Genomic DNA, 56307 nt, shown 5'->3' with positions numbered 1-56307 from the left:
CCACGCTAGGCACCGAGGGAGGCGGAAATCAACACTTTGCCCCAAAAAAATCGCTAACGTCCTCAATGTCCGCATCCGAGTCCGGAATGGGCACGCCTGCGCCAGTGCCGCGGCCGGATCGGCCGCGGCGCGCATCCGACCTCCTCGTGTGCCTCTCCGTCGCAGACCAGCTCGCCCTCCCAGGATTCCTTGCCCTCACCGACGGCGAGGACGGCACCCGTGCGTACAGCGTGGGACGGCGGAGACCCGATGGCTGCCGGACTGGTTGCTTGCGCAGCACGGCGATCATCTTCAGTACGGGCCTCCCCGCCCGTCGGCAGGACCGTCTCGCCTCGGCGGCACGAGGTCGAAGTGCTCCCACGCGGTGGGCGTGGCGACCCGGCCGCGCGGGGTGCGGGCGAGCAGTCCCTCCCGCACCAGGAACGGCTCGGCGACCTCTTCCACGGTCTCCCGCTCCTCCCCCACCGCGACCGCGAGCGTGGACAGGCCGACCGGCCCGCCGCCGAACAGCTTGAGCAGCGCGCCGAGCACCGCCCGGTCGAGCCGGTCCAGGCCGCGGGCGTCGACCTCGTAGACCGCCAGGGCCGCGGAGGCGACCTCGCGGGTGACCACACCGTCGACCCTGACCTGGGCGTAGTCGCGGACGCGGCGCAGCAGGCGGTTGGCGATGCGGGGCGTGCCGCGCGAACGGCCGGCGATCTCCGCGGCACCCTCGGGTGTTGTCTCCACCTCCAGCAGCCGGGCGGAGCGGTGGATGACGCGCTCCAGCTCGGTGGGCTCGTAGAACTCCATGTGCGCAGTGAAGCCGAAGCGGTCGCGCAGCGGCGGTGGCAGCAGGCCGGACCGTACGGTGGCGCCGACCAGGGTGAACGGGGGCAGGTCGAGGGGAATGGCGGTGGCGCCGGGGCCCTTGCCGACGATGACGTCGACGCGGAAGTCCTCCATCGCCATGTAGAGCATCTCCTCGGCGGGCCGGGACATGCGGTGGATCTCGTCGAGGAAGAGGACCTCGCCCTCCTGGAGGGAGGAGAGGATCGCGGCCAGGTCGCCCGCGTGCTGGATGGCCGGTCCCGAGGTGATGCGGAGGGGGGCTTCCATCTCGGCCGCGATGATCATCGAGAGGGTGGTCTTGCCGAGGCCGGGAGCGCCGGAGAGCAGCACGTGGTCGGCGGTGGCGCCGCGCGCGCGGGCCGCGCGCAGCACCAGGTCGAGCTGCTCGCGGACCTTCTCCTGACCGATGAACTCGTCCAGGTCCTTGGGGCGCAGGGCGGCCTCGACGGCCCGGTCCTCCCCCTCGGCGGACGCACCGACGAGCCGCCCGATGAGGGCGGCGGTTTCGGCTTCGTCCCAGGTCATGCGGTCCACTCCTCTCAGCGGGCACGGTTCAGCGTGCGCAGGGCGGCGCGCAGCAGCTGCGACGCCTTCGGGGTGGCGCCGTCGGCCGCGGTGGCCTCGGCGGCGGGGGTGACGGCCGCGATCGCCTCCTCGGCCTCGTGCGCGGAGTACCCGAGGCCGACGAGCGCCGCGCGAAGTTGTTCGCTCCAGGGCGCGGGAGCGGCGGCGCCGGCCGGGTGGCCGGTCGCGGTGGCCCCGGTCGGCTCACCGAGCCGCCCGGCGAACTCCAGCAGCAGCCGCTGGGCGCCTCTCTTGCCGATGCCGGGCACGGCGGTGAGCGCCTTCTCGTCGCCCTGGGCGACCGCGCGCCGCAGCGCGTCCGGGGTGTGCACGGCCAGCATGGCCTGGGCCAGACGCGGCCCCACGCCGCCGGCGGTCTGCAACAGCTCGAAGACCTGCCGCTCGTCGTCGTCCACGAAGCCGTAGAGGGTGAGCGAGTTCTCGCGCACGATCAGGGAGACGGCGAGCCTGGCCTGCCGGCCGATGCGGAGCCCGGACAGGGTGTTGGGCGTGCACTGGACGGCCATGCCGACGCCGCCGACCTCGACGACCGCGGTGTCGGGGGCGAGCGCGGCGACCGGGCCGCTGACGAAGGCGATCATCGGATCGTGCCCTTCCGAAGTCGTGCGGGTGCGGGAGCGGGGCGGGCGGCGACATGCGCCTGCTGCAGGCGGTTCAGGGCCGGGGCGCGCCAGATGTGGCAGATGGCGAGGGCCAGGGCGTCGGCGGCGTCGGCCGGCTCGGGCGGGGCGTCGAGCCGCAGCAGCCGGGTGACCGTGGCGCCGACCCGGGCCTTGCCGGCGCCGCCGCCACCGGTGACGGCGGTCTTCACCTCGCTGGAGGTGTGCCAGGTGACGGGCAGGCCGCGCCGGGCCGCGCACAGGATCGCGACCGCGCTCGCCTGCGCGGTGCCCATCACGGTGCGCACGTTGTACCGGCTGGACACCCGCTCCACGGCGACGGCTTCGGGTTGGTACTCGTCCAGCCACCGCTCGATGCCGCACTCGATGAGGAGGAGGCGGTGGCCGAGGTCCGCGTCCGCCGGGGTGCAAAGGACGCCGGCGCCCGTCATCGTGAGCGGCCGTCCGGGGGCGCCGTCGACCACTCCGAGGCCGCACCGGGTCAGCCCCGGGTCCACGCCGAGCACCCGTACGGCGCTCTCCCTGAAGGTCAAAGCATTCATGATCGAGCCAAGCTTGTGCAGGGGGTCGTGTTGACGCTGGTCGGGCGGCGAGTCCGCTCTGCGGACGCAGGGCGGGCCCTCCGGGGGCATCGCGCGACGCAGACGGAGTCCGCCTGCGAAGCTCGATGCGGACATGGAGGGATTTTCCGTGGGCCCCAGCCGGCGATATACGATTTTCCGTACATGTCCGACCTGGCCTGGACTTCATAGTAACTCGAACAATTGTGCGAGGAGGCGTGATGGCCACGCGGGCCCCGCCCCGGCGGGGAGCCGCCCGAACGCGGCTCCCGGTGGTCGGCTCGCACTGGCATCGGAGTCGACCGCCCACCGCAGGTTCCTGATCTGGTCAAGAGCCGGTGTCTGGGGGCCGACTGCACGAAGAGATCCTGCACCGCCTGGACGACGCCGGTCTCCTCGACCCGTCCCGAGCAGTGCTCGACCCGGCCCACATCAGGGCTGGAAAAAAGGGGGGCGAACTCACAGACCCGAGCCCCGTGGACCGGGGCAGGCCGGATTCCAAGACGCACCTCCTGTCGGACCCGAACGGACTGCCCCTCCTCGTCGGCCTCTCCACGGCCGACACCCACGACAGCCTCGCGCCGAAGCCGAGGGTCAAGGGGCGCCAAACGAGACACGACCCGCGCCGCGGCCGGTACTTCAAGCCCCGGCGTCCACCCGCGGACAAGGCATACGGCGTCCCTCACCTGTGGAAACGGCTCTGGGTCATGCACATCGGTGTGCGCATCGCCCGCAAGGGCGCCGAGTCCAGCGAACGATCAGGGCGCCGACGATGGGGCATCGAGCGGACCAGGTCCCGGTCCTGGCTGACCGGCCACCGCAGACTCAGCCACCGCTACGAACGTCAACCCCGCACCTGCCTGGCCTCCCTCGGACTCGCCGCCGCCCTGTGCTGCTACAAACGATTCGCCCGCCTCACCACACAGGTCTCGGTCGTGGGCTTCAAGCCTGTCCCACCTCGGTGAGCGCCAGTAGTTCCGCGCGGGCTTGGGCAAGCTGGTCCGGGGTCAGGTACGGCGTGTTCACTGCGGCGATCAGCCCTTCCGCGGCGTAGCGGATGGTCAGAGCTCGTCCCGGTGGCAGGCCATCGGCGTCGAACGCCTCGTTCCAGGCGCGGGCGTCGGCCTGCTGGAGCGCTTCGGCGGACTCCGCGGCTTCCAGGGTGCCCAGTGCGGCGAGCAGGCCGCTGGGGCTGAAGACGCGGGTCAGGTACTCGCTCCCTCCGGCGAAGGCGCGTACATATCCGCGGGTGAACTTGCCGGGGCGGTTCTCGGCGAGATCGATGTGGGCACGGACCTCTTCCCAGGACCGGCTGATGGTGTGCTCGATCACCTGGCCGATCAGCTCCTCCCGGGTCCGGAAGTGGTGCATCAGTCCGCTCTTGGTGACTCCGGCGAGCGCCGCGATCTCCGCGAGGCTGGCCTTGGCCCCCCGCTGTTCGAACGCCCGCTCCGCCGCTTCCAGGATCGCGCGGCGCGTGCGCTCACGGTCGCGCACCAGCTCTCGCTCAGGCAGCGTCATGGTGCACCTTAGCCACGGGGACCGACGGGATGACCCGCCAGGCGATCACGGCCGCCACCAGCAGCAGGACGGCTGCGATGAACGACGTCGTCCGCATCGCCGAGGCGAACGCGTCCCGCGCGGCAGTGATGACCGCACTGTCATCGATCGTGGCCAGCGTCGAGGCCAGCGACTCATTGACGGTGGCGTGTTCCCTCGCACCCAGGTCCTGTGGCAACTCCAGCCGGGAGCGGTACATCGCCGTCTGCAGCGAGCCCAGGACCGCGATACCGAGGGCGCCGCCGAGTTCGTAACCGGTCTCCGCGATGGCAGCCGCAGCACCCGACCGCTCCTTCGGCACCGCACTGACCACGGCGTCGGTCGACAGCGTCATCGCGATCCCGATCCCGAGCCCCAGGGCGACCAGTGAGGCTCCCAGTCCCCAGTAGGACGCCCAGGGTGCGGTCGCGCCGATCCCGGCGAGCCCGAGGGCCCCCAGGCCCAGGCCGAGGCCGATGGAGCGCCCAGCGCCCAGCCGGGCGACCAGGAAGCCGATCACGGCAATCACCACGATGGAGGCGAGGGTCGCGGGCAGCTCGGCGAGCCCGGCGTGCAACGGCCCGTAGTCCCGCACCATCTGCAGGTACTGGGAGAAGAAGAAGAGCAGGCCGAGGAAGGCGAAGATGGCCAGCGCATTCGCACCGACGGCGCCGGCGAAAGCGGGGAGCCGGAACAGCGAGACGTCCAGCAACGGAACGGTGAGGCGTGTCTGCCGGCGCAGGAAGGTCCATCCGGCCAGCACTCCCACGACGACGGCAAGGAGCACGATCGCGTCGGGCCCGCTGCCGATCCAGCGCTTGACGGCATACACCAAGGGCACGATCGCCAGGATCGAAAGCGCCGAGGAGGCCAGGTCGATCCGTTGGCCGGCGGTGCCGCGGGACTCCGGCAGCAGGAACCATCCACCGACCAGCGCCAGCACCATGATCGGCACGTTGATCAGGAACACCGACCCCCACCAGAAGTTCTCCAGGAGTACGCCGCCCACCAGCGGCCCCAGAGCAGCCCCCGCGGTGGCACCGACCGACCAGAGCGCGATCGCGCGCGTCCGTTGCACGGGGTCGACGAACACGGAGCGCACGATCGACAAGGTCGAGGGCATCAACGTGGCCCCGGCCACGCCGAGCAGGGCTCGAGCCGCGATCAGGGCCTCCGCGTTGGGCGCGAAGGCAGCGAGCACGGAAGCCGTGCCGAACGCCGCACTCCCCATCAGCAGGAGGCGCTTACGGCCGATCCGATCGGCGACATTGCCCATCGTGATCAGCAACCCCGCCAGCACGAACGCATAGATGTCACCGATCCACAGCACCTGGGTGGCTGTCGGTGCCAAGTCCTCGGTCAGCGACGGAACGGCGAGATACAGCACCGTGCCGTCGACAGCGAGCAGCATCACGACGAGCACGAGTACAGCGAGCGCGGCCCACTCGCGAGGGCCGGCGAGCCGCGGTGTCAGATCCAGATCAGTCACGCCACCGACCGTAACAGACCATATGGACGGCTAAACCACCCAACTGGCCTGTTGGGAGGTGTTCCGCCTCACCCCATAGGGCACGGTCTTGGTCAGGTCCGGCGCGGTGTGCTCCCCTACGCACCACACCTCCTTGTGGGGCCCGGCCATCACGATGGCCGGGCCCCACAAGGAGGTGTGGTGCGGGTCAGGTCACCATCGATACCAGCGGCCGCGGCCACCGCCGGCGCTGGTGGAGCGCATCACGAAGCCCAGCAGCCACAGCACCAGCACGGCGAGGGCCACCCACCACAGAATCTTGACGGCGAAACCCGCACCGAAAAGGAGCACTGCGAGAAGCAGAACAAGAAGCAGGGGAACCATAGTTATCGACCTCCTGCGGCTCCGTCTGCCCTGCCGATGCCCCTCCATTCCTGGGCGTTGGCTTGTTTGTGAAGGGAGAGGCGGGGCACAAGCGGATTTACCGCGACAGCGGCACCAAAGGATATGAGGAGGCGCGTTCCATGACTGCCGGCGAGAAGGCCAAGGCGAAGACCGAGCAGGCCGAGGGAAAGGCCAAGGAGGCCCTGGGAAGCGCCCTCGGCAACGACCGCATGGCTGCCGAGGGGCAGGCGCAGAAGAGCAAGGGCGACGCCCGTGAGGCCAAGGAAAAGACCAAGGACGCCTTCAAGCACTGACGCGCTGTACTGGTCGAGGGCCTTTCCGGATCTTTTCCGGGAAGGCCCTCGTTTTGTTGCGGCGAGTGCCACGTGCCCATTGCGTTCCGGGCGCTTGCCGTCGGCAGTCGCCCCCCAGCCGCACGGGAGGCCGACCAGCCGTGATCGTCCGTCTCGGCTGCACGGTGACCCCGTTCCCGCATGGCAGGCTTCCCTGGCGTCCGGGAGTGACCACTGGTCGATGCATGCGGTCCTTGCGTGGTCCGTCCCTGCCGCGCCTCTCCCCTGCCCCCAGGCCGGCTGCGCCTCTCCCCTGCCCCCCCAGGCCGGCTGCGCAGGTTCAGAACGCCGCTGGAGTCAGGACCGAGTGGCGGAGTCGCTGTCGGGGTGGACAGGAAAGATCTGGCCGAGGCCGACGATGCGCAGCACGCGCAGTGTGTGGGGAGGGACGGCTGCGAGCGCGATGTCCGCCTGGGCGACGTGGGCGTATGACGTCCTGGGTGCACTCCAGCACCAGCGTCGGCACCTGCACGGTTTTCAGATCGTCCCTCGAGTCCGACAGGAACGTGGTCCGGGCCAAGACACGTGCCATGTCCGGGTCGGTGGCGCAGAAACTGTTCGTCAGCTCCTCACCGAGCTCGGGCCGTTCCGCATTTCCCATGATCACCGGCGCCATCGCCGCCGACCAGCCCAGATAGTTCGACTCCAGTGACGCCAGCAGTTCGTCGATGTCCTCGGCGCTGAACCCGCCCCGGTAACCGTCGTCGTCGATGTACCGCGGAGACGGAGCGACCATCACCAGCACCCCGACGCGCTCCGAAGCCATGCCGGCGGCCAGCACCCCGATCATCGCGCTGACCGAGTGCCCGACGAACACCGCATCGCGCAGGTCGAACGCTTCGCACACCTCCACCACATCCCGGGCGTACCCGTCCAGCGAGGCGTAACGGTCCTCCGAGAAAGCGGACGGATCCGCACGGCCCGAACCCACGTAGTCGAACAGCACCACTTGGTATTCCTCGACCAGCGCCGGCACCGTCAGCCGCCACATGTTCTGATCACAGCCAAATCCATGGGCCAGCACCACCGTTCGCCCCTGCGGGTTGCCGATGACGTTGACATTGCTCCTGCGGCCGATATCCATCCGGCCAGTCTCCCAGGCCGCGTTCACCCTTCCCCCACGGCTGCGAACCCACTGTCCGACCCGCACAACGCCCTCACAAAGACGAGCGGTCAACTCCTCACGGGCACACCGCGGCGTAAACGGCCGTCGCATCGAGAGCGGGGGCACGGTTCGCACGGAGTCCGGTCCCTGGGACAGCGCGGTCTGCGGCTCTGCCGGATGCGATCTCCTGAGCAGCGCACACCAGGCGACGAAGTCGTCGGGAGCGGTGCGGTCCGCCCACCGTCAGCGGCACGCTCGAACAGTTCACGATCGCCGGCACCGGCCCCGCGCCGAACAGAAAACCCAGTGGACGCCCCATGAACAGGACGACAGCGGGTAAGCGAAATTACGCGATAGCGATGACTTGTACCGAAATGATGAGGAACGACCCACGGGAAGAGTTTATGGTCACCCCGTTTGAAAATCGGGCATCGGACGAACAGGGATCCGCAGCGCCCCTGCGATACCGCGCCGCCTGGAACACGGCAGATGCATCGATCGCCGAAGTCCGAGCGGCCGTACGCACACTGCTGGCCCGGGCCGGATACGACCCCGGCCACCGGCCGAGCCAGGACGCCCAGCTCATCGTCAGCGAGCTGGTCACCAATGCGCTGCGTCACGCGCCCGGTCCGGGCGGCCTGGCGCTGGAAGTGGCACCCGACGCCGCCCTGCTGCGCGTCACCGTGAGTGACAGCTCCCCTCGCCCGCCCGAACTGCGAGCACGCGACGCCCGCCGCGTCGGCGGACACGGCCTGCACCTGGTCGCCCAGTTGTGCGACCAGGTGCACACCATCGTCCGGGAAACCGGCAAACAGGTCGTCGCTCACTTCCGCCTGCGCAAGCCCGCTCACTAGCCGGCGTCTGCGGCAGCGCAGGCCCGAAGACTCAGGAAGTCGCCGGCCCACCGGCGGGCGGTTGCAGTGCCCGCCTCGCTCGGGCGCCTTCTCAGTGATCGGTGAGCATGCCTTCCCGCAGCCGGGCGAGAGTGCGCGACAGCAGCCGGGAGACGTGCATCTGGGAGACGCCCAGGTGTTCGCCGATCTGGGCCTGAGTGAGTTCCTCCACGAACCGCATGTGGATGATCTGCCGGTCCCGCTCGTCGAGTTCCGCGATGAGCGGAGCCAGGGCGTGGAAGTCCTCCACCAGCTCCAGGGCCTGGTCCTGGGTGCCGATGAAGTCCTGCAGCGCGGCTTCGCCGTCCTCGTTACCGTTGATGGTGGCGTCCAGGGAGGAGGAGTTGTAGCCGTTCGCGGCGAGGCGGGCCTCCCGTACCTCTTCCTCGGGCAGGCTCATCAGCTCCGACAGTTCCTTCACCGTCGGGGTGCGGCCCAGGCGGCTGCGGAGTTCCTCGGTGGCGCGCGCGAGCTGGACGCGGGCTTCCTGGAGCCGGCGCGGAACGTGGACGGCCCAGGTGGTGTCGCGGAAGAACCGCTTGATCTCGCCGACGATGTAGGGGATGGCGAAGGAGGTGAACTCAGTCTCCCGGGAGAGGTCGAACCGGTCGATCGCCTTGATCAGGCCGATCATGCCCACCTGGACGATGTCCTCCATCTCCTCCGGCCCGCGGCTGCGGAAGCGGCCGGCCGCGAAGCGGACCAGGGACATGTTCATCTCGATCAGCGTGTTCCGCGCGTAGCTGTACTCCGGCGTGCCCTCCTCGAGCACCGCCAGCTGGTCGAAGAACAGTTTGGACAGCTCGCGGGCGTCCTTCGGCGCCACCTGAGAGGGATCAGCGACCTCCGGCAACTCGTGCGCCTGCGTGTCCGTTTCCGTCACGTTCATGAGCGCCATGACATATCCCTCCCACCGTCGAAGCCAACCGCGCTGCCGGCCGAATGCAGCCGACGCCGCCAGGCGGATACCCCCTCATCTTGCATCCATGCCTGCACTCGCACGAACAAAAAGGGGCCGCACTTGTCGAGCGGCCCGGCACTCAAGGGGACGGTGTGCCGGCCGGTCTGCGACGTTCGCCGTGCCAGTCCAGTATCAGGACCGTGGCGTCGTCCTTGAGGTTGCCATGGCAGGCATCAAGCACCGCGGCGGTCAGGCTCCGGACGGCTTCTCTTGGATGCAGCGCGCGGGTGGCGTGAACGACCGAGGCCAGGTCGACGGCCGCGGCACCGCGCTCCTGCATTCCGTCGGTGAGCAGAATCAGGCGGTCTCCGGGCTGCAGATGCAGTTCCTGTAGACGGTAGGGGGTGGGTGCCGCCACACCGAATGGCAGGTTGACGGCGAGTCCGACCTCTTCGACGGTGCCGTCGCGCAGCCGCAGTGGCCAGGGGTGACCGGCGTTGACCAGTTCACAGAGACCTGTTTCGAGGTCGACGCACAGCAACTGTCCGGTGGCCAGGCCGCGGTTGTGGCTCAGCAGGGCCTGGTGGGCGTGCTGGGCCTGCTTAAGGGCGTCACAGCCGCTGCGGCGTGCCCGCCGCAGTGCGCCGACCAGCAAGGTGGCCAGCAGAGCGGAGTCCGTGTCGTGGCCCATGGCGTCGGTGATGGACAGGTGCAGGGTGCCGCGGTCGAGCGTGTAGTCGTAGGTGTCGCCACCGATGTCGTCGGCGGGGACCAGCCCGGCGGCGAGGGTGAACTGGGCCGCCTCGCAGCAGGGGGCCGAGGGAAGCAGCTGGTGCTGGATCTCCGCAGCCAGGCTGGTCTCGGTGGTGCGCCGGCCCAAGTGGTACAGATCGGTGAAGCGGCGGTCCGTGACGATGATGTAGGCCAGCGCGTGTGCCGCCTCGCGCACTTGTCGGAGCACGGTGTCGTCGGCGGACTGCAGGGTCACCTCCAGGACGCCGATGCAGTCGCCGCGGTTGGTGACCGGCGTGATGACGCGCCGTCCGCCCTGGCCGTCCGGTTCCACATACTGGCGCTGGCTCTGCAGAACGCTGTCGTAGACACTGCCCTGCAGGTCGATCGGCTCGGCATCACCCGCGGCATCACCGCCGGCCGCGGTGAGCCGTACCAGCCGCTGACCGATGAGGTCGACGAACAGGAAGGACACACACACCGCGCCGAACCGCTTTTGCAGGTCGTGTGCCACCACGTCTACGGACTCCCCGGGCGGCGCCGCCTCCGCAGCGGCCAGCAACTCGCCCAGTTCCAGATCTCCACCCTCCACGGCAACCTCCTATCGGCTGCCACAACTTTTTCCCCAAGTTTTCGCGAGATCACCTGACGCGCCCAAATTGCCTGGTCAGGGCGGTGAGCCAGGTCGGTGCGGGGAGGTCCCGGGCCCGCCGGGTGGCGTCCGCGGGTGGCCGGGCGGCCAGTGCGCCGGCGGCCGGGGGACCCGGAGGAGGAAGCATGTCGACGCACGGTGGACGGGCCGGAGCGGGCCGGTGCCGCTCGGGTGCGCGGTGGTTGCCGGAGCGCTGCCGCCTTCGCCTGCCGCCGTGGCCCCTTGCCCGTCATCCCGCAGGCGCTTCGACAAGCGGCTTGCCCCCCTCTCTCCAACCGACCCGGGATCCTCGGCAGGAACACGCCGGTTCAGAACCGCCGGAAGTGGCCGTGTGGCCGAGCCGCACCAGCAAGCGAGACCGCCGCCTGCTTCCCATGCCCCCACCGCCGGATCGCTCCCCCAGACCGCTCGACGATCCATGGGAGCTTCACCGGACGCCCGTCCTCACCCGCCTCAGTGGGCCACGAACTCCGGCTCCCACGGCCGCGGCCCCACGCCGTCCTGCCAGCGCAGGAGTTCTTGACCGTCCATGCACACGATGCCGCACTGTTCGGCGTACTCGATCGCGGGGGCGGTGAAGTCGCTGGTGGTGACCACCACGGCGACATCGGCCTCGTGAACGGTGAAACACGTGCCGCCGAACCGCTGCATGTCCTGGGAACCGACTCGGTTGGCGTCGCAGTACCGCTTGCACTGGATGACGACCAGGCGCCCGTCCGGCGTCCTCGCCACGACGTCGGCGCCCAGGTCGCCGGCCCCGCCCACGACGTCCACGTCGAGACAGCCGTCGCGTCGGCACAGCTCGGCTATCGCCTGCTCGAACTCGGCGGGGTCCAGCTCCTCGTAGCCGATCTCCCCGGTGTCCGCGGACACCTCGTTCACGGGGTCCAGGAGAGGGACGGTCCGTTCCACGTCGAGACGACCGCCGCAGGGATCGGTCCGTGCTGCCACGGGACCGGCGACGGGAGTCGGTGGAGCGGTGTCGAGGGCTTCGACCGCCGTCTCCGTGGCCTCGTCCAGGGCTTCCGCGGCGTGGCGCGCGAGCCTCGCTGCCGATATCCGGCGCCCTCTGCGGCAGACGGCCACGACACCGCTGACGCCCACGAGGACGAGCGCGACGGCCCAGACAGGATGGCGTTCGGCGGCGGCCGTCGCGGTACGGACAGCCGTGCCCACCACTATCAGGATGACGGCGAGAAGGACGAAGTACAGTGCCGTCGCCCGGAGTTCGAACCGGTGGGAGCGGCGCCCGGAACGCGAAGCACGTGCGGGTACGGCCATGGTGATGCTTCCTCTCCGAGGACGTCAACGAAGATCAAGAAGCGTCTGCCCAGGTACGGGAGGTTCTATCGAACCGGTGCGACCACCCGGGTCGCCGCGCTTCCCCACCGTCGACGAAGCCCGCGCCGCTGTGCCGGCCGCATCACCGCTTGAAGAGCCGCTGCCGGACGAACGCTCGGTGGTGGAGGGCCGGGTGCGGCGGCGTAAGTTCGCGCAGGACATGGCGATGCGGGCCCCGGGGGCCCCGGCCTGCGACGAGGTCGGGGAGAGCGGCTCCCCCGTGTCGACCGGTGTGGGGACGGCGCGGACCGGCATCGGCTGCCCGTCCGGCCATGTGTGCATCGACTCGGAGAGCGATTTCGGCAGGTAGCCCTGGATCGGGCGCGCGGTCGACGGGAGCGTGAAGGACCTGCCCTCCCCGATACGCGACCGTGGCAGCTCCCTCCACAACAACTTCGCCGACCGGACGTGAGAAGCCCTCCGGCTCCGAACAACAGGGCCAGAGGGCGTTCCTGTCCCAGGCCCGCTTCACCCTGAACGGGCGGGACTCCTCCCCACTGCGGCCCTGCCCAGCGGCGAGCCCCACGCTGTGCGGGGCGGCCTTGCCACGTCCGCCGTCGCCGTGCGCGACGGGAAGGCCCCATGGTGCCGCAGGCCCCGAAGTGCCCCTTTCCGGAGCGGGTTCCGGCGGCCTCGGCGATGAACGGGCCGCTGCAGACGTGCTGCCGGACGGGCCCTGGCGGCACGGAGATCACCACCGGCGCCGACAGGGCGAGCGCCCTTCGCCGACTCCGTGTCTACGACCGCCTCACCCGGGGGAGACGGCCTGCCGGCGTTCCACGGTCTTCACGACATGAAGTGGGTCGCGGAGCGGGCCCGCTCCCACATGCCGGGCAGCTGTTCCTCGGGACGCTGCTGCTCGCCGTGCAGGGCGTTGAGGATCACCAGGCATCCGGTCAGGGCCGGCACGGCCCACTGCGCGCAGGCCAGCTGCCGCCGGGCCTTGTCGATGTCGATGGGGTGCTGCTCCGCCTTCTCGATGTCCTGCGGGTCCGACGAGGAGGCCAGCTCGACCTTCTTGCCCAGGATGCGGGCGTAGGCGGTGGCGGCCAGGGCCACGGCGGTGACGACGGTCTTGGCCGCGGTGGAGGCGGCCACTCCCTGCTGGGCGGCGACGCGGTGGGCGTTCGCAGCGAGCAGCCCGCCGCCGCCGAACAGATGCGCGCCGATGGCAGCGGCGTTGACCGGCGTCCACTTCGCCCAGCCCGATGAGGCGATCCGGTCCTTGTCCTGGCTCGTTCCGCCTTCCTCCTTGGCCGCGCCGTTCAGACCGACCGCGCCCATGAGTGAGCCGCCGAACCAGGCAGCCAGGCCCAGATCGTGCAGGCTGCGGATCCAGGTGTTGCGTTCGGTCACGAGAGCGCTCCTTCGAAAGGGGGTGAGCCGACAGGGGTATCGAGCACTCCCCCACCCTCACCCGGCCCCACTCTCACCGCCATCACTGCTGACCCGGGCGGGTGCATCCTTGCGCAGAGCAGTTCATCGGACGGAGCCGTGCCCAGGCGCAGATCCAGACGGTCTCTCCGCTGCCACAGGGGCAAACACTCCGGACGAAGACGGTGAACTTTTTCCCACCTGCTGGGTGGACCGCCCAGCCGGGGTGACAGACAGTGGCAGAAGGCTGGACAAGGAGTGCGGATCGAGTACGGCGCACTGCGCGGCGAGCGGTGCGGAGGGCACCGCTCGCCGCCGGGTTCGTGGTGGTGTGGTTCAGGCTTACGTGCCGTTCGGCTCCAGCTGCCGCATGCGCCCGTCGAGTTCGCGCTGGTAGAAGTCGATGAAGCCGTCGGGGTCGGGGCCGGCGTTCTGCATGACCAGCCTGTCGAAGCCCGCGTCGACGAACTTCTGCGCTACTTCGACGTACCGGGCGGGGTCTGTGCCGCAGGCGAACTTCTCCAGGATGTCGTCCTCGCGCACGGTCGTGGTCGCGGCGTCGAAGTTGACCGGATTGGGCAGCTCGCTCATGACCTTCCATCCGGTCAGTGCCCATCGGGACGTCTCCAGGGCCGCCTGTGCCGCGGTGTGCTCGTCGCTCGCCCAGGCCATCGGGATCTCCGCATACCCCGGCCCGGTACCGCCGGCGTCACGGTACTGCTGGACGATCTCCGGCTTGTCCTCGGTGGCGAACAGGCCGTCGCCCAGTTCCGCGGCGATGCGGGTGGACGCCTGGCCGCTGGCGGCCACCGCGATCAGGGGAAGCTCCTCCGGGAGGTCGAAGACCCGGGCGTCCTCCAGCCGCAGGTGTTTCCCTTCGTAGGAACGGTACCCCCCGCTCCACAGCAATCGGATGATCTCCAGGGCTTCCTTGAGCATTTCATGTCGCGTGCGCACCGCGTCCGGGAAGCCAAGGCCTACGACGTGCTCGTTGAGCCGCTCGCCCGAGCCGACGCCGAGGACGAAACGGCCCTCCGACAACAGGGCGAGGGTCGCCGCTGCCTGAGCGATGATCGCCGGGTGGTAGCGCACCGTAGGACACGTCACGCCGGTCGCCAACTCGATCCGTGAGGTCTTGGCCGCGATGCTCCCCAGTACCGTCCAGGCGAACGGTGAATGACCCTGATTGTCGAGCCAGGGGTGGTAGTGGTCGCTGATCTCGACGAAGTCGAACCCAGCCTGCTCCGCGAGAACCGCTTGCCTTACCAGTTCCGCCGGGCCGAATGCCTCTGCGGCCAGCTTGTAACCCACCTTCACGTGTTCCTCTTTCCTCATGCCCCGTGGGCGTTTCGTCCGCTCAGAGGTACCCGCCGGTGCCGCCGCGTAACGAGTACCCGCCCCTGCTGGGACCGGAAGCGGTCGGCGTGCCGAGGCCGTGTTCGTGGCCTTGTCCTTCCTCTCGGGCAGGCGTGGACGCGCCGACACCGCCTGCCCCGGTACGGGACCGGGCTGCCTGGACGGCGGATCAGGGCGTGCCTGGGTACACCACTCGACCGGGCGCATGGAAAGGGGGCGTGCGCTCGCGGCGAGCCTCTGTGGGACCACAGCACGCCGACAGCACCGCGACCGGGCCACGGCCCGGTCAGGAGCCCATGCGTTCAGGCCGCCGGTGCGTTCCGCCGCCGGTGCGTTCCGCCGCCGGCGGAGGTTCTCCCCGGCCCATCGGCGGGACTACGCGGCGCCGGGCGCGTGCTCGCATGAGGTCGGTCATGGCGGGGCGGAACGTTTCAGCACAGGTGGGGTACCCAGGGGGGACGGTTACGGAGAAATGGTGATCGCCGTGGACTCACATCGGACGGCTGTCCCGGGCGTCGAGGGAGAGGCTGTGAGCGGGGCCGGTGAAGTGCTGGATCCGGGTTTCCCGTGCGCGGTCCTGCGGGACCTGGGCACCGGCGTGTTCACTGTCGATGCCTCCGGGTGCATCACGTTCGTCAACCCGTGGACGGAGCGGCTGCTGGGCAGGTCTTCCGCGCAGTTGGTCGGCCGGGACGCGCACGATCTGCTGCACCGCCGTCCCGACGGTGGCCCGGTGCCGCGTGACCAGTGCACGATGCTGGCCCGTCTGGACGGTGGCCGATCCGCCGAGGAGGGCAGCGAGGAGCACTTCCTTCGGGCCGACGGCACGACCGTGCCGATCATCTGGACCACCACTCCCCTGCTGCTGGCGGGCCGCAGGGCCGGGTTGGTGGTCGTCTTCAACGACTTCAGCCTGCACCGCGACGCCGAGGAGCGGGCTGCGGCGCACACAGCGGCCTTGGAAGCCCTGACCACCCGGCTGAACCTGGTGGCGGACGTGTCGTCGGTACTGATGTCCACCGTGGCCGCTTCCGGCCGGATCACCCAGTTGCTGCGGTTGCTGGTGCCCGCACTCGGCGACTGGGCCGCGATCGACCTGCGCTCCGAGCGGGAAAGGGCCGCCGGAGTACTCGAGCGGGTTGCCGTGCGCAGTCACACCCACCCTCGGCTGGCGCGGCGGTTGGAGGGGCCGCTGCCCCCGCTGCCACCCAGGTCCCGCCCACCGGTGGCGCGAGCCACCGGCGATGACGAGCCCGCGAGGCTGAGCGCCAGTGAGGTGCTCGGCAACCCGGACGCCCCGCTCGCCGCCACCCACCGACCGCTGTTCGACCGGCTCGGAGGCCATTCGGCCGTCGTGGTGCCGCTCCGCGCCCGGCGGCGCCACTACGGAATGCTGACCGTGGCCCGCGCCGGTGAAGCCCCCTCCCTCACGGACGACGAGATCCTGCTGCTCACGGACATCGGCCGGCGTCTGGCCCTGGTGCTGGACAACGCTCGCCTCTACCACGAGCAGCGGAACGTCGCCGAGACCATGCAGCGCCAACTGCTCGCCCCGCTGCCCCAGGTGAGCCACCTGCGCATGGCCGCCCGCTATCAGCCCGCGCAGAGCACCATGGAGATCGGCGGCGACTGGTACGACGCTTTCCTGCTCTCCGACGGTGCCCTGGCCCTGGTGATCGGGGACGTGGTCGGCCACGATCTTGAGGCGGCCTCCCACATGGCCGAAGCCCGCAACATGCTGCGCGCCCTGGCCTGGGTCCACCAGGAGCCACCCAGTGTGATCATGCGTTGCCTGGACGAGGCGGTGACGAACACCAGCGACGCCCCCATGGCCACGGTCGTCTTCGCCCGGGTCGAAGGCCCGGAGGGCGGCCCCTGGCGACTGCACTGGGTCAACGCGGGACATCCTCCTCCCCTGCTGGTCACCGATGAGGGAGACGCCCGCTTTCTGACCGGACACGGACCGCTCATCGGGATGAGCGCCGCCCTGAACCTCGGGCTGGAGTGGCCGGACACATATGAGGACCTGCCTCCCGAGTGCACCCTGCTGCTCTACACCGACGGCCTCGTGGAAAGCCGGGGCCGTCCGATCGACCTCGGCCTGGCCAAGCTCCGCCATCACGCCTCCATCCTGGCAGGGCGCACCGTGGACGACTTCTGTGACGAGTTGCTGGCCCGCATCAACCCCAGCGGCGACGACGTCGCCCTGCTCGCCCTGCGGCTGTGCCCTGCCGACGCGGGCGCTCACGGCGACGGCCGACCACCCCCGCAGTCCTCGTACAGCCCCGCCGCCCCGAACCGGGCCGCCCCCGGGTCGGTCCAGCTGGATGCCCCGGTGCAGGACCCCACACGCGACCTCCGAAAGGAGTGAGGACGGCTGCCCGACGGAATGAAGCAGCGGCGTCAACGCGTGGGCGGCGGGCGCAGGGCGAGGACAGCGAGGTCGTCGTGCCCGTCGCTCGGGTGCCGGTCGGCCAGGACCCGGCAGAGCGCGTCGAGCGGCAGCCCGCTGTGGGCCGAGGCGAGGGCGGCGAGCGCCTCCAGGCATTCGTCCAGGGACCGCTGAGGGTGTTCGACCAGGCCATCGGTGAACATCAGGACCGTGTCGCCGGCCAGCAGCCGGTGGATGTGGTCGGGGCGCGGCAGCGCCTCGTCCACCCCCAGGGGCAGACCCGGTTCGGCATCCAGGTAGCGGGTGCGCCCCTCGGCAGTGAAGACCAGGGGCGGGAGGTGGCCGGCGGTCGACCAGTGCAGGCGCCAGCCGTTCCCCTCGGCTTCGATGCGGGCGAGGCAGGCGGTGGTGACCGGGGCTTCGGTGATGGCGTGCAGGGTGTGGTCGAGGCGGTCCAGGACCAGACTGGGCGGGGTGCGGCGGTCGTAGAGCAGAGCGCGCAGCATGTTGCGGATCTGTGCCATGGCCGCGGCGGCGGCCAGGTCGTGGCCGAGCACGTCGCCGATGATGGCCGCGCAGCTGCCGTCCGGGAGCTGCAGTGCGTCGTACCAGTCGCCTCCCAGGTGGTGGCCGGGGGCGGTGGCGGGCCGGTAGACGGCGGCCGCGGCGAAGGGCTCGAGGTCGGGCAGCGTCGGCAGCAGCATCCGTTGGAAGTGCTCCGCGGAAGCGCGGGTCTGATCGAAGAGGCGGGCGTTCTCGATGGCGATGCCTGCCGCACCGGCCAACGCCGTCACCACGTCCTCGTCCTGGTCGTCGAACGGTTTGCCGTCACGCCGGTCGCACAGGTAGAGGTTGCCGTAGATCCGGCCGCGCACGCTGATCGCCACCCCGAGCAGGGTACGCATCGGCGGGTGCCCCGGGGGAAAGCCGAAGGAGTCCGGGTGGCGCGTCAGGTCCTTCACGCGCAGCGGCCCGGGATGGTGGATCAGATGCCCCAGCAGGCCCCGGCCGTGCGGGAATTCGGATCCGGCCAGGTCCTCGTACTCCTCGGTGCTCAGGCCGAGAGGGATGAACTCCTCCAGGACTGTGCCGTCGTCGTTCAGTACGCCGAGAACCCCGTAGCGGGCGTCGACGAGTTCCATCGCGGTACTCACGATCCGCCGCAGTACCACGGGCAGCTCGAGTTCCCGGCTGATGGAGAGGACCGCGCTCAGCAGGCCCCGCATGCGCTGCTGCGCTCCGGCCAGGTGATCCCTCTGCTCGGTGAGGCGGTCCAGGTGCTTCTCCTCGCCGGGGCGTGGAGACTCCGGGCGCCACCGGCCGTCGTCCCGGGCCACCGTGTTCCACCTCTTTTCGCACGCTGGGCGTGGTGCCGATGTCACGCATCCGAGAACATCGTGACCCACCCTGCCGTCTTCCGCACGCACACCGCACACCGCGAGGAGAGTGGTGTGCGGTGACAGCCGCCCCGTGTGCGGGCTTTCGTGGGTGAGCAGCCGCCGATCCCGTAGGGGCCACCGGTACGAGGGAGGTGGGGGCCCGGTCGGCGGTGCGGCGCGGACGGGCCGCGCCGGGTGGAGGGCGGCCCCCGACCCTGTGCCGGAGCGCTCGTGGGGCGGGAAACGGACGCGCGTCGCGGGTGGAGACGTGTGTCCTCGTCGGTGACTGCTGCGGACGGGACGCTTTTGGCACACGCCTGCGCACGCCCGGTTACGGGGCCGCGTCGTGGATCACCAGTTTGAACTCGGCGAGTGTCACCAGCCGGGAGGCGGCGTCGTTGTGCGTGACGCGCAACGCCAGGGGTGTGCCGGGTTCGACGAAGATGCCGTGGTTCTTGGCGTAGTACTGGCCGCCCGGTGTCGGGGTGCGGTGCTCGGTCGCCGTGGTGTCGTTGGGGTTCGTGGTCAGGCCGAACGGGTCCCGTACGAACTGGTCGCGCAGCTCGGTGTAGCCACCGGAGGAACCGGCCGCCTCCCACTGGATCATGGCGTACAGATGGCCCCAGCCGGCCTTGGACGGCCAGATCAGCCCACTGCGGTCGTCCGTCGCCCAGTTGCTCACCACGTACCCGTCGGGCTGAACGGCCTGGTGCATCGCGAACCGGTCGGCCGGTTCCGCCGCACCGAACGGAAACCTCATTATTCGGTACGTGCTGCCGGGTTGGATCAGCTGGTGCGTGTCGGTCTTGAGGGAGCACACCTGTACTCCTGGAACGGGAGTCGCGTCAGCAGACATACCGCGATGCTGCCCGCCGTCGGACCGGCCGATGTCGGGACCGGTCGATCCGGTGGCGGCGCTCGACGCACGGCGCACGGCGGAGTGTGCTCGTGCGCCGCCCCGCGCTCCGGCGGGCTACAACCATTGGCCCGCGGTGCGAGTCCCGTCGTCGCCGAGTCCCTCACGGCCGCGGCCAGCCGCCCGCCCACAGTCAGGGGTCCGCCTTGTCCTCCCGTGCATTGCACCGGTCCGCCGTCACTGCGGTCGCAGCCGTCGTCACCGTCACGGGGGCGGCGCCCGCGGTGTCCCGTGCCGATGCCCTCTCGTCCGGTCCCGTCGCATCCGGTGTCACGTCGGTGGCCCGGGCCGACTTCGACGCCGACGGTCACCCCGACGTGGCCGTCGCCGCCCCGGGAGGCACCATCAACGGCAGGGCGGAGGCCGGGTACACCGCCGTGGTCTACGGAATGGCCGAAGGGCCGAACGGTGTCAGGCACCAGCTGATCAGCCAGAACCGCTACGGCATACCGGGCACGGCGGAGGCGGGCGACCGCTTCGGCAGCCATCTCACGGCAGCCGACCTGGACGGCGACGGTTTCACCGACCTGGTGGCCGGAGCCCCCGGCGAGGACGTCGACGGTGCGCGTGACGTCGGGCGGCACACCGTGTTGTGGGGAAGCGAGGGCGGGCTCGCCACCGCCGTCGTCGGCGGGCACGTCGTCGTCTCGGCGCCGGGTGAGAACAGCGGGTCCGGTGCCGTGTGGGCCTTCGCCGGTACCACAGCGGGGATCACCGCCACCGGATCGGTGAGCTTCGGGCCGGGCACGCTCGCCGCGCCCATGGCCGGCGCCCGCCTCGGCTCGGCCTTCCATCGCTGACGTCGGTGGCGGTGGGACCGGGCACGTCCCCGCGGCGCAGGTGCACGAGGATTCTCCGGTCTCCGCGGGTGTCCTGCCGACGGGCCCGGTCCATTGACCGTCGGCCCGTCCGAACCGGGACGGCACGGCACGGCTCCCTTGTGCGCGACGGTGTCGGGGCGCCCGGTGGTAGTGCCTGCGATACCTCGAGGCGGGCAGCGTGTGGGCTGGTGAGGCCCCTGCGCGCACGGAAATCCAGGGGTATGACACAACGCCGCGCAGTCATCATTCCCTCGGTCCTGCTCTCCCTCGGTGCCGTCGCCCTGACCACCCCGGCCGTCGGGGACGAGGGGGCGAAGACACCGGCTCCGGTTTCGGCACCGCAGACCATCAGGTCCGGGCAGCACGGAGAGCCGGTGGTCCGTGCCATCGAGCGCAGTGCGCACACGCTCCGCAGCGTTGAGCCCGAGGGCAGCCTGCGGGACCTCGACGCGCTGGGCCGTATGGTCAAGGGGGCCGACGTGGTGGGTCTGGGTGAGGCCACCCATGGGTCGCGGGACTTCTTCCGCATGAAGCACCGGCTCTTCCGTTACCTGGTCGAGGAGAAGGGCCTCCGGGCCCTCTCCCTCGAGCTCCCCTGGAGCAGCGGTGTGCGGATCGACGACTATGTGGTGAACGGCGAGGGCAGCCTGGAGGACATCGCGCGTGAGGAGTTCCAGGGCGCGTACCGCGCCTGGCACAACCAGGACTACCTCGCACCCTGGACCGGGCCCGCCAACGCGACTACATCCTCGACACGCACACCGCACACCGCACCCCGCTCCGTGCGCGACTGGCTGGACCAGCCGCGCGTCACCTACAACATCGGTGCCGGATGGCCCGACCCCACGGAGTACAAGATCGCCCTCGGCGAGGCGCACGACATCCTCGTCCACCTCAACGAGGTCGAGGCCACTGCGTACCTGGGCACCCCCTGAGTCGGGCCGGCGGACCGTCAGCCGGCGTGGTCGAGGACCTCGCGCAGCTTGCGCGCGAATGCCTCGGGCTGCCCGGCATGGCCGAACTCACCGTCCAGGAAGCCGCCGTGGTGACTCGGGAACACTGCGGGCCGACGGCCGAGCAGCCCGGCCGCCGCCATCGCGGTGCGTCCGGTGAGGGTGTCCAGGGACTCCTCGCCCACGGCGATCTCGATCCGCGTCGGGGCGCCGGTGAGCGCGTCCGTGTCGGGGCGGTGGCTGCTGACCGCCCATGAGCGGTCGGAGAGCAGCGGATCGTCACGGGAACCGTCGTCGTCGGCCGGCATCCCCAGGGCGGCGGGGTCCGGTGCGGGCCGGGCGAAGTAGTCCTCGGTGAACTCGCCCTGCCAGGACGCCATCATGACGAACGCGGCCATGCCGGCGCCCCAGCCCTTCTCCTCGTAGGCATCCCGCACGGCCGCGCGGGCGCGTACGGCAGCCCGGGCGTCGGGGAGCAGGGTGATGAGCGGAGGCTCGTGGGCCACCAGGGTGGTCACGGCGCCGGGATACGTTTCCACCAGGGCGAGCGCGGTCACCGCTCCCCCGCTGCTCGCGAACATCTCGACCGGGCCCGCGCCGAGTGCCTCGATGACAGCGTGTACGTCGGCGGCCTGGAGGGCGGGGCTGTGGTCGACCCGGCCGTCCCTTCGGGCGCTGCGGCCGATACCACGCGGGTCGTAGGTGACCACGGTGCGCTCGGGGAAGTACGACGCCAGTGCACGGAAGCCCGTGGCGTCCATGGGCTGGCCGATCATGAACAGCGGTGGGCGTCCTCGGCGGTCGGCAACGGGCCGAGGACGTCGTGGACGAGGTCGGCTTCGGAAGTCCTGAGGGTCTGTGCATGTGCGCTCATGACGGTGCGGACCGGTCCCGAGCCGGGAACTCATCGGTGTTCGGTCATGGCGGCGCCGCAAGCTGCCGGCCATGGAGGACCAGGAGGTGTCGGCGGCACGTCGTCCGGGCCGGGTCTTCACCGAACAGCGGCTGACGCTCCCTGTTCACAGAGGGAATGGGCTGCAGCCGCGGTGTTCGGCCCCAAGGGCAGGTCGCGACGGCGGCTTGTAGCATGGTGGCCTCGGAGCCAGGAGGAACGCCCATGCATGCCGAGGCCGGCGCCGACTCCCTCGACCGGGCGACGAAGGCGTTTCTGGCGGCGCGCCCGCAGCTCTTCGGGATCGCCTACCGGATGCTCGGCAGTGCGGTCGAGGCCGAGGACATCCTGCAGGACGCCTGGCTGCGGTGGCAGAACGCCGACCGGTCGGACATCATCGAGCCGGCGGCCTTCCTGGCCACGATCACCACCCGCCTGGCCATCAATTTCGCGCAGTCCGCGCGGGTCCGGCGGGAGTCGTACGTCGGGCCGTGGCTCCCCGAGCCCGTGGACACCAGCCAGGATCCGCAGATGGGAGCAGAGCGGGCGGAGGCCCTCGAGATGGCGGTCCTGCTGCTCCTCGAGAAGCTGAACCCGGTGGAACGAGCGGCCTACGTGCTGAGGGAGGCCTTCGACTATCCCTACCAGCAGGTCGCGGAGATCCTGCAGACGTCGCAGGCCAACACGCGGCAGCTGGTGAGCCGTGCGCGCAAGCATCTGGCCGCCGAACGCCGGGAACGCGTCAGTGCGACCGATCACCAGCGGCTGCTGGAGGTGTTTCTCGCCGCCGCGCGGACGGGTGATCTCGCCGCGCTCGAGGACGTGCTCGCCGCGGACGTCGTCAGTTACTCCGACGGTGGCGGGATCCGCGGCGCGTCGCGCATTCCGGTCGTCGGGCTGCCGCACGTCACGAAGTATCTCGTCGCCTTCGCGCCGCGGTTCTGGCCCGAGGCGGGCATTCGGTGGGTCGAGGCCAACGGCCGGCCGGCCGTTCTCGTGTCGCACGGTGGGGACGCCGTGGCCCTCCTGTCCGTCGACGCGTCCGCCGAGGGGATCGAACAGATCATGTGGGTGATGAACCCGGACAAGCTGTCCCCCTATGTCGCCTCGCTGAGCAGCTGAACCGGCTTCTCGGAACCTGCGGATTCGCCGGGACGGAAATAGCCTGTCACACATACGGTCGCTGTCCTGTCTTTCCTCGTGCAGGCAGAGCAGCCCGGTGCGAGCAGGCGGATCTTCTCAGAACTCCTCCCGCCGCACCCGAGGAAACTCCGAGAGGATCCCCGTCATGAAGGTCGTAGTGATCGGTGGTACCGGACTCATCGGTTCGAAGCTGGTCGCCAGGCTCAACGAGCATGGTCACGAAGCTGTGCCGGCCGCTCCCCACACCGGTGTGAACACTCTGACGGGTGAGGGCCTGGCCGAGGTCCTGAAGGGCGCCCCGGTCGTCGTCGACGTCTCCAACTCCCCCTCCTTCGCGGACGACGACGTCATGGCGTTCTTCCGCACCTCGACCACCAACCTCCTAGAGGCGGAGGCCGACGCCGGTGCGACCCACCATGTCGCGCTGTCCGTGGTCGGCACCGAGCGGCTCCAGGAGAGCGGTTACTTCCGTGCCAAGCTGGCGCAGGAGAAGCTGATCGAGGATTCCGGGATTCCGTACTCCATCGTCCACGCCACCCAATTCTTCGAGTTCATGAAGGGCATCGCGGACGGGGCGACCGACGGCGACACGGTGCGTCTGGCCCCCGTCAAGATCCAGCCCATCCACTCCGACGACGTGGCCGCCGCCGTCGGCCGCACCGCCGTAGGCACACCCGTGAACGGTGTGGTGGAGGTCGCCGGCCCCGACACGTTCCGGCTCGACGAGCTCATCCGCAGGGCGCTCGCCGACAAGGACGACCCCCGTACGGTCGTGGCGGATCCGCATGCCCCGTACTTCGGTGCCGAGTTGCAGGAGACCACGCTCCTGCCCGGTGCCGACGCGCACCTCGCGAAGACCCGCTTCGCCGACTGGGCCGCGCAGCAGTGATGAACCGTCGGAAGTGAAGCGTCGGGGCGGCCCTGCGTTCAGGGCCGCCCCGACGCTTTCGATACACGGGATTCAATGGAGTTCAACGGGATTCCGTCAGCCCGGTTCTCCTGGTTCTCCCGGTTCAGCAGACGCCGCCTCGTGGCGCGACGTTCCTGTTGGGTGACGCAGCCCCGTATTCCGCCAACCGGCCGGCCTCACCAGCCCTTTGCGGGAATTTTCTGCCAGAGGGTACCGACGGCGCCCCGCCGGCCACGGCATCGCCGCCCCGGCACGGGACTGTGCGAGAGGAAGGAGGCCGGCATGGACGATCGGGACAATGACGGGATGCCGATCGCTGAGCTGGTCGACGAGCGACAGTGTCTTCTGGAAGTCGCCTGCCGACTGCTGGGCGGCAGCACCGGTGCGGACCGTGTCGTCAACGAGGCCTACCGGCGGTGGTACGAGTTGCCAGGGCCGGCCCGGGCTGCGATCGCCGTGCCTCGTACCTGGCTCGTGAAGGTCACGGGCGCCCTCTGCCCGGCTCGGCCGGGCCTGCCCGGCGGGAAGGAGAGCGGCCTTGACGACGACTTCGGAACTCCTCCGGACGGGGTTGTCCGCATCGTCGGGCAGCGGCGGCCCGAGCGCGCCGATCCGGCCGGCCCGGCACGTCGCAGTCGCCGGGCCCAGCGCTCGCGGCCGACGCCGCCGCGGCTGCAGGACGTGGTCGCCCGTTCCGTTCTGCGGGCCTGCATGGCGGAGGACGCGGCACTCCTGACGTCGTTGCTGACGTCCGACGCCGCAGTGTTCTTCGACGGCGGCGGCAAGGTCCGCGCTCCGGCTGATCCGGTGCACGGCGACCGGCGGGTTGCCCGCAGCCTGCTGGCCCTGCTGGCTCCGCATCCGCGGACCACCGTGTGTGTCCACGCCGTCAACGGACGGACCGGCCTCGTGGTGCGTTACGGCGGACAGGTGGCCGCCGTCGTCGGCCTCGACGTCGCCGGCCCCCACGTCGTACAGGTGTGGGTCACTCTCAACCCGGACAAACTCCGGCCCTGGAACCGACCCGATCCCCCCACAGGCCCTTGATGCGGGGCCGTGGCCAGGACGCCTCCCGGTCCTCGGAGTGACCGAGGCCTGCCGAGGGGCGCGGGCGGCGCGGTGTGCCGGTGGCTTCGCGGGGCGGCAGTGGCTGCCCGGCGCCCGTAGGGCGCCGCCGATTGCGTGGCGCGAGGGCACCGGGCGGTCTCGGGAGCCGGGATCGGGGCACCCCTGGGGCCAGTCCGTCCGGCAGCCGCCGGGACTGACCTGGCAGAGAGCGATTAAGATCTTTCCCTGCCGCACACCGGCAGGGGTGGTGACAGACCGGTGGCAGACCGGCTGGGCGGTGACCGGCTCCGCTTCGTCGTCCGGTACGAGGAACAAACGCACCGGACGGGCCGGTCGAGGGCGGGTCCGGGCAATTCTCCCGGCCCCGGGCCGGCCTCCGGATTCTTCCTGTACGCGCATGCCCGGTCACGTCGCCGCATGCAGAATGGAGCAATGGTGCCTTCCGACGATTCCGCCACGCCCCTGCCCTGGCATGCTTTGCCCCCGACTGACGCGACGGGCCGGCTCGAGGTCGACCCCGGTGCGGGACTTTCGTCGGACGAAGCTGCCCGGCGGCTGGCGGAGCACGGGCCGAACCAGTTGGACGAGGCTCCGCGTGAGCCCCGGTGGCGGGCCTTTCTCCGGCAGTTCCAGGATCTGCTGATCATCATTCTGCTGGTGGCCGCCGTGGTCAGCCTGGTGGTGTCCCAGGAGTGGGAGACCCCGATCGCGATCGCGGTGGTGGTGCTGCTCAACGCGACGATCGGGTTCGTGCAGGAGTCCCGCGCCGAGGCGGCGCTGGACGCCCTGAGGGAGATGACGGTCACTCACGCCACGGTCCGCCGTGACGGCCGCCTGATGCAACTGGCCGCCAGCGAACTGGTCCCCGGGGACGTGGTCACCCTGGCGCCCGGCGACCGGGTGCCCGCGGACGGACGGCTGCTGACGTCGGCCTCCCTGGAGGTGCAGGAGTCCGTCCTGACCGGCGAGGCACAGGCCGTGGCCAAGGACGCCGATGCCGAGGTCGCGGAGGACGCCCCGCTGGCCGACCGCGTGACGGCGGTGTTCATGAACACCGCCGTCACGCGCGGCCGCGGCGAGGTCACGGTCACCGCCACCGGCATGAGCACCGAGACCGGCCGCATCGCCGACATGCTGCACTCGGCCAAGCCCGGGCCGACGCCGCTGCAGCGTCAGATCGACGCGCTCAGCCGTACCCTCGCCCTGATCGCCGGGCTGGTCATCGCCCTGGTGTTCATCCTGGGGCTGGTGCGCGGGCAGGACTTCGGCGATCTGTTCATCAGTGCCGTGTCACTGGCGGTGGCGGCCATCCCCGAGGGCCTGCCCGCGGTGGTCGCGTTCACCCTCGCGATGGGCACGGGCCGGATGGCCAAGAAGGGGGCGATCGTCAAGAAGCTGGCGTCGGTCGAGACTCTCGGCAGCACCACCCAGATCTGCACGGACAAGACCGGCACGCTGACGCTGAACCAGATGACGGCGCGGGAGATGCTGCTGGCCGGCCGCCGGCTCACCCTTTCCGGCGAGGGTTACTCCTCCGAGGGGCGGATCCGCACCACCGACGGGCAGCCTCTGCCGCAGACCCTGGACCACGCACTGACCGCGATGGCCCTGTGCACCGACGCCGTGATCCGCGACGGTGAGGTCGTGGGTGACCCGACCGAGGGTGCCCTGGTGGTCCTGGCCGAGAAGGGCGGCATCGACGTGACGGGGCTGCGGCAGGAACGGCCGCGGCGGCTGGAGGTCCCCTTCGACTCCGACTACAAGTTCATGGCGACCTTCCACGACTGGACGGACGACTCCGGGCGTGCGGTGATCCGGTGCTTCGTCAAGGGCGCCCCCGACGTCCTCGCGGTCCGTGCGGACCGTCTCGTGGGCGAGGAGGGGATCCTGCCGTTCGACGACGCGGCCCGCCGTCGGTTCGACGAGGGCAACGCCTCGCTGGCCGAGCAGGGCATGCGGGTGATGGCGCTGGGCATGGAGGATTTCCCCGCCGACGGCTTCCAGGCCCCCCAGGACCCCAAGGATCTCCTCGACCGGATCGTGCTGACGGCCATGGTGGGCATCGTCGACCCGCCCCGCCCGGAGGCGCGTACGGCGATCGCCGAGTGCATCGACGCCGGAATCCGGGTCCGCATGATCACCGGGGACCACGCGGTGACCGCCGGTGCCATCGCCCGCGAACTCGGTATCCCCGGGGCCGCCGTGACGGGCGCCGAGCTGGACCGTATCGACGACGAAGCCGCCCTCGCCGACCGGCTGGACGAGGTGGGCGTCGTCGCCCGTGTGTCCCCCGAGCACAAGATCCGTATCGTCCGGGCGCTGCAGGACCGCGGGGACGTCGTCGCGATGACCGGCGACGGTGTCAACGACGCCCCCGCGCTGCGCAAGGCCGACATCGGGGTGGCCATGGGCATCACCGGGACGGAGGTCACCAAGGAGGCCGGCACGATGGTGCTGACCGACGACAACTTCGCCACCATCGTGTCCGCGGTCCGTGAAGGCCGCGGCATCTACGGCAACATCGTGAAGTTCACCCGGTTCCAGGTCTCCACCGCCCTGGGCTTCGTGGCCACCTTCCTCATCGCCTCACTGACCGGTCTGGCCGGCGGGGCGCCGTTCACCGCCCTGCAGATCCTGTTCGTCAACCTGGTCATGGACGGCCCGCCGGCCATGTCCCTGGGCGTCGACCCGGTCGACCCTGACGCGATGAAGCGCCCGCCGCGTGCCGCCGACGAACGCATCCTCAGCAAGCAGCGTCTCACCCGGATCCTGCTGGCGAGCGCGGTGATGGCGGCCGGCACGCTGGCGGTGCTGTTCTGGGCTCCGGGCCCGGAGGCGGAACTGGGAGAGGCGACCGTCGCGGGCACCATGGCCTTCGTCACCTTCGTGTTCTTCCAGGTCTTCAACCTGCTCAACGTGCGGCACGACACCCGCAGCGTGTTCAGCCGCGAAACGCTGCAGAACAGCTCCGCGTTCGTCGCCACGGCGGCCGTGATCGCCCTGCTCGTCGTCATCGTCGAAACCGACGCGCTGCACGGCTTCTTCACCACCACCGACCTCACCCCCGGTCAGTGGCTGGCGTGCGCTGCCGTCGGCTCGGCGATCCTGTGGGCCGGCGAAGTGCTCAAGACCGTGCTGCGAGCCCGTGCCCGCCGCGCGCGCGTCACCGGCTCGCAGCAGCCGGCATCCCGGCAGACGGCCTGACGGCGACGCCCAGGACCGACCCGCGGGGAAGAACGGTCAGGCGGACCCGGCAGGGAGGCGGGACAGGCGGACGGACCGGGCGGTCCCGCACCCGGACCGCGTTCACACGGCCGTCCGGCGTGCGTGCGGGCCGCGGGTGTCCGGCAGCCGACGATCGCCGGGGTCTCGGGGCCGGTTCGTCATCGGTGACCGCCTCCACTTGGTCGCGCAGGCCGGCGAAGCGCGCCGGCCTCGCCAGAGTGCCGAAGACCGCGACGAGCACACGTAGTTCCAGCCGGTGCACGTCCTTGCCGTCGCGTGTGATGTGCCGGCCGCAGGAGAACACCGGCCGCGCTCCCGCGGGTGCCAGGCCGGGCACCGCCTGGGCCGTCCTGCTCGCGCAGCCCCGGACTCCCCGGGGCACCAGGACCGTCAGCACCGCGTCGTGGCCGACGGAATGACGCGGCAACTGCCCGCCGACCGGCGCCCCCGCCTCACCGAGGTGTTCACGGAGCACGCCCTGGGGCCGGGCCACGCCTACGAGTCCGCCCCCGGTCTCGGCCTCGTCATCGACGGCCTCGAAGGCCTGCCGTCGGCCGGGACCGGCCGAACACCCGGAACCCGCTTCACCGTCGCGGGTTCCGGGCCCTCGGACCCTCGGTTCGCATTCACCCCCCAATTCGTTTACGGTTCAACTATCTGTTGGATCTACGCAGAAAGGGATGGTTTGCGCCATGAACGTCACCGCCGCCGTAGTCCGGGGCCAGTCGATGCCGTTTGCCGTCGAGGAGCTCGAACTGGACGATCTCCGTCCGGGCGAGGTCCGGGTCCGGATGGTCGCCACCGGCGTCTGCCACACGGATGCGATCGTGAGGGACCAGGTGTATCCGACGCCGCTGCCCGCCGTCCTCGGCCATGAAGGCGCCGGAGTCGTGGAGGCGGTAGGCAGTGCGGTCACCAGCGTGGTGCCCGGGGACCACGTGGTCCTGTCGGCCGCGTCCTGCGGCGTCTGCGCACAATGCCTGAGCGGCAGGCCGATGTACTGCGAGAACGCCTACGACCAGTGCTTCGGCGGCCGTCGCCCGGACGGCACCACCGCTCTCTCGTCGAACGGGGAGGCCGTTTCCTCCCACTTCTTCGGCCAGTCCTCCTTCGCGACCCACGCCAATGTCGTGGAACGAAGCGTGGTGAAGGTCCCCCACGACGCACCCCTGGAGAAGCTCGGCCCGCTGGGTTGCGGCCTGCAGACCGGTGCCGGAGCGGTGCTCAACGAGCTGCGGCCCGAGGCAGGCACGTCCCTGGTGGTCTTCGGGGCCGGGGCGGTGGGTTCGGCGGCCGTCATGGCGGCCAAGGTCGCCGGCTGCACCACGGTCGTCGCCGTGGACCTGCACGACTCCCGGCTGGACCTGGCCCGGCGGATCGGCGCCACCCACACGATCAACTCCGGCAGCGCCGACGTCGTGTCCGAGCTGAAGAGGATCACCGGCGGCAAGGGGGTGGACTTCGTCGTGGACACCACCGCCGTACCGGGGCTGCTGACCCAGGCGCTGGACGCCCTCGCCATCCGCGGGACCATCGTCCTGGTCGGCGCCGCCGCGGCGGGCACGACGGTTCCCTTCGAGATAGGCGAGTCCCTGCTGAAGGGCTGGACCTTCAAGACCGTCATCGAGGGCAGCTCGGTCCCGCAGGTCTTCATCCCGCACCTCGTCGAACTGTGGCAGCAGGGCCGCTTCCCCTTCGACGAGCTCGTGAAGACCTACGAGTTCGAAGCGATCAACGAGGCCTTCGCCGACTCGGCCGACGGGGCGACGATCAAACCGGTCGTCGTCTTCTGACGGTCCTGTCCGGCCCCGCGGTCACCAGCGGAGTACACAAGAGGGGCGTACGACCCTGCGAAAGCGGGGTTCGTACGCCCCTCGGGCGTCAGCGGGACTTGTCCGGTGCCGGTGTCGGTACCGGCATCTCTTTCGATGCCTGCACCTGCGCCTGTTCCTGTGCCGGGGTCTGCCGTCGGAAGGCCCAGTCCATGTTCGGCTCGAACGCGGCGCGGAAGATCCGCCGCACCGGTGCGGTGCACAGGGCGGTCACGACCACCGCCGCGATCACGGTGACGGTGACGGCGCCGAGCGGGGTGTGGAACCAGTCGTTGTGGGACCAGTGCCAGTGGTTGGCGGCCTGGATGAAGAAGCCGTGCAGCAGGTACCCGTACAGCGTGCCGGCGCCCAGCGCGGTGAACCACGTCCGGCGCCGCGGGACGAGGGCCACGAAGGCGGCGACGAGAACCGTCGAGCAGCCGAAGATCGCCAGTGTCATGACCGGCCCGTACCAGGCGGGCGCCGCGAGATCCTCGGCACTGGACTTGTGGAAGAACCAGGCGTAGTTCATCCGCGTCACGGCCCAGTAGGCCACGATCAGTGCGCCCGCGAACACCGGCACGGCCAGGATGCGCACCTCCCGGCGGCGCACCATCTCGAAGTGCTTCTTCTTCAGTGAGAGGCCGAGCACGAAGTACGGCAGGAACTGCAGGGTGCGGTGGAGGTCGAGGTCCTTGCCGATGGACGGGGCGAGGGTGGCCAGGGCCGCGATGGTGAGGGCGATGGGCAGCGGCCATCGCAGGGCCCGCCAGATCGGAGTGGTCAGCCGCCAGATGAACAGAGCGGCCAGGAACCACGTCAGATACAGGGGGTCCAGCAGGCTGATCGAGCGGTCCGGTTCGTTGTCGCTCCACCGGGTGAAGAAGGTGTATGCCACCTCGAAGACGATGTACGGCACGGCGACGCCGGTGATCAGGCGCTTGATCTTCCCCGGGCTCCAGTCGAAGCTGCGCGAGAAGTAGCCGGAGATGATGATGAACGCCGGCATGTGGAAGGCGTAGACCAGCGTGTAGAGGGCCGTGACGGTGCGGCTCTCGCTGCGCAGTGGTTCCCACGCATGGCCGACCGCCACCAGCACGATCGCCAGGTACTTGGCGTTGTCGAAGAGCGCGTCCCGCGGCTTCGCCGACCGGGCCTCCCCGCCGGTCCTGCCGCCGGCCGGTGCGGTGCGGATCTTTTCTCCGTTCGGTCTCGTCGGCGGCCCGTCCGTCTCCCCGGGGCTGCGCGAGGGCAGCGTTTCGTTCACGATTCCTTCCTTCGGGAACCCAGACAGAGCAGAACACCTCTTACAGGAGTTGCGGAAGTGACACGAGAGTAGTGACCCGTGAAACCGTAGCCGCGGCCGACGTCCGGGTAAACCCGAACCCGTGGACATGTGACGCTCGCGATCGTGCGCGGTGGCGGTGAGGGGGACCCCGTGTCCACCGGCGGCGCGGGTGCCCACTTTCGGCCATTCCCGCCGTGTCGGCACCGAGTGCACGCCTGCCCGGAGATCGCCGCTCTATGCTTCTACATGCCTGTAGAAGGCCTGTGCCGTGCGCCCGCGGGGCGTGCGGCACTGCTCTTACCGAACACTCGCACGTGAAGGAGTGGACGCCGCGATGGTGTTCAAACGACTGCTCGGCTCGCTCGGCGTGGGCGGCCCCACGGTCGACACGGTCCTCGACCCGGGTGCGCCCCGGCCCGGAGCCGCACTGACCGGGCAGGTCCATCTCAAGGGCGGTGACGCCGACTTCGACATCGAGCACATCACGCTGGAGCTGGTGGCCCGGGTCGAGGCCGAGCACGAGGAGGGGGAGAGCGAGGGCGTCGTCACCTTCGAACGGTTCACCGTGGGCGGCGGCTTCCGGCTCGGCGCCGGCGAACTGCGGAGCGTCCCGTTCACCGTGGCGCTGCCCTGGGAGACCCCCGTCACCGAGCTCCACGGCCAGGACCTGGGCATCGTCCTGGGCGTGCGGACCGAGCTCGCCGTGGCGGGTGCCAGGGACAAGGGCGACCTGGACCGGCTGAGCGTCGGGCCGCTGCCCGTGCAGGAAGCGATCCTCGAGGCGTTCGGCGGGCTCGGGTTCGGCTTCCGGTCCGCCGATCTCGAGTACGGCCGCATCGGCGGCACCGGCCAGCAACTGCCTTTCTACCAGGAGATCGAGCTGACCCCGGGGGCGCAGTACGCCCACCGGATCACCGAGGTCGAGGTGACGTTCCTCGCCGGTCCCGGCGGCATGGAGGTCGTGCTGGAGGCGGACAAGCGCGGCGGGCTCCTCTCCTCCGGCCACGACGCGGTGAACCGGTTCACGGTCTCCCACGACGGTGTCGAGCACCAGGACTGGAACGCGATCGTCGGCGAGTGGCTGCGCCGGCTCGTGGAGCACCGGGCCCCGTACGGCTCGCACGGCGATCACGGGCACGCCGGGTACCACGGGCACGACGAGCACCACCACGACGGACAGCGCTCCGGCCCCGGCATGGGGACGGTCGTCGCGGCGGGTGCGGCCGGACTGGCCGTGGGGGTCGTCGGCGGCATGGTCGCGGCCGAAGTCGTCGACGAGGTCGGGGACTTCTTCGAGGGCGAAGAGGAAGAGGCGGAGGACGAGGGCTGACCGCACGGGGGCGGGCCGGGCACGTCACGCGCCCGGCCCGCCCTGTCCGTCCCGCCGGTGGCCACGGGCATCGCCCGGTGCCTGCCGGGACTCCTCGTCGTACGACACCCCCACCCCACAGCTTCTACAGAATTGTAGAGGTTAGGCTTGCCCCGCACGGACGCCTGCCGTGCCGCACCGTCGGCACGGCAGGCGCGGCACGGCGACACGACTAGGAGGGGCGTCATGGGCGTCATCGCATGGCTGGTGCTGGGACTGCTCGCAGGGGCGGTGGCCAAGGCCATCCTGCCCGGGCGCGACCCGGGCGGGCTCATCGGCACGACGGTCATCGGCGTCGCGGGGGCCTTCCTGGGCGGCTGGCTGTCGTCGCAGTTCCTGGACCGGCCGGTGCAGCGGGAGTTCTTCGACGCCGCCACCTGGGGATCGGCGATCGTGGGCGCGCTCGTCCTGCTCATCGCCTACCGCGTCCTCTTCGGCAACTCACGCAACTGAGCACCCGGCCCGGAACGTCCTGAGCGTCGCAAACGTTCAACCACCGAGAACGACCGAGAAGGAGTACGAAGTGGGAGTTTCCCTTTCCAAGGGCGGCAATGTCTCTCTCAGCAAGGAGGCCCCGGGTCTGACCGCGGTCGTGATCGGCCTCGGCTGGGACGTACGCACCACCACCGGCACCGACTACGACCTCGACGCCTCCGCGCTGCTCCTCAACGCCTCCGGCAGGGTGCCGTCCGACCAGCACTTCGTCTTCTACAACAACCTGAAGAGCCCGGACGGCTCGGTGGAGCACACCGGGGACAACCTCACCGGCGAGGGCGAGGGCGACGACGAGTCCGTCAAGGTGAACCTCGCCGGCGTGCCCGCCGACGTCGACAAGATCGTCTTCCCGGTCTCGATCCATGACGCGGAGAACCGCGGCCAGAGCTTCGGCCAGGTCCGCAACGCCTTCATCCGGGTCGTCAACCAGGCGAACAACCAGGAGATCGCCCGCTACGACCTCTCCGAGGACGCCTCCACCGAGACGGCGATGGTCTTCGGTGAGCTCTACCGCAACGGTGCCGAGTGGAAGTTCCGCGCCGTCGGCCAGGGCTACGCCTCCGGGCTCGCCGGAATCGCCGCCGACTTCGGCGTCGGGGTCTGACACCGGCTGGACCGACTGCCGGCCCGGCCCCTCCGTGGCCGGGCCGGCACCGGCCCGGCCGCTCGCACGCTCAGGCGTCGAGACCGCCGCGCTTGACGAGCTGGCCCGCGATCACGTTGCGCTGGATCTCGTTGGTTCCCTCCCCCACGATCATCAAGGGGGCGTCGCGGAAGTAGCGTTCGACGTCGAACTCGGTCGAGTAGCCGTAACCGCCGTGGATGCGCATGGCGTTGAGGGCGATCTCCATGGCGGTCTCGGAGGCGAACAGCTTGGCCATGCCGGCCTCCATGTCGACCCGGCGCCCCGCCTCGGCCTCCCGGGCCGCGTACAGGGTGAGCTGGCGGGCCGCCGTCAGCGAGGTGGCCATGTCGGCGAGGTGGCCGCCGACGGCCTGGTGCTTCCAGATCGGCTTGCCGAAGGACTCGCGTTCCTGGGCGTAGGCGAGCGAGTCCTCCAGGGCCGCCCGGCCCACGCCGAGGGCCCGCGCGGCGACCTGGAGGCGGCCGGTCTCCAGCCCCTTCATCATCTGGGCGAAGCCCCGGCCCTCGACGCCGCCCAGTACGGAGTCGGCCGGTGTCCGGTAGTCGTCGAAGGCGAGTTCGCAGCTCTCGACGCCCTTGTAGCCGAGCTTCGGCAGGTCGCGGGAGACGGTGAGGCCGGGGCCGTGCTCGACCAGGAGGATCGAGATGCCCTGGTGCGCGGGTTCGGCCTCCGGGTCCGTCTTGCACAGCAGGGCGATCAGCTGGGAGCGCCGGGAGTTGGTGATCCAGGTCTTGGCGCCGTTGACGACATAGCCCTCGGCGTCCTTGCGGGCGACGGTGCGCATGGCCTGGAGGTCGGAGCCGCCGCCGGGTTCGGTCAGGGCCATGGTGGCCCGGATCTCGCCCGTGGCCATGCGCGGGAGGTAACTGCGCTTCTGCTCCTCGGTGCCGAAGTGGAGCAGCAGCTTGGAGACCACGGTGTGTCCGCCCATGGCGCCGGCCAGACTCATCCAGCCGCGCGCGAGTTCCTCGGTGACCAGGACGTAGCAGGGCATGGACACGGGCGTGCCGCCGTACTCCTCGGGGATGGCCAGACCGAAGATGCCGAGCTGCTTCATCTGCTCGATCAGGGCCTCGGGGTAGGTGTTGGTGTGATCGAGCTCCTGGACGACGGGCTTCACCTCCTTGGTGACGAAGTCGTGCACGGTCTCGACGACGAACCTCTCGTCGGCGGAGAGGATGTCCAGGGTGCTCACAGGGGTTTCTCCTTGGTCGGTGGTGTGTCGCGCCGTCGGACCGTGCCGCGCCGTGCGGTGCCGTGCGCGGGTGCGGTGGTGCGCCCGTCAGGCCGCCGCGCCGGCCTGGGCGGCAGCCGCCTTGGCGGCGGCGAGTTCCCTGCGCTTCTCGGCGAAGGCCAGTGCCTCGTCCCACCGGGCCCGCCGCTGGATGAGGCCGCGGTACTTCATGATCTCGGTCTGTCCGTTGACGGCGAGAGCGCCGATGACGTGGTCGCCGCTGCGGTAGAGCGCCACCCATCGCCGGTCCCGGTCCGCCGCTCCGTCCACCAGGCGCACTTCGTCCGCCTGGGGCGAGCCGACGAACTGGATCCTGCTGTCGTACCAGTCGGACCAGAAGTACGGCACGGTGCCGTACGGCTTCGCGTGGTCCGGGTCCAGGGCGTTGCGGGCCGCGGCCGCGCCCTGTTCCGCCGCGCTGGTCCAGTGTTCGAGCCGCTGCCTGCGGTCCAGGACGCCGTTGAACCAGTTGGCGACGTCCCCCGCCGCGTACACGCCGTCGACGCCGGTGTTGAGGTAGGCGTCGCAGACGATGCCGTTGTCGAGCTTCAGGCCCGAGCCTTCGAGCCATTGCACGGCGGGTGTCGCTCCGATGCCGACCACCACCAGGTCCGCGTCGAGGACGGTGCCGTCGTCGAGGACGACGCGTTCGACGCGGCCGGTCCCCTCGACGGACCGTACTCCGCTGCCGCACAGCAGCCGCGTGCCGTTGTGCTCGTGCAGGGCCGCGATCGCGGCGCCCATCCGTGTTCCGGTGGCCCGCACCAGCGGGGTGGGGAGCGCCTCGACGACGGTGACGTCCAGGCCGCGCTTCTTCGCCGCGGAGGCGACCTCCGAGCCGATGAAGCCCGCACCGATCACCACGGTGCGCGCCCCGGCGTCCAGCGCCGTGCGTACGGCGAGGGCGTCGTCGAGCGTGCGCAGTCCGTGGACTCCGGCCAGGTGCTCGGTGCCGGGCAGGGTGCGGGCCCACGCGCCGGTGGCGATGACCAGGGCGTCGTAGGGCACGGTGCGCTCGCCCACCTGTACGACCCGTCGTGCGGTGTCGAGTCCGGTGGCCGGCTCGCCGAGGATCAGGTCGACGGCGAGTTCGTCGGCGTAGATCTCCGGGGAGCGGAAGTACGGCTGCTCGGGCCGGGCGTCGCCGTCGAGCGGGTCGAGGAATGCCTTCGACAGCGGCGGGCGGTCGTAGGGCAGGTGCTGTTCGGCACCGATCAGGGTGATCGATCCGGAGAATCCGGTCTTCCGTGCCGCCTCGACGGCGCGCAGGCCGGCCAGTGACGCCCCTACGACCACCAGGTGTTCGACATTCACGATGCGGTCCTCCCGTCAGTCCCGGACGATGCGCAGGGCCTCGGTGGGGCAGCCGGCGACCGCCTCCTCGACACCCTGGAGTTCGTCGTCGGTGATGTCGTCCTTGATGAGCACCAGTTCGCCCTCGTCGTTGACCTCGAAGAACGCGGGGGCCAGGGATTCACAGATGCCCAGCCCGGTGCACTTGCCGTAGTCGACTTCGACCTTCATCTCTCCACCTCTTGCTTCTCCGCCCCCGGATGCCGGTGGGCGACCGTGCTGTCAGGCGACCGGGAAGGCCGCGGTGATCTTGCCGACCACGATCTGTGCCGTTTCGGCACACGCGGTGGTCCCGCCGTTCGCGTACTCCTTGACCGCGTCCCCGACGTTCCACAGTCCGGTGACGGGGGTGTCGTGCGGCAGGTCGAAGCCGGCGACCGCGCGCTGCGGGGGCCAGCCGTCCCGGGTGACGTTGACGCTCAGGATGCGGGCCTTGTCGTCGAATCCCGGGAGTTCGTCGCGCAGGTCCTGCATCAGGAGTTCGGTCTCCGCGGCCTCGTCGAAGTCACCGGTCGCCGGCTTGGGCACCGCCGTGCCCACGTAGAGGTTCCAGCCCTCGGGGGCCATCTCCGGACAGATGTCGGTGAAGTTCGCGACGTAGGCCAGCCGGCGGGACTTGGCGAAGCTGAGCATGCCGGGGACGTCGACCAGCCGCTCCCGGCTGGCGAAGTTGACGGTGATCATCGAGGTGGGACGGTCGCTCTTGGCCACGAGCGTCCGGTAGTCCTCGGGCAGGTGTTCCTCACCGACGAGCCGGTTGGTCGCGGCGGGGCCCACGTCGCTGACGACGACGGGCGCCGTGACGACGGTCCGCCGGCCGTCGCGGACCACCTCGACGCCGGTGACCCTGCCGTCGTCGGTGGTGATCCTCTCGACGGAGCTGGACAGCCAGATCTGGCCGCCGTGCGACTCGATCGCCTGCGCGAGGGCCAGCCAGAGGCCGATGGTCCCTTCGGGGTGGAAGCCGAAACGCTTGAACGCGCTCTTGCGGGTGAAGTACGTGAGGAACACGCGGGCCGGGAGCTCGTCGGAGCCGACGGCGAAGACGGAGGCGCACATGTTGCGGAAGATGCCGTGCACGCCTTCGTTCTTGGTGTACTTCGACACCCATTCGGCGGTGGACAGTTCGTCCTCGGGGAGGCCGCTGTCGTTGCGGGCGGCGCCGATCCCCTTGACCAGCTTGGCGCCCTGCCGGGAGAGCTTGCCGAGCAGGAAGCCCCAGCCGCCGCCGGTGACGTCGACGTCCTTGCCACCGATGCGGTACAGGATCGGCGGCTTGGGCTCGCGGATCTCGAATTCGGCGCCGACCTCCTCGCAGGTCTGCTGGGTGATGCCGCCGACCTCGATGACGATCGCGCCGTTGTTCACCTTGAAGCCGTCGACGTCGTCGGTGGAGGCCCGTCCGCCGACCTTGTCGAGGCGTTCCAGTACGAGGGTGCGGTAGCCCTGCTTCGCCAGCCGCGCGGCGGTGAAGAGTCCGCCGGCTCCGGCGCCGACGACGACGGCGTCGAACTCGTGATCGATTGGTGTGGTCATCCTTGGCTTCCTTCTCTCAGGGACACGGACCGGACGGGCCCCGTGTGCGGGACGGATCCGACGGGCCGGGCGGATCGGGCGGATCAGTAGGAGCGGGGCAGGCCGAGGGAGGTCTGCGCGACGAAGTTGAGGACCATCTCCCGGCTCACCGGAGCGGTCCGCATCAGGCGGGTGACGAACCACAGCTCCGACAGGCCGTACTCATGGGCCAGGCCGTTGCCTCCGTGGGTCTGGATCGCCTGGTCGAGTGCCTTCAGGGAAGCTTCGGAGGCGGCGTACTTGGCGATGTTGGCCGCCTCACCGGCGGGCTCGCCGGCGTCGAAGAACTCGGCGCTCCGGTAGGTCGCGAGCCGGCCGAGCTCGACCTCGATGTGACAGGCCGCCAGCGGGTGGGCGACGCCCTGGTGGGCGCCGATCGGCGTCGACCAGACCTGGCGCTCCCTGGCGTAGTCGGCCGCCTTCCCGAGGGCGTACCGGCCCACGCCGCTGCAGATGGCGCCGACCAGGATGCGCTCGGGGTTGAGCCCGTCGAAGAGCTGACGCAGTCCCTGGCCCGCCTGCCCGATGAGGGCGTCCGGGCCGACGCGGACGTCGTCCAGGAAGACGGTGAACTGCTTGTCGGGGGACACGATCGAGGTGTCGATCCGCTGGTAGGTGAGTCCCGGGGCGTCGGTGGGGACGACGAAGAGGGAGAGTCTGCCCTTCTCGCCGGTCGAGTGGTCGGCGTCCCGTGCCGCCAGCAGGAGGGCGCCGGCCTGGTCGACGGCGGAGATGTAGTACTTCGAGCCCGAGAGGACCCAGCCGTCCCCGTCCCGGCGGGCGGTGGTGGACAGCCGGTGGCTGTTGGAGCCGGCGTCGGGCTCGGTGAGTCCGAAGGCCATCTTCCGGGTGCCGTCGGCGAGGCCGGGCAGCCATTCCCGCTTGAGTGCGTCCGACGCGTGGTGGGCCAGGATACTGCCGCAGATCGCCGGGGAGATCACCCAGATCAGCAGGGGCATGCCGTGCGCGGCGAGTTCCTCGACGACGACCACGGCCTCGGTCATGCCGCCGCCGCCACCGCCGTACTCCTCGGGGAGGTGGACGCCCAGCAGTCCGGCCTCTCCCAGGTCGCTCCACAGTTCGCCGATGTCCTCGCCGCTGCGGCCGCGCTCGATGAAGTACTGCGATCCGTACTTGGAGGCGATCCTGGCGACCGTCTCACGGATCGCGCGGTGCTCCGCCGTGTCGGTGACGAGACTTGTCATGCTCTACCGTCCTTGGAATTCGGGCCGCCGCCCGGCGGCGAAGTCGGCGATGGCGTGGGCCGCGTCCTCGGTGCCGCCGGCGGCCGCGAGGGTCCGGATCTCCGCGAGCAGTTGTCCGGAGAGGTCGGTCGTCCAGGAGTCCTGGAGGAGTCGGCGCATGCCGCCGAAGGCCCTGGTCGGTCCGGCGGCGAGCCGGGTGGCCAGCTCCAGGGCCCGCTCCTGGAGCCGGTCGGCCGGGACGACCTCGGTGACGAGGCCCCAGTCGGCGGCCTCGGCCGCCTCGACCTGCTGGTTCTCCAGGTACATACGGGCCGCGCGGCGGGGGCCCACGAGGCGGGGCAGGTGCCAGGTGCCGCCGCCGTCACCGGTGAGGCCCAGGGCGCGGAAGGCGACGACGAACTTCGTGTCCGGTGCGGCCAGCACGATGTCGGCGGCGTAGACGAAGCCGAGCCCGCCGCCGGCCACCGCGCCGTGGGCCGCCGTCACGACGGGCGCGTCGATGCGGCTGAGAATGCGGAGCGCCTCGTGGAACGGCGTGGTCATGGTCTCGAACGTGGCGCCCAGTGTCCCCGGCTCGGCCCGGGCGAAGGCGTCGATGTCGCCGCCGACGGTGAGGGCAGGTCCGTTGCCGCGGATGAGTACGGCCCGGACGGCCCGGTCCGCGGCGATCCGCCGTGCGACGGTGAGCGTTTCCTCCGCCATCCGCATGTCGATCGCGTTGCGCCGCTCGGGGCGGTCGAGACAGAGGACGGCGACCCCGTCGCGGACCACGTAGTCGATCGTCCGGAGCGCGTCGATCGTCCGGAGCGCGCCGGGGGCGGTGGACGGGGCGGGAGTGTCGGGCACGGCGGGTGCGGCCGGGCCCGCGAGCGCGTCCTTCCAGGCGGCGCTGTCGGTGAGCTGTTCGAGAGCGAGGACGCGGTGGTCGTCGCTGAAGGCGAGCAGGTGGACGAAGGCCGCGTCGAGCTCGCGTCCCGAGGCGATGCCCTCCCCCCGGTAGCGGCCTGCGACGTGGAGCCGGCCGTCGTCGAGCGCGTGGAACGACTCCGCCACGGCCCGCGCGCGGAAGTGCCGCCCGATCCGCCACCAGAACTCGCGCTGCATGACGTCCGGTCCTTCGTAGCTCCCGCCCAGCCCCAGCGGCAGGCCGTCCGTGGTCCGGCCGGTGAACTGCGGGTGCAGGATCTCGCCCAGCGCCGCCCGGTCGCCGGCGGCGAGCGCGACGTACAGCCGCTTCGCGAGCGCGACGTGGTCCTCGTAGGTCATCCGAACCCCCTCGACTATTGAATTTAAGATAAATTCAAAACTGTTCCCCTGTCAACGCCCCTCCCGGCCTGCGGCCGGACCGGGCGGAGCGATTGACCATGACACTGTTCTAATTTACGTTAGGTTAAATTATCGCCCCGGGGAGGACCGGATGACAGAGCCGACGGACACGGCCCCGACGGACGACGAGGTACTCGCGCGCCTGTTGCGCTCGCGGCACAGCTGTCGTGCGTTTCTTTCCGATCCCGTCCCGGACGAGACGGTCCGGCTGCTGTTCGCTCTGGCGCAGCGCACCGCGTCCTGGTGCAACTCCCAGGCCTGGCAGGTGCGGCTGACGAGCGGTGAGGAGACCGCGCGGTTCGCGAAGGAGCTGGGCGAACACGCGCGTACGCATCCGCAGGCACCCGATCTGGAGCCGCCGGCCGCCTACGAGGGCGACTACCTGGCCCGGCGCCGGGCGGCGGGCTTCGGCCTCTACAACGCCGTCGGAGTCGAGCGCGGGGATCTCGCGGGCCGGGAGCGGCAGACGGGGGAGAACTTCCGCTTCTTCGGCGCGCCGCACGTCGCCGTCGTCAGCGTGCCCCGGTCGCTGGGCGTGTACGGCGCCGTGGACTGCGGCGGCTACGTCTCCACACTGCTCACCGCGGCGCAGAGCCTGGGCCTGGGCGCGATCGCGCAGGCGGCGATCGCCATGTACGCCGACTTCGTCCACGCGTACCTCGGCATCCCCGAGGACCGCGACATCGTGTGCGCCGTCTCGTTCGGGTACACCGACCCCACGCACCCGGCGAACGCCTTCCGCACCGAACGCGCGCCCGTCGACACGGTCGTGGCGGGACTGCCGGGAGCCGCGGAGGGTCGCACGCCCTGATCCGTCCGCGTGAGCGGCCCACGCGGTGGGGGGGGCCCGGGCCCCCCCCCCCCCCCGGGGCCCCCCCCCGGGGGGGCGCCCCCCCGGCCCCCCCCCGGGGGCCCCCGCCACCGCGTACGGGGTCTAGCGGGTCAGCCGATTGCCGACGACCGAGACGAAGGACACGCAGCCGCCGGGGCGGCCGCCCAGGTTGTGGGTGAGCGCGGTGTGGGGGTCCGGGAGCTGCCGCTCCCCCGCCCGGCCGCGGAACTGCAGCCAGGCCTCGTAGAGCATCCGCAGTCCGCTGGCGCCCACGGGGTGGCCGAAGGACTTGAGTCCGCCGTCCGGGTTGACCGGCAGGCGGCCGTGGGAGTCGAAGACGCCGGCCAGCATGTCCTTCCAGCCCTGCCCGCGCTCGGAGAACCCCAGGTCCTCCATGAGCACGATCTCCGTCGGGGTGAAGCAGTCGTGCACCTCCGCCATCGACAGCTGGGACAGCGGGTCCTCGATCCCGGCCTGGGCGTAGGCGTCCCGGGCGGCGCGTACGACCTCGGGGAAGGTGGTGTAGTCGTAGTCCGGGTCCATGCCGCCGCTCATCGGACCCGCGGTGAGGGAGAGCGCCTTCACGTACATGGGGGTATCGGTGTACTGGAGCGCGTCCTCGGCGCGGACGACGAGCGCGCACGCGGCTCCGTCGGAGACGCCGGAGCAGTCGAGGACGCCCAGCCGTCCGGCGACCTTCGGCGCCGACTCGATCTTCTCCCTGGACACCTCGGAGCGGAACTGGGCCTTGGGGTTGCGGGCGCCGTTGCGGTGGTTCTTCCAGGCCACGTGGGTCATCGCCTCCCGCATCCCCGCCGGGTCCACGCCGTACCGGGCGCTGTAGGCGGGGTCCAGCATCGAGAAGGCGGCGGGCGCGGTGATGGACAGTTCGGGGGCGGTGCCGTCCGAGGGCGGGTCGGTGCGCAGCAGGCCGGAGAACCCCGAGTCCTTGAGCTTCTCGACGCCGACGGCCATCACCCGGTCGTAGGCACCGGACGCCACGGCGTAGCAGGCGTTGCGGAAGGCCTCCGAGCCGGTGGCGCAGTAGTTCTCGACCCGGGTGACGGGCTTGTGGTCGAGGGCGAGGGGCCGGCTCAGGGTGAGACCGGACTGCCCCGAGCCGAGGGTGCCCAGCCAGTAGGCGTCGATGTCGTCCTTGGCCACGGTGGGCGTGGTGTCCAGGCATTCCTGTACGGCGTCCAGGAGGAGGTCGTCGGTGGACTGGTCCCACCGTTCACCGAACCGTGTGCAGCCCATGCCGACGACGGCGACCCGGTCCGAGATGCCCCGGCTGCTCATGTGGTGCTCCCCTCGACGGGCGCGGCGCCGGTCGAGGGCCGCGCCTTCCAGAAGTAGTTGTGCACGCCTCGTGCGGTGAAGAAGCGGCGGAAGACCGGCTCGACGCGGGAACCGACGGTGAGTGCTTCGGGGTCGGGGTCGGCGAGTTCGAGCGAGGTTCTGCCGCCGCCGTCGAAGTCGGCCACCACGACCACGACGGGCGGTGAGGGCGAGTAGGCCAGGTGGTCCACGGTGTAGGTCGCGACGGTGCCGCGCAGCCGTGTGCCGGGGACCGGTTCCATGGCGTCGGCCGTTCCGCAGCGGCGGCAGACCCTGAGCGGTGGCAGGTGGACGAATCCGCAGTCGGTGCAGCGTGATCCGTTGAAGCCGAACTTCCAGCCGGCGGCCCGGTCGGACGGGGGGCCCGCGGGCCGGTCGGGTTCGGGCCTGCGGGGCAGCTCGCGTTCGACCAGGCCGCGCCAGGCGAGGTAGGTCAGGTGGGGAATCTCCCGGCCCCGGCCGAGCTGTTCCCGGACGGGTGTCCGCTGGCGGCGGGCGGGAAGGCGTTCGGTGGTCCGCAGCAGCAGCGCGTCGCAGCCGTCGACGGCGGAGAGGACGAGGATGCTCTCCCCGGGCCCGGCCGTGTCGAGCACGGACGCCAGGGCGAGGCCCGTGTCGGCCGCGCCGGAGAAGCCGATCGGGGAACCACCGGTGGACAGGCGGCCCTTGACGAGGGTGCCGGCACGCTTGGTGACACCGGCGTTCGGCGAGGTGACCACCACGTGGTCGGCCTCGTCCACGCCCGCCGCGGCGAGCGTTTCGCGCGCGGCCCGGCGGATCAGGTCGGCGTACCGCTCGAACCCGAACCGCTCCTCCCACTGTTCGCCGGTGGTGCTCGTCGGTTCCCGCCAGCGGTCGAGGAACTCCGCGGACAGCGAGTACCGGGCCAGGACCCGGGCGATGCCGGGGCCCGGACCGAACAGGAGGGCGGCGGCTCCGTCGCCGCCCGACCTCTCGTCCGCGGAGCCGGGTTTCCCCACGCGCACGTCGGCGGCGACCGCGAGCCCGCCGTCGGTGAGTGCGCCGCGCAGTGCGGCGAAGGCGGACCGGCCGGATCCGGCGACGTCCACGGCGAAGGCCGTCTCGTCGAGGCCGAGTGCGGCGTGGACGGCGACCGCGTTGGTCTTGTCGAGGTAGGCGGGTGAGGTGGTCGCGAAGTGCAGCGACGGGACGGGGGCGCCGGGGCCGAGGGTGCTGAGCAGCGCGCCGGCCGCCTCGGTGGCCATCGTCGTGCTGTCCTCGTCGAAGGAGGCGACGACGCGGGCGGTCCGGGCACCGGTGGAGGCCGGGCCCAGCCGCCAGGCCGGCAGGTAGGTGGCGTACGCCTGGAGGGTGTGGGTCATGCGTCCGCTCCCTTGAACAGGGCGGCGATCCCCTGGCCGCCACCGATGCACATGGTTTCGAGGGCGTATCCGCCGCGCCTGCGCCGCAGTTCGTGCAGCATCGTCGTCAGGATCCGTACGCCGGTGGCGCCGATGGGGTGGCCCAGGGAGATCCCGGAACCGTGCACGTTCAGCCGGTCGTCGAGATCGTCGAGGGCGACGCCCCAGCCGGAGAGGACGGCCAGTACCTGGACGGCGAAGGCCTCGTTCAGCTCGATCAGGTCGAGGTCGTCGAAGCCGACGCCGGTGCGGGCGAACAGCTTGTGCACGGCGGGTACCGGGCCGATGCCCATCATGGACGGCTCGCAGCCGGCGGCCGCCCAGCCCTCGAACCAGGCGAGGGGCTCCAGGCCCAGTGCGTCCAGGCGGTCCTCGGCGACGACGAGGCAGGCGGCGGCCGCGTCGTTCTGCTGGCTGGAGTTCCCGGCCGTCACGGTGCCGCCGGGCAGCAGGGTCCGCAGCCGGGCCAGGGACTCGGGGGTGGAGTCCGGGCGGACGCCCTCGTCACGCGCGAAGATCTGCGGGTCGCCTCTGCGCCGCGGGACCTCGACGGGCACGATCTCCTCGTCGAAGGTTCCGGCCTCCCATGCGGCCGCGGCCCGTCGGTGGCTGCGTGCGGCGTACGCGTCGGCGGCATCCCGGCCGATGCCGTACTCGCGGGCGAGGTTCTCGGCGGTCTCGATCATGCCGCTGATCGGGCCGGACCTCCACTCCGGCTGCGACCGTTCACGGCCGCGGTCGAGCCGGTCGTAGAGGGTCTGGTTGCCTGCCCGGGAACCCCAGCGGGCGGTGGTCGTGTAGTGCTCGATGTTGCTCATCGACTCCACGCCACCGGCCACGACGACGTCCGCCGCGCCGGTCTGCACCATCATCGCGGCGGTGATCACGGCCTGCAGGCCGCCGCCGCAGCGGCGGTCGGTCTGGAAGCCGGGCACCTCGACCGGCAGCCCCGCGTGCAGTGCCGCCCACCGTCCGATGCAGGGCGCCTCGGAGTTCGCGTACGACTGGGCGAACGCGACGTCCTCGACGGCGGCCGGGTCGACGCCGGAGCGCTCGACGAGCGCCTTGAGCACGGTCGCGGCGAGGTCCTCGGCGGGCACCGGCCGCAGGCTTCCTCCGAAGGTGCCCACCGCCGTGCGCAGCGGGCTGACGATGGCGACGCGTCTCATGTCTGTCTCCTGGGATCGGGGCGGACGGGCCGTCAGGCGGCGGCCGGTATGGCCTCGGCGGCTGCTTCCAGTCCGGGACGGTGCGCGGGGTCCGCGATCGCCAGCATCCGTTCGACACGGGCGGCCACGGACAGTCCGCGCAGGTCGGCGACGCCGTGCTCGGTCACGACGATCAGCGGCTCGGACCTCGGGGTCGACACCGGGCCGTCGAGCCGGGCGACGATCCTGCTGCGGCCGCGCGCGGTGGACGGCAGCGCGACGATCGGCAGGCCGCCCGGTGAGCGGGCCGCGCCGCGCAGGAAGTCGACGGCCCCGCCGACGGCACCGACGTAACGGCCCCCTGCCGTCTCGGCGTTGACCTGGCCGGTGAGATCGACCTCGATGGCGGAGTTGACGGCGGCGAGTTGGTGGGAGGCGGCGAGGACCTCGGGGTCGTGCGTGTACGCCGTGGCGTGCAGCCGGACGCGGGGGTTGCGGTGGGCGGCGCGGAAGAGGGGTTCGGTGCCGGAGAGCAGGCCGGCGACGGCGATGCCCCGGTCGGCGGACTTACGGGCCCCGGTGACGGTGCCCTCCTCGATCAGCCGCATCGCGGTGTCGTTGAGGATCCCCGAGTGGATGCCGAGGTCGCGGCGGTCGCCCAGTTCTCCGAGCACCGCCTCGGGGAGCGCTCCGATGCCGAACTGCAGGGTGGCACCGTCCTGGATGAGACCGGCCACGCGGCGTGCCACGGCGCGGGTCTGCTCCGTGACGCGGCCGGCGGGCAGCCTGCCCGGGGTGCGGGAGGTGCGGATCGCCGCCGTCCAGTCGCCGGTGCCGAGGGTGCGGGCGCCCGGAGTGAACGGCACCTGGTCGTTGATCTCGGCGATGACCACGCGGGCGGTGTCCAGGGCTGCGGAGAAGTAGTCGTCGGCCAGTCCGAGACTGTGCCGGCCCGTCCCGTCCGGGGGTGAGACCTGGACGAGGACGACGTCCGCGCGCAGCGGGCCGTCCGTCAGGAGCCGGGGAAGGGCGGAGTAGTGGACGGGCACCACGTCGAGCCGGCCGGCGGCGTGCAGGGCGGCGTTGGTGCCGGAGCCGCAGTACGAGTGGATGTCCAGTCCGTCGGAGGTCTCCAGGGTGAGGGCTGACTCGGCGGGGATGCCGACGAAGCACCTCAGCCGGCCGATCCGCGCCCGCTGGGCGAGCAGCAGCCCGGTCAGCGTGCGCGGTTCGGCGGAGGCCTGCCCCCACACCACCATGTCGTGCGGGCGGATGTACCGGGCGAGGTCCGGTTCCGCGCCGGTGCTATCCGCCGGTGTCATCACGCCACCGGTCGGCGGAGGGGTCCAGCAGGCGGGCCAGATGCCCTTCGGCGAGCCAGACGATCGTCTCCAGTTCGAGTGCGTCGAGGTAACGCACCCGGCCGGTGCGCAGGTCCTCGAGCCTGAGGCGGACCGAGTTGCCGGTGTTGTCGACGTCGACCGACACCTCGGCGAACTCGCTGCCCACGACCGGGCCCACGCCGGGGATGTCGTAGGGGCCCCGGTCCCCCATCTCGATGCTCATATCAGGAATCCCAGCGTCGGGAGGGCCTTGTCGTTGTCGACCAGGACGACCTTCTTGCGGACGAGCCGCAGTTCGCCGTCGACGCGGCGCAGCCGGTAGGTGGTCCGGCCGCCCCAGAGTTCGTTGCCGCGTGCCCGGGACTCGTAGACGAGGAAGTTCGCTCCGACCTCGAGGTCGGTGCCGCCGTCGGGGTTGCGGCGGCCGCAGAGCAGCTCGATGTTCGAGATCAGCCGGCGCAGGTTCGACGGCGGTGCCTGGGCGTACCGCTTGCCGGTGCGGACCTGCTTGAGGCGGGTCGAGATGCGGGAGCGGTTGTCGTAGATGACCGACACCTGGGTGACCGGGTCGGTGTCGGCGCCGCCGGCCGGCACCCAGTACAGGGCGTCGTCGGTCCAGAGCGCCTCCCAGGCGTCGTAGTCGTTCTCGTCGGCGTAGCGGGCCTCGCGGTAGAGGAACTGCTCCACTTCCCGGTGGCCGAAGCCGTCGGGGACGGGTTCGGCCGCCTCGCGGACCCGGGCGTCGGTGGTCATCACGCCTCCATCAGCGTCTTGTAGTGGGACCAGAACCCGCGCATGGCGGTCTCGTCCGTGGCGGTGCCGATGGTGAAGCCGTTCTCGTCGACCCGCTCGCGGACCAGGCCGCGGCGCACGTCGAGCCACTCCGGGGTGAGTGCCTGGACGCCGCGCTGGTTGCGCTCGTACATCTCGGTGTCGTCGGCGAGCAGCATCCCCGCGGGGCCGACGGATCCGATGGACTGGGAGATCATGCGCCTGTTGAGTTCGGGCGCGCCGGCCAGCTGGACGGCGGTGGAGTACTGCACGCACTCGTCCACGGCGACGGGCTGGATGTTGAACACCTGGATCTCGGCGATGAACAGGTTCGGGAAGATCATCACGTGCGGGGCGCCCTCGACGAGGATCTTCTCGGCGCCGGCGCCGTGCAGTTCCCGCATCTTCGCCACGTAGTCGGGGACGCGGGACTCGGTGGTGCCGAACCAGCGCATGGGTTCGTTGAACTTGCGGAATTCGGGGCGCAGATCGTTCTCGCTGTGCCCGTTGCCGAGGTTGCGGGTGACGGCGGTGGAGGCGTCGCTGTAGAGGGCGCCGATCGGGCTGCCGGTGACACCGAAGATCGAGCCGTGGACGAACTGGGGGTGGTAGCCGTCGGTCTCGTTCTCGGCGAGGAGTTTCCAGTTGGCCTTGGTGCGGTGCTGCAGCCAGCCGGCCGTGAGTTCCACCCGGCTCTCCGGGGAGAGCCGGACCAGCCGGTCGATCTCCCCCGCGGCCGCGCCGAGGTGTTCGACGAGGCTCGGGCCGTCGGCGGCGAAGCTGCCGAAGACGAATCCGCCGTAGGAGTCCACGCGGGGGACGGCGCCCATCCCCGTCTCGATCTTGCCCTTGCCGCCGTACCCCTTGTTGTACGGGTAGCCGAGGAGTTCGCCGGTGTTGCGGAAGGTCCAGCCGTGGTAGGGGCAGCGGAAGGAGCTGGAGTTGCCCTTGTTGTCGTCGCAGACCTGGTTGCCGCGGTGTGCGCACCGGTTGAGCAGCAGGTGGATGCCGCCCTCGGCGTCGCGGGTCATGATCACGTCCTGCGGGCCGAGCTTCTTGCGCACGTAGTCGTTCGGGTTCGGCACTTCGCTCTCGTGTCCGACGAAGACCCAGGTGCGGTACCAGATCTTGCGGAGCTCCTCACCGAAGATCTGCTGGTCCGTGTAGAGGCTTCCGTGCACCTTTTCGGGCTTGATCAGGCGCTCGTAGAGGGTGCCCGGCGCGGCTGCGGCGGGGACTGTGGTGGTCATCGCTGGGTTCCTTTCCAGGCCGCGGTGGCCTGTTCGACCAGGCGGAACTTCTGGACCTTGCCGGTCGGTGTCTTGGGCAGGTCCTCGGCGTCGAGGAACAGCACGCGCTTGGGGACCTTGAACCGGGCGAGGTGCTCCTTGCAGTACGCGATGACGTCCTCCTCGGTGAGGCGGGCGCCGGCGGTGGGGACGATGACGGCACAGCCGATCTCGCCCCAGCGGTCGTCGTTCAGCCCGATGGCGAAGACCTGGCTGACGTCGTCGCGGGCGGCCAGGAGGTCTTCGATCTCCTTGGGCATGACCAGTTCGCCGCCGCTCTTGTAGAGCTCCTTGCTGCGGCCGGTGATCTCGAGGTAGCCGTCCTCCCGGACTCTTCCGAGGTCCCCGGAGTGGAGCCAGCCGTCGCGCAGGGCGAGCGCGGTCTCCTCGGGCTTGCCGTAGAAGCCGGCCATCACGGTGGGGCCCTGGGACGTCAACTCGCCGGTCCCGCCGGCCGGCAGGGGTTCTCCGGTCTGCGGGTCGACGGTGCGGTAGCGCACCAGGTCGTCGCCGCCCTCCACTCCGGCGGAGCCGGCGATCTTGGGCCGGCCGACGGTGGTCGAGGTCAGTTCGAGGGGGTCCTCGGGGAAGGTCAGGGTCATCGCGCCGCCGCACTCGGTCATGCCGTAGCCGGTGACGATCTCGCTGACACCGAGGTCCTTCTCGAACGTCTCCCAGAGCCAGATCGGTGCCGGGGCCGAACCGCACAGGACGGCGGTGAGGGAGGAGAGGTCGTAGCGGTCGCGCGCCGTGGTCTGCACCATGGCCACGGCCATGGTGGGCACGCAGAGGATGTCGGTGGCCCGGTGGCGCTGGATGCCGGCGAAGTAGTTCTCCGCGCTGAAGGAGGTCTGCGGGACGATCGCTCCGCCGACGTACATCACGGAGAGCAGGCCCTCGACGTAGCCGAACATGTGGTAGCAGGGCAGGGAGAAGAGGATTCTCCTGCCGTCCTCGTAGGCGCGGGTCAGTGCCGAGGCGTACGCGGTGCGGAGCACGGCGTCGTGGCGCACCTGGACGCCCTTGGGCGAGCCGGTGCTGCCGGAGGTGTACAGCATGTCGCCGATGTCGTCCGGCGTGTGCGGCATGTTGGCCGCGGCGCCGGGGTTCCGGTCGCCGAGGGCCGCGAGGCCGTCGAGGTCCAGGGCCTTCTCGCGGGTTCTGCCGTCGTTCGGGAAGACGATGACGTGCCGCAGGTCCTTCGGGCCGCTCCCCTCGGCGTCGGCCCGGTCGGGGGTCTCCCAGCCGGGGGCGATGGAGTCGAGCATCGAGAGGTAGTCCAGACCGGCGAAGCCGGTCATGGTGATCAGCGTCGAGCACTGGGACTGGGCGAGCACGTAGCCGAGCTCGTCCTCGCGGTAGAGGTAGTTGAACGGGATCGCGGTCGCGCCGGTGCGGGCGATGGCGAACTTGAGCGGGACGAACTCCGGGTGGTTCGCCATCAGCATGCCGACCCGCTGTCCCGGCCCGACGCCGAGGGTGACGAGCCCGTCGGCGAGCCGGCGCGACTGCTCCGCGACCTCGCGGTAGGTGAGGGTCACGTCGTCGGTGATCACGAACGGGCGGTCGCCGTAGCGCTCGGCGCACACGTCGAGCCAGGCATCGAGGGTGCGCGGGATCCAGACGGGGAACTGCTCCCGCAGCGCCTGACGGCGCGAGTCGATCGAAGTCGTCATGCTCGGCTCCTTGTTTAATCTTGATTAGATTAAGCTGCCTGAACAGGTGTACGCAAGCACCGCACGGGCCTGTCTCCCGGCCCGTGCGGAACTTCGCTCAGCCCACGCCGAAGCGAGGGGCCCGCTTCTCGCGGAAGGCGGCGACGCCCTCCGCGAAGTCGTCGGAATCGAACAGTCCCGCCTGGTGGCCGGCCTCGGCGTCGAGGACGTCCAGGGGACTTCGCGGTGCCCCCGAGAACATCCGTTTGACGGTCCCCAGCGCGAGCGGGGGTCCCGCCGCCAGCCGGGTGGCGTCCTCGAGCGCCCGTGTCAACGCGGCGCCCGGTTCCACCAGCGCGTCGACCAGCCCGAGGGCGAACGCGGCCTCCCCCTCGACGGGTTCGGGCAGCATCAGCATCTGCCGGGCCCGGGCGGGCCCGATCCGCGCCGGGAGGGACACGTAGATACCCATGTCGCCCGCCAGCCCCACCGCGGTGAACGTCGTGGCGTACCGCGCGTCGGCGGCCGAGACCACGCGGTCGCAGGCCAGCGCCAGGGCGGTGCCCGCGCCGTACGCCGGCCCCTCGACCGCCGCCACCACGGGCTTGGGCGTGTTCCAGATCGCCCGCACCACGCGCTGGGCGGCCTGGGCCCGTTCGTACGCCTTCTCCCTCGGCAGCCGGGTCATGGTGGAGATGTCGCCGCCCGAGCAGAAGGCGCCGCCCGCGCCGGTGAGGACGACGCTCCGTACACCGGGCGCCCGGTCGGCCTCCTCCAGGGCCTCGGCCAGGGCGAGGCGCAGCGGCATGTCGATCGCGTTGCGCAGCTCGGGGCGGTTCATGGTGAGCACGCGTACGGCGCCGTGGTCCTCGGTCAGGACCGGCGGCCGGCCGGCACCGGCCTCGGGAACCGCGGAGGTGTCGGGCCTGCCGGCCGTCCCGGGGGCGCTCATGCGCCGGTGAAGCGGGCCGGGCGCCGTTCGATGACGGCGGCGAGTCCTTCACGGGAGTCCGCCGTGCCGGAGAGCTCGGAGACCGTCCGGGCCTCCTCCGGCAGGCGTTGTTCGACCCCGGCGCCGACCCCGTTCCACACCAGGCGTTTGGTGGCGGACAGGGCGAGGGGCGGCATCGCGGCCAGCGTCGCGGCGAGCTCCCGGGCCCGGTCGGTGAGTTCGCCGTCGGGGACGACGGAGGTGACGATGCCGGCGTCGCGGGCCTCGGCGGCCGTCAGGGTCGGGTTGGTCATCAGGATCTCCATGGCCCTGCGCAGGCCGACCAGTTGGGTGAGGGTCACGGTGACCCCCGCGTCGGGCGCCATGCCGACCCGGACGGCGCCGGAGAAGAACTTCGCCGACTCGGCGGCGACGACCAGGTCGCTGGCGCAGACCAGGCCGAAGCCGCCCCCGCCGGCGGCGAATCCGTGCACGGCCGCGATCACCGGCGCCTTGAGCTGGATGAGCGCCGAGGTGGCCATCTGGAGCCAGGCCGTGGCCTCGCGGAGGTAGTCGGGAAGGGCCTCGCCCTTCTCGGCGAACGTGGTCACGTCGCCGCCGGCACAGAAATTGCGTCCCTCGCCGCTGAGGACGACCACGCGGACGTCCGGCTCGGCGTGGCAGCGGAGCACGGCGGTGTGCAGGGCCTGCAGGAACGGGACGTTCATCCCGTTGGCCGCCTCCGGGCGGTTCAGCCGGAGCCGGGCGATGCCGTCCTCGTCGAGGTCGAGAAGGACGGGGCCGGTGCCGATCAATGAGGTCATGTCATGCTCCCTTGCTGCCGAACGATTCGACGCCGGCTCCCCCGGCCGCGCCGGAGATGTGGGCGACGACCCGCTGGAGTTCGAGCGCGAGCCCGGACTCCAGGGAGGTCGCCAGGCCGTCGTGGACGAGACGCTTGATGCCGGTCAGGGCGTCACGGCGGCGGCCGGCGAGCCGGGTCACGAAGGCCTCGACCCCGTCGTCGAACTCCTGTGGCGGGAAACTGCGGTGCGCCAGTCCGTACGCGGCCGCCTCCTGTCCGGACAGCCGTTCGCCGCCGAGCAGGAGGCCCAGGGCGCGCTGGCGTCCGACGAGCCGGGGCAGCCGCTGCGAGCTGCCGCCACCGGGGATCTGGCCGTAGTTGACGTGGTTGTCGGCGATGCGGGCGTCGTCGCGCACCAGCGCGATGTCGGCGGCCAGCATGAACTCGAAGCCGCCGGCCATCGCGACGCCCTCGACCGCGGCGACCACGGGGGCCTCGATCTCGGCGACCGCGGCGCAGGCCCGGCCGAAGTTCTCGAAGAGCGGCACGAGTGCCGCCGGGCCGTCGGCCCGCAGCCGCTCGACCTCGTGGAAGTCGCCGCCCGCGGAGAAGTTGCCGCCGGCGCCGCGTACCAGGATCACGTTGACGTCGGGGCGGGCGCCCAGGTCACGGAGGGCCGCTTCGAACGCGCGGCCGAGTTCGACGGTGATCGCGTTCATCCGGTCGGGCCGGTTGAGCAGGATGCGGCCCACTCCGCCGGCGACGGTGGTCTCGACGACGCTCACATCAACCGCCCCCCGCCGACTTCGAGTACGGCCCCGGTCATGTAGCTCGCGAGGTCCGAGGCGAGGAACACGACCGCGCCGGCCACCTCGCGGGGCTCGCCGGCCCGCCTCATGGGGACGGCCGCCTCACGCTCGGCGAACACCTCGGGAGGCATGGCCTCGGTCATGGGGGTGCGGATCAGGCCCGGCTGCACGGCGTTGACCCGTACGCCGTGGTGGGCCACCTCCTTGGCCGCGGCCTTGGTCAGGCCGACGATGCCGGCCTTGGCCGCGCTGTAGTTGGTCTGGCCCGGGTTGCCCGACTTCCCGGACAGCGAGGAGATGTTGACGATGCTTCCCGACTTGCGCTCGCGCATGACGGCGGAGGCCGCGCGGACGCCGAGCCAGGTGCCGCGCAGGTGGACGGTGACCACGGCGTCGAAGTCGTCGACGGTCATCTTCTTGAGGGAGGCGTCGCGGGTGATGCCCGCGTTGTTGACGAAGACGTCGAGACCGCCCAGCTCGGCGACGGCCTTCGCGGCGAGCGCGTCCACGTCCGCCTCGTCGGTGACGTCGCAGGCCGTGCCGAGTGCCTCACCGCCGAGTTCGGCGGCCGCCGCGGCGGCGCGGTCCCCGTCGAGGTCGGCGAGGAGGACGGCGGCGCCGTGCTCCCTCAGCAGCCTCGCGATCTCGAACCCGATGCCCTGCGCGGCGCCCGTGACGACGGCCGACCGGCCCGCGAGCAGTCCGGCGCTCATGCGACGTACCGCACGATCGACTCGGCGACGGCCGCGGGCTTCTCGGAGCCCTCGACCTCGATGGTGGTGGCCAGAACGGCCTGGACGGCTCCGTCCAGCACGGTCACCTCGGCCACCCGGGAGTGGGCGCGCAGTCGGGACCCGACGGGCACCGGTGCGGGGAAGCGCACCTTGCCCAGGCCGTAGTTGACCGCCATCCGCACGCCGTCCACCCGGTAGAGGCGGTGCAGGAACTGCGGCAGCAGGGAGAGCGTGAGCAGTCCGTGCGCGATGGTGCCGCCGAACGGTCCGGCGGCGGCCCGCTCGGGGTCGACGTGGATCCACTGGTGGTCGCCGGTGGCGTCGGCGAAGCGGTCGATCCGGTCCTGGTCGACGGTCAGCCAGTCGCTCGTGCCGAGATCGGCGCCCGCCGAGCCGGCCAGTTCCTCGGCGCTGTGGAAGATCCGCAAGGCCTGCTCCAGGTGCAAGGGAGGGGGTAGGGGCTTCTTTTCTAATTGAATCTAAATTAGAGTAAGTGACTCGTCAAGGAAAAGAATCCGGCGCCGGAAGGATGTTCGAGATGGACCTGGGGCTGCAGGACGCCCGTGTGGTGGTCACGGGAGGCGCGTCCAACATCGGCCGGGGAATCGTCCACGGCTACGCCGCCGAGGGCAGCCGCGTCCTCATCTGCGACATCGACGGGGACCAGGCCGAGAAGGTGCGTGCCGAGGCCCTCGAACGGGGCGCCGCGGCCGCCGAGGTGGTGGCGGCCGACCTCACCGTGCCCGGTGCCGCCGACGAGGCCGTCGGCGCGGCCGTGGACCGCTGGGGCGGCGTGGATGTCCTGGTGAACAACGCGGGCTGGAGCGTGCCGGGGTTCATCGCCGCCGACACCGACCGGGACAAGTGGCAGCGCACGGTGGAGGTCAACTTCTTCACGGCGATCGCCGCCACCCAGGCGGTGCTGGCACCGATGAAGGAGCAGGGGCACGGATCGATCGTCTTCGTCGCCAGCGAGGCGGCCTTCGGCCAGATCCGGCAGGGCGTGTACGGCGCCACCAAGGCCGCCGTCGTCGCGCTGGCCAGGACGACCGCACGCGAGCACGGCCGGCACGGCATCCGTTCCAACATCGTCTGTCCGGGCCTGGTCGTCCCCGACGGGCCCGAGGCGGTCGGGGCGGGGAGCCTGTGGGCGGTCGGTCAGGACAACGTCTTCGACCGGAAGCAGATCGACTACCTGCTCAAGGACACTCCCCTGCGCCGGCTCACCGAGGCCGCGGACGTCGCGAACGCCGTGCTGTGGCTGTCGTCGGACCGTGCCGCCCGGCAGATGACCGGTCAGCTGTTCTCGGTGAGCGGGGGTTACACGATGCCGTGACGCGAGCGCGCCGACCCCATCCGAGAACCCACGAGAGGCGGAATCCTTGCCTGCGAACTCCCCGCAGAAGTCAGCACAGAACTCGGCTCAGAACTCCTCGCGCGACCCCGACTGGACACGGCCCGGGGCGTACCCCGTGGCCGAGGGGGTCCACCGGATCCCCCTGCCCCTCCCGCTGGCCGGGCTGACCGCGGTCAACGTCTACGTGCTGGAGGGACCGGACGGTCTGGTCGTCGTCGATTCCGGCTGGCAGTCGGCGAAGACCCGTACCGCTCTCGAGGCCGGCCTCCGGCAGCTCGGCCACGGCCTGGACGACATCGACACCTTCCTGATCACCCATATGCACTGGGACCACTACACGATGGCGGCCGAGCTGCGGGACACGCTGCGCTGCCGGATCCAGGTGGGAGCCGAGGAACGGGACAGCATCCTCGGTTACGACCAGGAGGACGGGGTGTACGCCCACCGGACACCGCTTCTGCGGGCCGCCGGCGCCGACGACCTGGCGGCCGAGGTGGAGAGCCGGCCGCTGGAGCCGTACGAGACCGACATCGCCTACGGCCCCCCGGACCACTGGCTCGTCGACGGGGACCGCACACCGGTGGCGGACGGCGCTCTCGAGGCGATCGCCACACCCGGGCACACCCGGGGCCACATGGTGTTCTCGCTCGACACTGCGGGCGTGCTGTTCACCGGTGACCACGTACTGCCCGGCATCACCCCCGCGGTCGGCAACGACGGCCACCCGGCCACGAGTCCGCTGCGGAACTACCTGGCGTCACTGCACCGGCTGCTCGACCGCCCCGACGCCGTGATGCTGCCGGCGCACGGGCCCGTCGGCGGCAGTGTGCACACCCGGGTCAAGGAGCTCATCGGCCACCACGACGAGCGTCTTCAGGAGATCCTGGAGCTGGTCGGCGACGGCCGGGCGACGGCGATGCAGGTCGCGGCGGCGGTCCCCTGGACCCGTCGGCGCCTGCGGCTGGACGAACTGGACGCCGTGCACCGGATGACGGCGGTGCTGGAGGTGGACGCGCATCTGTCCGTACTGGCGGAGCGGGGGCACGTGGTGACGCAGCAGGAGGACGGGGTGCGGCGGTTCGCACGGGCTCACTGAGGCTTCGGGGGGCGGGCCCCGGGGGGGGGGGGGCCCCCCCCCCGGGGCCCGCCCCCCCCCCCCGCCCCGGGGCCCCCCCGCCGCGCGGGGCGCCCGCCGCGCGCGGGGGCGGGCGCCGCCGC

The 56307-nt window shown here is 71.0% G+C and carries 51 protein-coding genes and 2 pseudogenes; 18 read left to right on the top strand and 35 right to left on the bottom strand.

Annotated elements, in window-relative coordinates:
• Positions 1-291: 291 nt before the first annotated feature.
• The 3 genes from ruvB to ruvC are packed head-to-tail and all read right to left on the bottom strand — an operon-like array spanning position 292 to position 2569.
• Positions 292-1356: a Holliday junction branch migration DNA helicase RuvB gene (ruvB, locus tag ACIF80_RS16575; RefSeq protein WP_399804926.1), complete on the bottom strand. Its 1065-nt coding sequence runs from the start codon at positions 1354-1356 to the stop codon at positions 292-294.
• Between the two features lie 14 nt (positions 1357-1370).
• Positions 1371-1997, bottom strand: coding sequence for a Holliday junction branch migration protein RuvA (ruvA, locus tag ACIF80_RS16570; RefSeq protein ID WP_399804923.1), 627 nt, complete (start codon positions 1995-1997; stop codon positions 1371-1373).
• Positions 1994-2569, bottom strand: a complete 576-nt coding sequence (gene ruvC, locus ACIF80_RS16565; protein WP_399804920.1) for a crossover junction endodeoxyribonuclease RuvC — start codon at positions 2567-2569, stop codon at positions 1994-1996. Before ruvC ends, ruvA begins: the two co-directional genes overlap by 4 nt.
• 319 nt (positions 2570-2888) lie before the next feature.
• Between ruvC and ACIF80_RS16560 the strand changes: the two are divergent.
• A pseudogene (locus ACIF80_RS16560) lies at positions 2889-3561 on the top strand (IS5/IS1182 family transposase); the annotation flags it as partial.
• Here ACIF80_RS16560 and ACIF80_RS16555 read toward each other — a convergent pair.
• From ACIF80_RS16555 to ACIF80_RS16545, 3 genes are all read right to left on the bottom strand, one after another.
• On the bottom strand, positions 3539-4117 hold the full coding sequence (locus ACIF80_RS16555; RefSeq protein ID WP_399804917.1) for a TetR/AcrR family transcriptional regulator: 579 nt from the start codon (positions 4115-4117) through the stop codon (positions 3539-3541). The pseudogene ACIF80_RS16560 and the gene ACIF80_RS16555 overlap by 23 nt on opposite strands.
• Positions 4104-5624, bottom strand: coding sequence for an MFS transporter (locus ACIF80_RS16550; protein WP_399804913.1), 1521 nt, complete (start codon positions 5622-5624; stop codon positions 4104-4106). The genes ACIF80_RS16555 and ACIF80_RS16550 overlap by 14 nt, the downstream gene beginning before the upstream one ends.
• A 192-nt stretch (positions 5625-5816) precedes the next feature.
• A complete protein-coding gene (locus ACIF80_RS16545) occupies positions 5817-5987 on the bottom strand; it encodes a hydrophobic protein (protein WP_399804910.1) in 171 nt (56 codons plus the stop codon).
• Between the two features lie 140 nt (positions 5988-6127).
• On the opposite strand from ACIF80_RS16545, the gene ACIF80_RS16540 reads away from it, so the two are divergent.
• Positions 6128-6301: a CsbD family protein gene (locus tag ACIF80_RS16540; RefSeq protein ID WP_065001439.1), complete on the top strand. Its 174-nt coding sequence runs from the start codon at positions 6128-6130 to the stop codon at positions 6299-6301.
• A 319-nt stretch (positions 6302-6620) separates the two neighbouring features.
• On the opposite strand, the gene ACIF80_RS16535 is transcribed toward ACIF80_RS16540, so the two are convergent.
• Entirely contained in the window at positions 6621-7424 is an 804-nt protein-coding gene (locus ACIF80_RS16535) for an alpha/beta fold hydrolase (protein WP_399804907.1), read from the bottom strand.
• 425 nt (positions 7425-7849) lie between these two features.
• Between ACIF80_RS16535 and ACIF80_RS16530 the strand changes: the two genes are divergently transcribed.
• Entirely contained in the window at positions 7850-8299 is a 450-nt protein-coding gene (locus tag ACIF80_RS16530; protein ID WP_399804904.1) for an ATP-binding protein, read from the top strand.
• Between the two features lie 91 nt (positions 8300-8390).
• Here ACIF80_RS16530 and ACIF80_RS16525 read toward each other — a convergent pair whose 3' ends face one another.
• The 3 genes from ACIF80_RS16525 to ACIF80_RS16515 all read right to left on the bottom strand — a co-directional run bounded on the left by ACIF80_RS16525 (position 8391) and on the right by ACIF80_RS16515 (position 11904).
• Positions 8391-9236: an RNA polymerase sigma factor SigF gene (locus ACIF80_RS16525; RefSeq protein ID WP_399804901.1), complete on the bottom strand. Its 846-nt coding sequence runs from the start codon at positions 9234-9236 to the stop codon at positions 8391-8393.
• Between the two features lie 142 nt (positions 9237-9378).
• Positions 9379-10563 carry a PP2C family protein-serine/threonine phosphatase gene (locus ACIF80_RS16520; RefSeq protein WP_399804898.1) on the bottom strand — a complete coding sequence of 395 codons (1185 nt, stop codon included), beginning with the start codon at positions 10561-10563 and terminating at the stop codon, positions 9379-9381.
• A 513-nt stretch (positions 10564-11076) separates the two neighbouring features.
• Entirely contained in the window at positions 11077-11904 is an 828-nt protein-coding gene (locus ACIF80_RS16515; protein WP_399804895.1) for a restriction endonuclease, read from the bottom strand.
• Positions 11905-11980: 76 nt separating this feature from the next.
• Here ACIF80_RS16515 and ACIF80_RS16510 point away from each other — a divergent pair, with 76 nt between their 5' ends.
• Positions 11981-12274, top strand: a complete 294-nt coding sequence (locus tag ACIF80_RS16510; protein ID WP_399804892.1) for a hypothetical protein — start codon at positions 11981-11983, stop codon at positions 12272-12274.
• Positions 12275-12750: 476 nt separating this feature from the next.
• Here the strand turns inward: ACIF80_RS16510 and ACIF80_RS16505 are convergent, their stop codons facing one another.
• Positions 12751-13320 (bottom strand): hypothetical protein, encoded by a 570-nt coding sequence (locus ACIF80_RS16505; protein WP_399804889.1) that lies wholly within the window; start codon positions 13318-13320, stop codon positions 12751-12753.
• A gap of 360 nt (positions 13321-13680) precedes the next feature.
• Complete coding sequence (locus ACIF80_RS16500) at positions 13681-14655, bottom strand: TIGR03557 family F420-dependent LLM class oxidoreductase (RefSeq protein WP_399804887.1); 975 nt, start codon at positions 14653-14655, stop codon at positions 13681-13683.
• A 568-nt stretch (positions 14656-15223) separates the two neighbouring features.
• On the opposite strand from ACIF80_RS16500, the gene ACIF80_RS16495 reads away from it, so the two are divergent.
• On the top strand, positions 15224-17065 hold the full coding sequence (locus ACIF80_RS16495) for a SpoIIE family protein phosphatase (protein WP_399804884.1): 1842 nt from the start codon (positions 15224-15226) through the stop codon (positions 17063-17065).
• 32 nt (positions 17066-17097) lie between these two features.
• On the opposite strand, the gene ACIF80_RS16490 is transcribed toward ACIF80_RS16495, so the two are convergent.
• Entirely contained in the window at positions 17098-18312 is a 1215-nt protein-coding gene (locus tag ACIF80_RS16490) for a PP2C family protein-serine/threonine phosphatase (RefSeq protein WP_399805299.1), read from the bottom strand.
• Between the two features lie 484 nt (positions 18313-18796).
• Positions 18797-19321, bottom strand: coding sequence for a hypothetical protein (locus tag ACIF80_RS16485; RefSeq protein ID WP_399804882.1), 525 nt, complete (start codon positions 19319-19321; stop codon positions 18797-18799).
• A gap of 206 nt (positions 19322-19527) precedes the next feature.
• Between ACIF80_RS16485 and ACIF80_RS16480 the strand changes: the two genes are divergently transcribed.
• Positions 19528-20181 (top strand): FG-GAP repeat protein, encoded by a 654-nt coding sequence (locus ACIF80_RS16480; RefSeq protein ID WP_399804879.1) that lies wholly within the window; start codon positions 19528-19530, stop codon positions 20179-20181.
• 242 nt (positions 20182-20423) lie between these two features.
• Positions 20424-21137 carry a hypothetical protein gene (locus tag ACIF80_RS16475; RefSeq protein WP_399804877.1) on the top strand — a complete coding sequence of 238 codons (714 nt, stop codon included), beginning with the start codon at positions 20424-20426 and terminating at the stop codon, positions 21135-21137.
• A 17-nt stretch (positions 21138-21154) separates the two neighbouring features.
• Here the strand turns inward: ACIF80_RS16475 and ACIF80_RS16470 are convergent.
• A pseudogene (locus ACIF80_RS16470) lies at positions 21155-22029 on the bottom strand (alpha/beta fold hydrolase).
• Positions 22030-22272: 243 nt separating this feature from the next.
• On the opposite strand from ACIF80_RS16470, the gene ACIF80_RS16465 reads away from it, so the two are divergent.
• From ACIF80_RS16465 to ACIF80_RS16445, 5 genes are all read left to right on the top strand, one after another.
• Positions 22273-23169, top strand: a complete 897-nt coding sequence (locus ACIF80_RS16465) for an RNA polymerase sigma-70 factor (protein WP_399804875.1) — start codon at positions 22273-22275, stop codon at positions 23167-23169.
• 166 nt (positions 23170-23335) lie between these two features.
• Positions 23336-24079: an SDR family oxidoreductase gene (locus tag ACIF80_RS16460; RefSeq protein ID WP_399804873.1), complete on the top strand. Its 744-nt coding sequence runs from the start codon at positions 23336-23338 to the stop codon at positions 24077-24079.
• Between the two features lie 303 nt (positions 24080-24382).
• On the top strand, positions 24383-25147 hold the full coding sequence (locus ACIF80_RS16455; RefSeq protein ID WP_399804869.1) for an RNA polymerase subunit sigma: 765 nt from the start codon (positions 24383-24385) through the stop codon (positions 25145-25147).
• 498 nt (positions 25148-25645) lie between these two features.
• Positions 25646-28372, top strand: coding sequence for a cation-translocating P-type ATPase (locus tag ACIF80_RS16450; RefSeq protein ID WP_399804867.1), 2727 nt, complete (start codon positions 25646-25648; stop codon positions 28370-28372).
• 713 nt (positions 28373-29085) lie between these two features.
• Complete coding sequence (locus tag ACIF80_RS16445) at positions 29086-30186, top strand: NAD(P)-dependent alcohol dehydrogenase (RefSeq protein ID WP_399804864.1); 1101 nt, start codon at positions 29086-29088, stop codon at positions 30184-30186.
• 88 nt (positions 30187-30274) lie between these two features.
• Here ACIF80_RS16445 and ACIF80_RS16440 read toward each other — a convergent pair whose 3' ends face one another.
• Positions 30275-31399: an acyltransferase family protein gene (locus tag ACIF80_RS16440; RefSeq protein WP_399805296.1), complete on the bottom strand. Its 1125-nt coding sequence runs from the start codon at positions 31397-31399 to the stop codon at positions 30275-30277.
• 427 nt (positions 31400-31826) lie between these two features.
• Between ACIF80_RS16440 and ACIF80_RS16435 the strand changes: the two genes are divergently transcribed.
• From ACIF80_RS16435 to ACIF80_RS16425, 3 genes are all read left to right on the top strand, one after another.
• Positions 31827-32822 carry a sporulation protein gene (locus ACIF80_RS16435; protein ID WP_399804861.1) on the top strand — a complete coding sequence of 332 codons (996 nt, stop codon included), beginning with the start codon at positions 31827-31829 and terminating at the stop codon, positions 32820-32822.
• Positions 32823-33047: 225 nt separating this feature from the next.
• Positions 33048-33314, top strand: a complete 267-nt coding sequence (locus ACIF80_RS16430; RefSeq protein ID WP_332432552.1) for a GlsB/YeaQ/YmgE family stress response membrane protein — start codon at positions 33048-33050, stop codon at positions 33312-33314.
• Between the two features lie 70 nt (positions 33315-33384).
• Positions 33385-33960: a TerD family protein gene (locus ACIF80_RS16425; protein ID WP_055607330.1), complete on the top strand. Its 576-nt coding sequence runs from the start codon at positions 33385-33387 to the stop codon at positions 33958-33960.
• A 70-nt stretch (positions 33961-34030) separates the two neighbouring features.
• On the opposite strand, the gene ACIF80_RS16420 is transcribed toward ACIF80_RS16425, so the two are convergent.
• The 6 genes from ACIF80_RS16420 to ACIF80_RS16395 all read right to left on the bottom strand — a co-directional run bounded on the left by ACIF80_RS16420 (position 34031) and on the right by ACIF80_RS16395 (position 40635).
• Entirely contained in the window at positions 34031-35197 is a 1167-nt protein-coding gene (locus ACIF80_RS16420) for an acyl-CoA dehydrogenase family protein (protein WP_399804857.1), read from the bottom strand.
• Positions 35198-35284: 87 nt separating this feature from the next.
• Entirely contained in the window at positions 35285-36550 is a 1266-nt protein-coding gene (locus ACIF80_RS16415; RefSeq protein ID WP_399804854.1) for an NAD(P)/FAD-dependent oxidoreductase, read from the bottom strand.
• A gap of 15 nt (positions 36551-36565) precedes the next feature.
• Positions 36566-36760 carry a ferredoxin gene (locus tag ACIF80_RS16410; protein ID WP_388434820.1) on the bottom strand — a complete coding sequence of 65 codons (195 nt, stop codon included), beginning with the start codon at positions 36758-36760 and terminating at the stop codon, positions 36566-36568.
• Between the two features lie 51 nt (positions 36761-36811).
• On the bottom strand, positions 36812-38125 hold the full coding sequence (locus tag ACIF80_RS16405) for a phytoene desaturase family protein (protein WP_399804851.1): 1314 nt from the start codon (positions 38123-38125) through the stop codon (positions 36812-36814).
• 83 nt (positions 38126-38208) lie between these two features.
• Complete coding sequence (locus ACIF80_RS16400; RefSeq protein ID WP_399804849.1) at positions 38209-39369, bottom strand: acyl-CoA dehydrogenase family protein; 1161 nt, start codon at positions 39367-39369, stop codon at positions 38209-38211.
• A 3-nt stretch (positions 39370-39372) separates the two neighbouring features.
• Entirely contained in the window at positions 39373-40635 is a 1263-nt protein-coding gene (locus ACIF80_RS16395) for an enoyl-CoA hydratase-related protein (protein ID WP_399804846.1), read from the bottom strand.
• A gap of 151 nt (positions 40636-40786) precedes the next feature.
• Here ACIF80_RS16395 and ACIF80_RS16390 point away from each other — a divergent pair, with 151 nt between their 5' ends.
• Positions 40787-41506, top strand: coding sequence for a nitroreductase (locus ACIF80_RS16390; protein WP_399804843.1), 720 nt, complete (start codon positions 40787-40789; stop codon positions 41504-41506).
• 123 nt (positions 41507-41629) lie between these two features.
• Here ACIF80_RS16390 and ACIF80_RS16385 read toward each other — a convergent pair whose 3' ends face one another.
• From ACIF80_RS16385 to ACIF80_RS16325, 13 genes are all read right to left on the bottom strand, one after another.
• Positions 41630-42826, bottom strand: coding sequence for an acetyl-CoA acetyltransferase (locus ACIF80_RS16385; protein ID WP_399804840.1), 1197 nt, complete (start codon positions 42824-42826; stop codon positions 41630-41632).
• Positions 42823-44208 carry an OB-fold domain-containing protein gene (locus tag ACIF80_RS16380; RefSeq protein WP_399804837.1) on the bottom strand — a complete coding sequence of 462 codons (1386 nt, stop codon included), beginning with the start codon at positions 44206-44208 and terminating at the stop codon, positions 42823-42825. Before ACIF80_RS16380 ends, ACIF80_RS16385 begins: the two co-directional genes overlap by 4 nt.
• Complete coding sequence (locus ACIF80_RS16375; RefSeq protein WP_399804834.1) at positions 44205-45416, bottom strand: acetyl-CoA C-acetyltransferase; 1212 nt, start codon at positions 45414-45416, stop codon at positions 44205-44207. Before ACIF80_RS16375 ends, ACIF80_RS16380 begins: the two co-directional genes overlap by 4 nt.
• 32 nt (positions 45417-45448) lie before the next feature.
• Complete coding sequence (locus ACIF80_RS16370) at positions 45449-46717, bottom strand: acetyl-CoA hydrolase/transferase family protein (protein ID WP_399804832.1); 1269 nt, start codon at positions 46715-46717, stop codon at positions 45449-45451.
• Positions 46701-46961 carry a hypothetical protein gene (locus ACIF80_RS16365; RefSeq protein ID WP_399804829.1) on the bottom strand — a complete coding sequence of 87 codons (261 nt, stop codon included), beginning with the start codon at positions 46959-46961 and terminating at the stop codon, positions 46701-46703. The genes ACIF80_RS16370 and ACIF80_RS16365 overlap by 17 nt, the downstream gene beginning before the upstream one ends.
• Positions 46958-47491: an aromatic-ring-hydroxylating dioxygenase subunit beta gene (locus ACIF80_RS16360; RefSeq protein ID WP_399804826.1), complete on the bottom strand. Its 534-nt coding sequence runs from the start codon at positions 47489-47491 to the stop codon at positions 46958-46960. Before ACIF80_RS16360 ends, ACIF80_RS16365 begins: the two co-directional genes overlap by 4 nt.
• Entirely contained in the window at positions 47491-48759 is a 1269-nt protein-coding gene (locus tag ACIF80_RS16355) for a Rieske 2Fe-2S domain-containing protein (RefSeq protein ID WP_399804823.1), read from the bottom strand. The genes ACIF80_RS16360 and ACIF80_RS16355 overlap by 1 nt, the downstream gene beginning before the upstream one ends.
• Positions 48756-50474 carry a class I adenylate-forming enzyme family protein gene (locus ACIF80_RS16350; protein WP_399804820.1) on the bottom strand — a complete coding sequence of 573 codons (1719 nt, stop codon included), beginning with the start codon at positions 50472-50474 and terminating at the stop codon, positions 48756-48758. The genes ACIF80_RS16355 and ACIF80_RS16350 overlap by 4 nt, the downstream gene beginning before the upstream one ends.
• 97 nt (positions 50475-50571) lie before the next feature.
• On the bottom strand, positions 50572-51405 hold the full coding sequence (locus ACIF80_RS16345) for an enoyl-CoA hydratase/isomerase family protein (RefSeq protein ID WP_399804817.1): 834 nt from the start codon (positions 51403-51405) through the stop codon (positions 50572-50574).
• On the bottom strand, positions 51402-52208 hold the full coding sequence (locus ACIF80_RS16340) for an enoyl-CoA hydratase/isomerase family protein (RefSeq protein WP_399804815.1): 807 nt from the start codon (positions 52206-52208) through the stop codon (positions 51402-51404). The genes ACIF80_RS16345 and ACIF80_RS16340 overlap by 4 nt, the downstream gene beginning before the upstream one ends.
• A 1-nt stretch (position 52209) precedes the next feature.
• The gene (locus tag ACIF80_RS16335; protein WP_399804812.1) at positions 52210-52974 is read right to left on the bottom strand and encodes an enoyl-CoA hydratase/isomerase family protein; all 765 of its coding nucleotides are present in this window, start codon (positions 52972-52974) and stop codon (positions 52210-52212) included.
• Positions 52971-53711 (bottom strand): 3-oxoacyl-ACP reductase FabG, encoded by a 741-nt coding sequence (gene fabG / locus ACIF80_RS16330; RefSeq protein ID WP_399804809.1) that lies wholly within the window; start codon positions 53709-53711, stop codon positions 52971-52973. The genes ACIF80_RS16335 and fabG overlap by 4 nt, the downstream gene beginning before the upstream one ends.
• The gene (locus ACIF80_RS16325; protein ID WP_399804806.1) at positions 53708-54160 is read right to left on the bottom strand and encodes a MaoC family dehydratase; all 453 of its coding nucleotides are present in this window, start codon (positions 54158-54160) and stop codon (positions 53708-53710) included. Before ACIF80_RS16325 ends, fabG begins: the two co-directional genes overlap by 4 nt.
• 110 nt (positions 54161-54270) lie before the next feature.
• Between ACIF80_RS16325 and ACIF80_RS16320 the strand changes: the two genes are divergently transcribed.
• Both ACIF80_RS16320 and ACIF80_RS16315 read left to right on the top strand, forming a co-directional pair.
• Positions 54271-55068, top strand: a complete 798-nt coding sequence (locus tag ACIF80_RS16320; RefSeq protein WP_399804804.1) for an SDR family NAD(P)-dependent oxidoreductase — start codon at positions 54271-54273, stop codon at positions 55066-55068.
• A gap of 46 nt (positions 55069-55114) precedes the next feature.
• Complete coding sequence (locus ACIF80_RS16315; RefSeq protein WP_399804801.1) at positions 55115-56185, top strand: MBL fold metallo-hydrolase; 1071 nt, start codon at positions 55115-55117, stop codon at positions 56183-56185.
• Positions 56186-56307 lie beyond the last annotated feature (122 nt).

It is taken from the genome of Streptomyces sp. NPDC085927 (assembly GCF_044540975.1).
Lineage (GTDB): Bacteria > Actinomycetota > Actinomycetes > Streptomycetales > Streptomycetaceae > Streptomyces > Streptomyces hirsutus.
This window is presented reverse-complemented; position numbering and strand designations above follow the sequence as displayed.

Coding starts and splice junctions, on each gene's coding strand:
- ACIF80_RS16320 (WP_399804804.1), top strand. CDS start 54,271: ATGGACCTGGGGCTGCAGGACGCCCGTGTGGTGGTCACGGGAGGCGCG.
- ACIF80_RS16355 (WP_399804823.1), bottom strand. CDS start 48,759: ATGACCACCACAGTCCCCGCCGCAGCCGCGCCGGGCACCCTCTACGAG.
- ACIF80_RS16365 (WP_399804829.1), bottom strand. CDS start 46,961: ATGAGCATCGAGATGGGGGACCGGGGCCCCTACGACATCCCCGGCGTG.
- fabG (WP_399804809.1), bottom strand. CDS start 53,711: ATGAGCGCCGGACTGCTCGCGGGCCGGTCGGCCGTCGTCACGGGCGCC.
- ACIF80_RS16545 (WP_399804910.1), bottom strand. CDS start 5,987: ATGGTTCCCCTGCTTCTTGTTCTGCTTCTCGCAGTGCTCCTTTTCGGT.
- ACIF80_RS16515 (WP_399804895.1), bottom strand. CDS start 11,904: ATGGCCGTACCCGCACGTGCTTCGCGTTCCGGGCGCCGCTCCCACCGG.
- ACIF80_RS16385 (WP_399804840.1), bottom strand. CDS start 42,826: ATGAGCAGCCGGGGCATCTCGGACCGGGTCGCCGTCGTCGGCATGGGC.
- ACIF80_RS16410 (WP_388434820.1), bottom strand. CDS start 36,760: ATGAAGGTCGAAGTCGACTACGGCAAGTGCACCGGGCTGGGCATCTGT.
- ACIF80_RS16340 (WP_399804815.1), bottom strand. CDS start 52,208: ATGACCTCATTGATCGGCACCGGCCCCGTCCTTCTCGACCTCGACGAG.
- ruvA (WP_399804923.1), bottom strand. CDS start 1,997: ATGATCGCCTTCGTCAGCGGCCCGGTCGCCGCGCTCGCCCCCGACACC.
- ACIF80_RS16400 (WP_399804849.1), bottom strand. CDS start 39,369: ATGACAAGTCTCGTCACCGACACGGCGGAGCACCGCGCGATCCGTGAG.
- ACIF80_RS16540 (WP_065001439.1), top strand. CDS start 6,128: ATGACTGCCGGCGAGAAGGCCAAGGCGAAGACCGAGCAGGCCGAGGGA.
- ACIF80_RS16395 (WP_399804846.1), bottom strand. CDS start 40,635: ATGACCTACGAGGACCACGTCGCGCTCGCGAAGCGGCTGTACGTCGCG.
- ACIF80_RS16535 (WP_399804907.1), bottom strand. CDS start 7,424: ATGGATATCGGCCGCAGGAGCAATGTCAACGTCATCGGCAACCCGCAG.
- ACIF80_RS16350 (WP_399804820.1), bottom strand. CDS start 50,474: ATGACGACTTCGATCGACTCGCGCCGTCAGGCGCTGCGGGAGCAGTTC.
- ACIF80_RS16375 (WP_399804834.1), bottom strand. CDS start 45,416: ATGAGACGCGTCGCCATCGTCAGCCCGCTGCGCACGGCGGTGGGCACC.
- ACIF80_RS16485 (WP_399804882.1), bottom strand. CDS start 19,321: ATGTCTGCTGACGCGACTCCCGTTCCAGGAGTACAGGTGTGCTCCCTC.
- ruvB (WP_399804926.1), bottom strand. CDS start 1,356: ATGACCTGGGACGAAGCCGAAACCGCCGCCCTCATCGGGCGGCTCGTC.
- ACIF80_RS16465 (WP_399804875.1), top strand. CDS start 22,273: ATGCATGCCGAGGCCGGCGCCGACTCCCTCGACCGGGCGACGAAGGCG.
- ACIF80_RS16530 (WP_399804904.1), top strand. CDS start 7,850: ATGGTCACCCCGTTTGAAAATCGGGCATCGGACGAACAGGGATCCGCA.
- ACIF80_RS16430 (WP_332432552.1), top strand. CDS start 33,048: ATGGGCGTCATCGCATGGCTGGTGCTGGGACTGCTCGCAGGGGCGGTG.
- ACIF80_RS16380 (WP_399804837.1), bottom strand. CDS start 44,208: ATGACCCACACCCTCCAGGCGTACGCCACCTACCTGCCGGCCTGGCGG.
- ACIF80_RS16490 (WP_399805299.1), bottom strand. CDS start 18,312: ATGCGGGGCCTGCTGAGCGCGGTCCTCTCCATCAGCCGGGAACTCGAG.
- ACIF80_RS16445 (WP_399804864.1), top strand. CDS start 29,086: ATGAACGTCACCGCCGCCGTAGTCCGGGGCCAGTCGATGCCGTTTGCC.
- ACIF80_RS16435 (WP_399804861.1), top strand. CDS start 31,827: ATGGTGTTCAAACGACTGCTCGGCTCGCTCGGCGTGGGCGGCCCCACG.
- ACIF80_RS16345 (WP_399804817.1), bottom strand. CDS start 51,405: ATGAGCGCCCCCGGGACGGCCGGCAGGCCCGACACCTCCGCGGTTCCC.
- ACIF80_RS16370 (WP_399804832.1), bottom strand. CDS start 46,717: ATGACACCGGCGGATAGCACCGGCGCGGAACCGGACCTCGCCCGGTAC.
- ACIF80_RS16405 (WP_399804851.1), bottom strand. CDS start 38,125: ATGACCACACCAATCGATCACGAGTTCGACGCCGTCGTCGTCGGCGCC.
- ACIF80_RS16555 (WP_399804917.1), bottom strand. CDS start 4,117: ATGACGCTGCCTGAGCGAGAGCTGGTGCGCGACCGTGAGCGCACGCGC.
- ACIF80_RS16525 (WP_399804901.1), bottom strand. CDS start 9,236: ATGGCGCTCATGAACGTGACGGAAACGGACACGCAGGCGCACGAGTTG.
- ACIF80_RS16360 (WP_399804826.1), bottom strand. CDS start 47,491: ATGACCACCGACGCCCGGGTCCGCGAGGCGGCCGAACCCGTCCCCGAC.
- ACIF80_RS16455 (WP_399804869.1), top strand. CDS start 24,383: ATGGACGATCGGGACAATGACGGGATGCCGATCGCTGAGCTGGTCGAC.
- ACIF80_RS16460 (WP_399804873.1), top strand. CDS start 23,336: ATGAAGGTCGTAGTGATCGGTGGTACCGGACTCATCGGTTCGAAGCTG.
- ACIF80_RS16390 (WP_399804843.1), top strand. CDS start 40,787: ATGACAGAGCCGACGGACACGGCCCCGACGGACGACGAGGTACTCGCG.
- ACIF80_RS16475 (WP_399804877.1), top strand. CDS start 20,424: ATGACACAACGCCGCGCAGTCATCATTCCCTCGGTCCTGCTCTCCCTC.